This is a genomic window from Paenibacillus sp. LPE1-1-1.1 (assembly GCF_040676435.1).
Classification (GTDB): Bacteria; Bacillota; Bacilli; order Paenibacillales; family Paenibacillaceae; genus Pristimantibacillus.
Map to the genome: position 1 here is coordinate 2,071,494 of NZ_JBEGHY010000001.1, position 56,544 is coordinate 2,128,037.

General features: G+C 47.5%; 46 protein-coding genes, 16 tRNA genes and 1 rRNA gene (1 of these 63 cut by a window edge). 9 read left to right on the forward strand and 54 right to left on the reverse strand.

All coding sequences use genetic code 11. The features are described from left to right. The 12 genes from MRBLPE1_RS09125 to MRBLPE1_RS09180 form a co-directional block, all read right to left on the reverse strand. Positions 1-151, reverse strand: partial view of a glycoside hydrolase family 35 protein gene (locus MRBLPE1_RS09125; protein ID WP_364144283.1) — the 5' end (the start) only. The gene continues 1,601 nt to the left of window position 1, outside the view; only the first 151 of its 1,752 coding nucleotides appear in the window; the start codon lies at positions 149-151; the stop codon falls past the left edge of the window. Positions 152-179: 28 nt separating this feature from the next. Further along, positions 180-1,844, reverse strand: coding sequence for a DUF4091 domain-containing protein (locus MRBLPE1_RS09130; RefSeq protein WP_364144286.1), 1,665 nt, complete (start codon positions 1,842-1,844; stop codon positions 180-182). 15 nt (positions 1,845-1,859) lie between these two features. Beyond that, on the reverse strand, positions 1,860-3,122 hold the full coding sequence (locus MRBLPE1_RS09135) for a Gfo/Idh/MocA family protein (protein ID WP_364144288.1): 1,263 nt from the start codon (positions 3,120-3,122) through the stop codon (positions 1,860-1,862). A gap of 31 nt (positions 3,123-3,153) precedes the next feature. Next, on the reverse strand, positions 3,154-4,041 hold the full coding sequence (locus tag MRBLPE1_RS09140; protein WP_364144594.1) for a carbohydrate ABC transporter permease: 888 nt from the start codon (positions 4,039-4,041) through the stop codon (positions 3,154-3,156). A gap of 18 nt (positions 4,042-4,059) precedes the next feature. Further along, positions 4,060-4,950, reverse strand: a complete 891-nt coding sequence (locus MRBLPE1_RS09145; RefSeq protein WP_364144290.1) for an ABC transporter permease — start codon at positions 4,948-4,950, stop codon at positions 4,060-4,062. Between the two features lie 187 nt (positions 4,951-5,137). After that, the gene (locus tag MRBLPE1_RS09150) at positions 5,138-6,865 is read right to left on the reverse strand and encodes an extracellular solute-binding protein (RefSeq protein WP_364144293.1); all 1,728 of its coding nucleotides are present in this window, start codon (positions 6,863-6,865) and stop codon (positions 5,138-5,140) included. Positions 6,866-6,982: 117 nt separating this feature from the next. Beyond that, on the reverse strand, positions 6,983-8,317 hold the full coding sequence (locus MRBLPE1_RS09155) for a response regulator transcription factor (protein ID WP_364144295.1): 1,335 nt from the start codon (positions 8,315-8,317) through the stop codon (positions 6,983-6,985). Beyond that, entirely contained in the window at positions 8,317-10,059 is a 1,743-nt protein-coding gene (locus tag MRBLPE1_RS09160) for a sensor histidine kinase (RefSeq protein ID WP_364144298.1), read from the reverse strand. Before MRBLPE1_RS09160 ends, MRBLPE1_RS09155 begins: the two co-directional genes overlap by 1 nt. 460 nt (positions 10,060-10,519) lie before the next feature. Next, positions 10,520-13,969: a glycoside hydrolase family 3 C-terminal domain-containing protein gene (locus MRBLPE1_RS09165; RefSeq protein ID WP_364144301.1), complete on the reverse strand. Its 3,450-nt coding sequence runs from the start codon at positions 13,967-13,969 to the stop codon at positions 10,520-10,522. A gap of 156 nt (positions 13,970-14,125) precedes the next feature. Then, on the reverse strand, positions 14,126-14,944 hold the full coding sequence (locus MRBLPE1_RS09170) for a carbohydrate ABC transporter permease (RefSeq protein WP_364144304.1): 819 nt from the start codon (positions 14,942-14,944) through the stop codon (positions 14,126-14,128). Continuing rightward, positions 14,941-15,786, reverse strand: coding sequence for a carbohydrate ABC transporter permease (locus MRBLPE1_RS09175; protein ID WP_364144306.1), 846 nt, complete (start codon positions 15,784-15,786; stop codon positions 14,941-14,943). The genes MRBLPE1_RS09170 and MRBLPE1_RS09175 overlap by 4 nt, the downstream gene beginning before the upstream one ends. A 55-nt stretch (positions 15,787-15,841) precedes the next feature. Continuing rightward, complete coding sequence (locus MRBLPE1_RS09180) at positions 15,842-17,170, reverse strand: ABC transporter substrate-binding protein (RefSeq protein WP_364144308.1); 1,329 nt, start codon at positions 17,168-17,170, stop codon at positions 15,842-15,844. Positions 17,171-17,327: 157 nt separating this feature from the next. On the opposite strand from MRBLPE1_RS09180, the gene MRBLPE1_RS09185 reads away from it, so the two are divergent. Together MRBLPE1_RS09185 and MRBLPE1_RS09190 are read left to right on the forward strand one after the other, a co-directional pair. After that, the gene (locus tag MRBLPE1_RS09185) at positions 17,328-19,142 is read left to right on the forward strand and encodes a histidine kinase (protein WP_364144310.1); all 1,815 of its coding nucleotides are present in this window, start codon (positions 17,328-17,330) and stop codon (positions 19,140-19,142) included. Continuing rightward, the gene (locus MRBLPE1_RS09190) at positions 19,120-20,640 is read left to right on the forward strand and encodes a response regulator transcription factor (RefSeq protein WP_364144312.1); all 1,521 of its coding nucleotides are present in this window, start codon (positions 19,120-19,122) and stop codon (positions 20,638-20,640) included. Before MRBLPE1_RS09185 ends, MRBLPE1_RS09190 begins: the two co-directional genes overlap by 23 nt. A 176-nt stretch (positions 20,641-20,816) precedes the next feature. Here MRBLPE1_RS09190 and MRBLPE1_RS09195 read toward each other — a convergent pair whose 3' ends face one another. Both MRBLPE1_RS09195 and MRBLPE1_RS09200 read right to left on the reverse strand, forming a co-directional pair. After that, positions 20,817-21,647, reverse strand: a complete 831-nt coding sequence (locus tag MRBLPE1_RS09195) for a TrmH family RNA methyltransferase (RefSeq protein WP_364144315.1) — start codon at positions 21,645-21,647, stop codon at positions 20,817-20,819. Between the two features lie 8 nt (positions 21,648-21,655). After that, positions 21,656-22,321, reverse strand: coding sequence for a potassium channel family protein (locus MRBLPE1_RS09200; protein WP_364144317.1), 666 nt, complete (start codon positions 22,319-22,321; stop codon positions 21,656-21,658). Between the two features lie 135 nt (positions 22,322-22,456). On the opposite strand from MRBLPE1_RS09200, the gene sspI reads away from it, so the two are divergent. Beyond that, positions 22,457-22,690: a small acid-soluble spore protein SspI gene (gene sspI, locus MRBLPE1_RS09205; protein ID WP_364144319.1), complete on the forward strand. Its 234-nt coding sequence runs from the start codon at positions 22,457-22,459 to the stop codon at positions 22,688-22,690. Here the strand turns inward: sspI and MRBLPE1_RS09210 are convergent. Together MRBLPE1_RS09210 and MRBLPE1_RS09215 are read right to left on the reverse strand one after the other, a co-directional pair. Beyond that, complete coding sequence (locus MRBLPE1_RS09210; protein WP_364144321.1) at positions 22,684-23,889, reverse strand: alpha-D-ribose 1-methylphosphonate 5-triphosphate diphosphatase; 1,206 nt, start codon at positions 23,887-23,889, stop codon at positions 22,684-22,686. The genes sspI and MRBLPE1_RS09210 overlap by 7 nt on opposite strands. A gap of 184 nt (positions 23,890-24,073) precedes the next feature. Then, positions 24,074-24,631 carry a GbsR/MarR family transcriptional regulator gene (locus MRBLPE1_RS09215; protein ID WP_364144323.1) on the reverse strand — a complete coding sequence of 186 codons (558 nt, stop codon included), beginning with the start codon at positions 24,629-24,631 and terminating at the stop codon, positions 24,074-24,076. Positions 24,632-24,872: 241 nt separating this feature from the next. Between MRBLPE1_RS09215 and MRBLPE1_RS09220 the strand changes: the two genes are divergently transcribed. The 3 genes from MRBLPE1_RS09220 to MRBLPE1_RS09230 all read left to right on the forward strand — a co-directional run bounded on the left by MRBLPE1_RS09220 (position 24,873) and on the right by MRBLPE1_RS09230 (position 27,840). Beyond that, positions 24,873-26,081: a quaternary amine ABC transporter ATP-binding protein gene (locus tag MRBLPE1_RS09220; RefSeq protein WP_364144326.1), complete on the forward strand. Its 1,209-nt coding sequence runs from the start codon at positions 24,873-24,875 to the stop codon at positions 26,079-26,081. Then, positions 26,068-26,904: an ABC transporter permease gene (locus MRBLPE1_RS09225; protein WP_364144328.1), complete on the forward strand. Its 837-nt coding sequence runs from the start codon at positions 26,068-26,070 to the stop codon at positions 26,902-26,904. The genes MRBLPE1_RS09220 and MRBLPE1_RS09225 overlap by 14 nt, the downstream gene beginning before the upstream one ends. A 66-nt stretch (positions 26,905-26,970) precedes the next feature. Next, on the forward strand, positions 26,971-27,840 hold the full coding sequence (locus MRBLPE1_RS09230; RefSeq protein ID WP_364144331.1) for a glycine betaine ABC transporter substrate-binding protein: 870 nt from the start codon (positions 26,971-26,973) through the stop codon (positions 27,838-27,840). A gap of 74 nt (positions 27,841-27,914) precedes the next feature. Here MRBLPE1_RS09230 and MRBLPE1_RS09235 read toward each other — a convergent pair whose 3' ends face one another. The 8 genes from MRBLPE1_RS09235 to MRBLPE1_RS09270 all read right to left on the reverse strand — a co-directional run bounded on the left by MRBLPE1_RS09235 (position 27,915) and on the right by MRBLPE1_RS09270 (position 37,745). Beyond that, positions 27,915-29,015, reverse strand: a complete 1,101-nt coding sequence (locus MRBLPE1_RS09235; protein WP_364144333.1) for a Gfo/Idh/MocA family protein — start codon at positions 29,013-29,015, stop codon at positions 27,915-27,917. 54 nt (positions 29,016-29,069) lie between these two features. Next, positions 29,070-29,792: a ThuA domain-containing protein gene (locus MRBLPE1_RS09240; protein ID WP_364144336.1), complete on the reverse strand. Its 723-nt coding sequence runs from the start codon at positions 29,790-29,792 to the stop codon at positions 29,070-29,072. Positions 29,793-29,837: 45 nt separating this feature from the next. Continuing rightward, positions 29,838-31,001: a Gfo/Idh/MocA family protein gene (locus MRBLPE1_RS09245; RefSeq protein WP_364144339.1), complete on the reverse strand. Its 1,164-nt coding sequence runs from the start codon at positions 30,999-31,001 to the stop codon at positions 29,838-29,840. A 111-nt stretch (positions 31,002-31,112) separates the two neighbouring features. Further along, positions 31,113-32,138 carry a LacI family DNA-binding transcriptional regulator gene (locus MRBLPE1_RS09250; protein ID WP_364144596.1) on the reverse strand — a complete coding sequence of 342 codons (1,026 nt, stop codon included), beginning with the start codon at positions 32,136-32,138 and terminating at the stop codon, positions 31,113-31,115. Between the two features lie 217 nt (positions 32,139-32,355). Continuing rightward, positions 32,356-33,423: an undecaprenyldiphospho-muramoylpentapeptide beta-N-acetylglucosaminyltransferase gene (locus MRBLPE1_RS09255; RefSeq protein ID WP_364144341.1), complete on the reverse strand. Its 1,068-nt coding sequence runs from the start codon at positions 33,421-33,423 to the stop codon at positions 32,356-32,358. A gap of 166 nt (positions 33,424-33,589) precedes the next feature. Further along, the gene (locus MRBLPE1_RS09260; RefSeq protein ID WP_308999241.1) at positions 33,590-35,176 is read right to left on the reverse strand and encodes a peptide chain release factor 3; all 1,587 of its coding nucleotides are present in this window, start codon (positions 35,174-35,176) and stop codon (positions 33,590-33,592) included. 38 nt (positions 35,177-35,214) lie between these two features. Further along, a complete protein-coding gene (zwf, locus tag MRBLPE1_RS09265; RefSeq protein ID WP_364144345.1) occupies positions 35,215-36,771 on the reverse strand; it encodes a glucose-6-phosphate dehydrogenase in 1,557 nt (518 codons plus the stop codon). Between the two features lie 140 nt (positions 36,772-36,911). Then, a complete protein-coding gene (locus tag MRBLPE1_RS09270) occupies positions 36,912-37,745 on the reverse strand; it encodes a YwmB family TATA-box binding protein (protein WP_364144348.1) in 834 nt (277 codons plus the stop codon). A gap of 105 nt (positions 37,746-37,850) precedes the next feature. Between MRBLPE1_RS09270 and MRBLPE1_RS09275 the strand changes: the two genes are divergently transcribed. After that, positions 37,851-38,225, forward strand: coding sequence for a hypothetical protein (locus tag MRBLPE1_RS09275; RefSeq protein ID WP_364144350.1), 375 nt, complete (start codon positions 37,851-37,853; stop codon positions 38,223-38,225). A gap of 142 nt (positions 38,226-38,367) precedes the next feature. After that, on the forward strand, positions 38,368-39,057 hold the full coding sequence (locus MRBLPE1_RS09280) for a hypothetical protein (RefSeq protein ID WP_364144353.1): 690 nt from the start codon (positions 38,368-38,370) through the stop codon (positions 39,055-39,057). 206 nt (positions 39,058-39,263) lie between these two features. On the opposite strand, the gene glp is transcribed toward MRBLPE1_RS09280, so the two are convergent. Then, positions 39,264-40,661: a gephyrin-like molybdotransferase Glp gene (gene glp / locus MRBLPE1_RS09285; protein WP_364144355.1), complete on the reverse strand. Its 1,398-nt coding sequence runs from the start codon at positions 40,659-40,661 to the stop codon at positions 39,264-39,266. 117 nt (positions 40,662-40,778) lie between these two features. Between glp and mobB the strand changes: the two genes are divergently transcribed. Next, complete coding sequence (gene mobB / locus MRBLPE1_RS09290; protein ID WP_364144357.1) at positions 40,779-41,279, forward strand: molybdopterin-guanine dinucleotide biosynthesis protein B; 501 nt, start codon at positions 40,779-40,781, stop codon at positions 41,277-41,279. A gap of 8 nt (positions 41,280-41,287) precedes the next feature. Here the strand turns inward: mobB and MRBLPE1_RS09295 are convergent, their stop codons facing one another. The 29 genes from MRBLPE1_RS09295 to MRBLPE1_RS09435 form a co-directional block, all read right to left on the reverse strand. Continuing rightward, entirely contained in the window at positions 41,288-41,947 is a 660-nt protein-coding gene (locus MRBLPE1_RS09295; RefSeq protein WP_364144360.1) for a response regulator transcription factor, read from the reverse strand. Positions 41,948-42,017: 70 nt separating this feature from the next. Continuing rightward, positions 42,018-43,004 carry a sensor histidine kinase gene (locus MRBLPE1_RS09300; protein WP_364144361.1) on the reverse strand — a complete coding sequence of 329 codons (987 nt, stop codon included), beginning with the start codon at positions 43,002-43,004 and terminating at the stop codon, positions 42,018-42,020. A 151-nt stretch (positions 43,005-43,155) separates the two neighbouring features. Beyond that, positions 43,156-43,863 carry a PspA/IM30 family protein gene (locus tag MRBLPE1_RS09305; RefSeq protein ID WP_364144364.1) on the reverse strand — a complete coding sequence of 236 codons (708 nt, stop codon included), beginning with the start codon at positions 43,861-43,863 and terminating at the stop codon, positions 43,156-43,158. 1 nt (position 43,864) lies between these two features. Beyond that, positions 43,865-44,332 (reverse strand): PspC domain-containing protein, encoded by a 468-nt coding sequence (locus MRBLPE1_RS09310; protein ID WP_364144365.1) that lies wholly within the window; start codon positions 44,330-44,332, stop codon positions 43,865-43,867. Further along, on the reverse strand, positions 44,320-45,006 hold the full coding sequence (locus tag MRBLPE1_RS09315; protein WP_364144367.1) for a PspA/IM30 family protein: 687 nt from the start codon (positions 45,004-45,006) through the stop codon (positions 44,320-44,322). Before MRBLPE1_RS09315 ends, MRBLPE1_RS09310 begins: the two co-directional genes overlap by 13 nt. A 74-nt stretch (positions 45,007-45,080) precedes the next feature. Next, positions 45,081-45,377 (reverse strand): LiaF transmembrane domain-containing protein, encoded by a 297-nt coding sequence (locus tag MRBLPE1_RS09320; protein WP_364144370.1) that lies wholly within the window; start codon positions 45,375-45,377, stop codon positions 45,081-45,083. 287 nt (positions 45,378-45,664) lie between these two features. Beyond that, on the reverse strand, positions 45,665-47,236 hold the full coding sequence (locus MRBLPE1_RS09325) for an ABC transporter substrate-binding protein (protein ID WP_364144373.1): 1,572 nt from the start codon (positions 47,234-47,236) through the stop codon (positions 45,665-45,667). Positions 47,237-47,428: 192 nt separating this feature from the next. After that, positions 47,429-48,976: an ABC transporter substrate-binding protein gene (locus MRBLPE1_RS09330; RefSeq protein ID WP_364144376.1), complete on the reverse strand. Its 1,548-nt coding sequence runs from the start codon at positions 48,974-48,976 to the stop codon at positions 47,429-47,431. A gap of 84 nt (positions 48,977-49,060) precedes the next feature. Further along, positions 49,061-49,993, reverse strand: coding sequence for a carbohydrate ABC transporter permease (locus tag MRBLPE1_RS09335; RefSeq protein ID WP_364144378.1), 933 nt, complete (start codon positions 49,991-49,993; stop codon positions 49,061-49,063). Positions 49,994-50,045: 52 nt separating this feature from the next. Further along, the gene (locus tag MRBLPE1_RS09340) at positions 50,046-51,023 is read right to left on the reverse strand and encodes an ABC transporter permease (RefSeq protein WP_364144381.1); all 978 of its coding nucleotides are present in this window, start codon (positions 51,021-51,023) and stop codon (positions 50,046-50,048) included. A gap of 119 nt (positions 51,024-51,142) precedes the next feature. Then, on the reverse strand, positions 51,143-52,756 hold the full coding sequence (locus MRBLPE1_RS09345; protein WP_364144383.1) for a helix-turn-helix domain-containing protein: 1,614 nt from the start codon (positions 52,754-52,756) through the stop codon (positions 51,143-51,145). After that, complete coding sequence (locus MRBLPE1_RS09350) at positions 52,749-54,500, reverse strand: sensor histidine kinase (protein ID WP_364144386.1); 1,752 nt, start codon at positions 54,498-54,500, stop codon at positions 52,749-52,751. The genes MRBLPE1_RS09345 and MRBLPE1_RS09350 overlap by 8 nt, the downstream gene beginning before the upstream one ends. Before the next feature lie 239 nt (positions 54,501-54,739). Further along, positions 54,740-54,821, reverse strand: a tRNA-Leu gene (locus tag MRBLPE1_RS09355). 13 nt (positions 54,822-54,834) lie between these two features. Continuing rightward, positions 54,835-54,911, reverse strand: a tRNA-Arg gene (locus tag MRBLPE1_RS09360). A gap of 23 nt (positions 54,912-54,934) precedes the next feature. After that, positions 54,935-55,008, reverse strand: a tRNA-Cys gene (locus tag MRBLPE1_RS09365). 7 nt (positions 55,009-55,015) lie between these two features. Further along, positions 55,016-55,090, reverse strand: a tRNA-Gly gene (locus tag MRBLPE1_RS09370). A gap of 7 nt (positions 55,091-55,097) precedes the next feature. Further along, positions 55,098-55,172 (reverse strand) — tRNA-Gln (locus MRBLPE1_RS09375). A gap of 30 nt (positions 55,173-55,202) precedes the next feature. Then, a tRNA-His gene (locus tag MRBLPE1_RS09380) sits at positions 55,203-55,278 on the reverse strand. An 18-nt stretch (positions 55,279-55,296) separates the two neighbouring features. Beyond that, positions 55,297-55,370 (reverse strand) — tRNA-Trp (locus tag MRBLPE1_RS09385). A gap of 9 nt (positions 55,371-55,379) precedes the next feature. Further along, positions 55,380-55,464 (reverse strand) — tRNA-Tyr (locus tag MRBLPE1_RS09390). A gap of 3 nt (positions 55,465-55,467) precedes the next feature. After that, a tRNA-Thr gene (locus MRBLPE1_RS09395) sits at positions 55,468-55,543 on the reverse strand. Positions 55,544-55,574: 31 nt separating this feature from the next. Beyond that, positions 55,575-55,650 (reverse strand) — tRNA-Phe (locus MRBLPE1_RS09400). A 15-nt stretch (positions 55,651-55,665) separates the two neighbouring features. After that, positions 55,666-55,742: transfer RNA gene (locus MRBLPE1_RS09405), tRNA-Asp, on the reverse strand. 41 nt (positions 55,743-55,783) lie between these two features. Next, positions 55,784-55,860 (reverse strand) — tRNA-Met (locus MRBLPE1_RS09410). 15 nt (positions 55,861-55,875) lie between these two features. Next, positions 55,876-55,951 (reverse strand) — tRNA-Val (locus tag MRBLPE1_RS09415). A gap of 67 nt (positions 55,952-56,018) precedes the next feature. Then, positions 56,019-56,093 (reverse strand) — tRNA-Glu (locus MRBLPE1_RS09420). A gap of 4 nt (positions 56,094-56,097) precedes the next feature. Continuing rightward, positions 56,098-56,188: transfer RNA gene (locus tag MRBLPE1_RS09425), tRNA-Ser, on the reverse strand. 4 nt (positions 56,189-56,192) lie between these two features. Then, positions 56,193-56,268 (reverse strand) — tRNA-Asn (locus tag MRBLPE1_RS09430). 149 nt (positions 56,269-56,417) lie between these two features. Then, positions 56,418-56,544 (reverse strand): 23S ribosomal RNA (locus tag MRBLPE1_RS09435); the annotation flags it as partial.

The window sequence follows — 56,544 nt, forward strand, 5'->3', positions numbered from 1 at the left end:
CAACGGTATTGAGCCCGCATGCTTTTAATTTTGCAAGTCGATCTTGCCAATGCTCGGGTACGGTTCGAAAATAATGAATGGCTCCTGAAAGGAGGCGTATGGGCTGATCATTAAAATAAAATGAAGATCCTGAATATTTAAATGTAGTCATCAATTCTCCACCTCATTAAATAGTTAAGTTATTCAGCATAATGACTGGCTAACGCCTGGTTCATTCTCTCTCTAGTTGCTAGCAACCATTCTCCACTGCCTTTTGGATAGCAGGAGAATGTCAATGGCGCTGTTAAGCCTTCTTCCATTAGCTTTATCGTCTGTTCTTTGCCAATCTTTTGCTCAAGCAGCTCTAATGCACGTAAGTCTTGCAAGGCCTCATAGAGAACTTCCAAGCGGATCGATTCGATTGGGCCCTCTTCGCCCGGATAAACCAAGTAGGAATCTCCCGAAGGAAATCCAAGCTTTGCATCCGTTGACCGATAAGGATCGAGCTTCTGATCAATGGAATACTGCGAATACCAGAAATTAAAGCCCCAGTGCAGAAAACCCTGCAATCCAAACTTATACAACTGAAGTCCAATAATCCGGTTTCTAGAAGAAGGCATGTTAAAAAAGCGATTGGATACTTCTTGATGCTGCGCACAGCAATAATAGGTCCATAAATCTGGAACGCCATGCTCCAGGAACGGTTCGATGTGATTGTTCCCCGGAATCGGTCTCTGCACCAGACCCCGCTCATACATATCCAAATCGGATAGTGCATCCATAATAGGGTAATCGGAAAGATGCCGGCGCACGATCTCGCTTGCAGCTTGATAAGATTCCAAATGACTGAGTTCCGGTTCATCCGAAACATGGAACCAGCTTTGCTGATCCAGTCCATTCTCTTTCAAGTATCGATCAAGACTAGGCAGGAATTGATCCAAGAAGTTACGATAAGCTTCTGAGGATGCATCCGTCTTCCAGCCAAATAGTTTTTTCTCTTCACCATGTACCGTTCCCATAATCTTTGGAGCGAACTTTGCTCCCCATTGCGTAAATAAGTGTGAAAACTCAAAGTACTTCACGTCTAGCTTCTTGCACATGGTTACCCACCGCGTAAGCTGATCAAAACCAAAATGATAAGTATCTCCCTGGGCATCAACTTGCACCAGTTGAACAGTTGGACGTTCTCCTCCAATGAGAGTATCGAGCGGCGGTGTAAATAGTGGCGTCAATATCATGTTCATGCCATGCTTGACCATCGAGTCCACATAACGTTCAAGAAGTGTCCAATGCGCTTCACTAAAGACTTCGACGCCATACTGCGTCGCAATGCAATCTACATGAAACCATTCTGTGTGAATCAATTTTTGCGGAGGTAATGCGGCAGGGATGACAGTCAACTGAAATACATCGGATACCGCTAAGGTCTCTCCTTCATCTGATAAGAAGGAGATTTGAATGGAATGAAGACCCGCAGAGACAGATTGGTCAAGCTCAACGCTCACCCAAATGGAACGCCATTGCTGGGGAACCGCACTAATGGATTGCTGATTCAGCTCATATAACGGATCTGGATATAGTCCCGGTGTCGTGCGCAGGACGTTATCATCAGGGTACTTGAAACAAGGCATCTCCGAAGGAACCAGTCCGACAGTTCTAATCAAAATACGGTCTGCAAGGGTTGAGTCAAGGTTTACATTTATATTTTTCAAGAGCGTATCTGAAGTGTATGCGACCTGGAATGAATAGGTCTCGCCGAAAAGCGCAGATGCGCTGTTAAAGGCTTGTTCGGTTGGCGTCTCGTCTGCGAATACTTTTGTCAAAGAGCTTAGTAACTTCGTCTCAAATTGGATTGGATGATTCATTACTCTTTCACCTCATTATATTAGGATGCTTTTTGCAAAATCTTTGAGATTGACACTGTTTCCATCCATTCTTGATTGTTCCGCCGCGAATGCCATTAAATGACTTTGAATCGATTGACTTGCCGAGGTAAGCCCTTGACTCTTGCCGTCTTCTCTTACCAGCTTTAAGAAATCCTTGAGTAAACCCATATCGCCGCCGCCGTGACCAACGTGACCTCCCATATTTTCAAAAGAGATTCGCTCAACCTTGCCGCTGCCAAAATGAATCACTTCAATTTCATTCTTCTCCATGGCACCGCGGATTTCCCCTCTGGTTCCCATAAGCTTGATTGTACGGCTGACATCTTTAGTAAATGCGCTCATCGTAAATGCTGCCGTGACGGAATTAGCAAACTCCATATTCACAACCTGATGGTCAACGACATCATTGTCACAATGATAGACGCATCTGCCGTATGGGCCTTCCTCTAGCGCCTTATAGCGCGCACTATAGCTCAAATCATTACTAATCGCCGCTGTAGGCCAATTTGTATCCTCTGTTAAATATTGCTTAGGCGCATAGTAGAGACAATCATCTGCCACAGGACAACCGTCCAAGCAGCGTAACGGCGCTCCAGCCGGCGCTTGATCGGATGTAAAATGAGAGAGTGATCCAAAGGAGGATACGCGAACACATTCCGAACCTGCTAACCAGAGTAAAATGTCCAGATCATGACAGGACTTCGCTAGAATCATCGGACTGGAGTCTTCTTTCCGGCTCCAATTCCCTCTCACGAAGCTATGTGCTTGATGCCAAAATCCTACATTTTCATTATGCGTGATAGACATCAAATGACCAATTGTTTCATTGTCTAGCAGTCCCTTAATGGTAGAAAAGAAATGAGTATACCGAAGCACATGACAAATCGAAAACACACGGTTTAACTGAGACGCTTTTTCTCCCATAAGCAAGCATTCTTTGGCATCCGGAGACATCGGCTTCTCGAGCAGCACATGATAGCCAGCCTCAAGTGCTTTCATTGTCGGATCAAAATGCTGTTTATCTTGGGTGCAGATGAGTACAGCATCCGCGAGCTTCGGCATAGCGAAAAAATCATCCCAATTCTCAAAGCACATATGATCCGGAATACTATGCCTAGCTTGGAAGCTCTCCCTGCGTTCAAGAACCGGTTCAGCAACAGCTACAACTTGCAGTTCATTAGGATGCTGAAGTGCATACTCCAAATAGTTGACTCCCCGTAGTCCCGCTCCAATGATTGCGACAGTAACTTTTTTCATGAATGATCTCTCCTCGTTGTTTTAAATCTATCTATTCCTTGACACTTCCTACTGTCATGCCTTTAACAAAATACTTTTGCAAGAACGGATACACGAGCATAATGGGCAAAGCACCCATAAAAATTTGCGCATTTCGAAGTGTCTTTTCACTTAAGTTATCCATCACTTTAAGCTGCTCGATAGACATGGAGGACATTTGGGCATTTATCGACATGATTAATGTAGAAAGATAGGTTTGCAGCGGATACTTTTCCGGTGAATTCAAATAAAGAATACCGTCAAACCAAGAGTTCCAATGCCCGACAATCGTGAACAATCCAATGGTTGCGATCGAAGGAAGCGATACAGGCAAATAAATTTGCCAAAGCACTCGCCAGTGTCCCGCACCGTCAATTGTAGCGGCCTCATCCAGTTCTCTCGGAATGGATCTGAAGAAATTCAGCATGAGCACCATATTCCATACATTCAAAGCACCTGGCAAAACGAGTGCCCAAATCGAATCAATGATACCTGTATTTTTTACAATGATATAAGTAGGAATTAATCCGCCGCCGAAAAACATCGTAACTGCAAAGAACCAGACATAAGGGGTTCTAAATTTAAACTGATTATTCGTTTTCGCGAGTGGAAAAGCCGTAATAAATACAAGAAGCATATTGACGGCCGTCCCAAGCACGACCCGCTGAACGGAAATCCATAAGGAACGGAAGAACTCTACCTTCTCTCCCAAGTATTGATAAGCATCCAAGGAGAAGCCGACAGGCCAAAGCTTTACTTCTCCTGCCATCGCTGCCGTATTGGAGCTAAGTGAAATAGAGAGTAAATGAATAAACGGGATAATACCGAGCAACGTGATTGAAGTTAACAACAACGTATTGAACACGACAAAAAGCTTTCTACTGATTGATTGTTTGTGTATCACCGTATTACCTCCGCCCTAGAATATTCTGTAATTGTTAATTTTGTAAGCCGCATAGTAGGTAATAGATACTAACCCTAATGATATGACTGATTTAAAGAGGCCGATTGCCGCTGCTGGCCCGAATTGTTGACTGAACATCCCTAGTCGGTAAACGAATGTATCAATGATATCCGCACCTTCATAAACCGTCGGGTTATACATAATTAGAATTTGTTCGAAACCCGCATTGAGAATGCCGCCTAAGCTTAATACGCCAAGCAAAATAAGAATGGGGGCAATACCCGGAAGCGTCATGTGCATGACTTGCTTCCATTTCCCTGCTCCATCAACCTCTGCCGCTTCATAAAGCGTTGCATTGATGCCTACAATGGCTGCGAGCATAACAATCATATTGTAGCCCATGCCTTTCCAGACATCTGAGCCAATGACAATACCTCTGAACCAGTCATTGTCGAGCATAAACATAATAGGCTGTAATCCAATTTCGGTTAACAAGCCATTAATTGGTCCGCTCAGCGAGAACAATTCAATAACGACGCCCCCAAGCACGGTCCATGACAGAAAGAACGGAAGGAAGATGGCAGACTGAATGAAGCCTGAAAACCATTTTCTTGTAACCTCATTTAGCAACAGCGCAAGAAGGAGTGGAACAAGCAGAAACAGGACCATTTTGAAGAGCGCGATAATGATCGTATTCCATAGCACCTGATTGAAATCCGGTAAAGCAAATACATAACGGAAATTTTCAAGGCCAACGAATTCTGATCTGAAAAACCCGGATAATGGTTCAAACTGTTGAAAAGCCATGACTAGGCCAGCCATAGGTCCGTATGCATAGATCAAAGTAGCGATAACACCAGGCAATAGCATCAAATGCAGCAAATATTCTTTTTTCAGCGTTCTCATAGATGACCCTCCTTACCAGCTGCTAATTTTAAAGCGGGAGGAGTTGTCGACTCCTCGACTCGTCTCTCCCGCTTTTTTTAAAAATATAAGAAAGTATAAAATTCAACCTTTTACGTTGCTTATATTTCACCGCGAAACGAGCTTTTGCCGCCAAGGACGGCGTCAGCCGTTTACGCTTGTTTAGGATTTAATTTTTGGCTTGCTCGCTATACCATGCATTGACTTCTTCCGTAATATCATCGCCGCCTAGCGACTTCCAGCTTGCAACGAAGTTATCGAATTCATCAATCGAGGCGCCCATAATGATTTTTGTAAAGGACTCTTGCATAAGCTTATCTAGCTGGGCCCCCTTCTCTACTTGTGTTTTTGTAGGAAGGCCATAGAATTCATTGTTTACAAACGCTCCGCTCTCTTTAATCTTACGAGTCGTTCCCCAGCCGCCGTCTTTTGCTGCACGGCTATAATATTGACCCCAATTTACGCCTTTGGTAGCATCTTTTGTATTTCCTGCAAGGTAATCCCTACTTGCTTTGAAGACATCCGCTACATTCTTGAAATTCTCATCATCAAGCGTAATTTCAGTCTGTTTAGCGTCGAGTGCCTTGTTCACTTCTGTATAGATCGTTTCAATTTGAGCAGGGTTGTAGATACGTGGATTAAACCAGTTATATACATAACCATTCTCTGCTTTGTTTTTTTCTAAATATTGTTTGTTGCCCATTTCGATATAGAAATTGATCATTTTAATGGCTGCTTCTGGATTTTTCGATTTTTTGTTTACAGCGAAAACCTTACCAGCCCGAATTTTTGGAACAAGTGATTTTGCTGGACCGTCTAGCCCTGGAATTTGAACCGCAATCCACTCAGCCTTCGGATCATTGTCAATATTTAAATTAAGCGGCCAGTTCGGGTACCACCATTCTCCGTAAGAAATACCGACCTTGCCCGAAGTAAGATCTTCTACTGCCTTGTTCTCATCCTTCAGCGCAAATTCTTTATCCAGAATGCCATTTTGGTACCAAGACTGCAGCTTACTAAGCGCCGTCTTCACCTCAGGTTGAATAAGACCCGGTATTAGTTTATCTTCACCATTTTTGAGCCAGGCTGTCTGAGCATCACCAATGGATGGGTAGGCCCCGAATCCGTTAAATAATCCTCTTACATCAAATCCCCAGAAAAACAGCGTTTTCTGCAAAGAAATACCGTAAGTATCATTCTTGCTATTTTTATCGGGATCATTTTTCACAAACGCTTCTGCGACCTTTTCCAGCTCATCGATCGTTGTTGGCGCTTGTAAGTTCAAATTACTAAGCCAATCCTTCCGAATCCAAAGCAATTGAGTAGATAGGAATGGATCTTCAAAAGCTGGAATCGCCAGCTGTTTGCCGTCTGAGTGATAAGTCTTCATTGCAAAACCGCCATCCGATTCCATGTATTTCTTAAGTATTGGCGATGCGTATTGTTCATAAGCATCTGAAAGGTCAGCGAGCATATCCTGCTTTTTCAGCTTCTCGAAGTTTTTCGGGTCCAGCTCTAAAATATCAGGCAGGTCTCCCGATGCCATCGCGAGTGAAAATTTTTGTTCAAATTGGCTGGAGGGCACGGTCCATTTGTATTTCACATCGATGTTCATCATCTCTTTGAGATCCTTGAAGTAAGCATTCTGATCGGGTGTAATGCCTTTTGGCGTTCTCGGATCTTCAGGTGGATTAAATCCTAGTACTTGTGTAACCGTAACCGTATCAGGGTATTTACCGAATGGATCTGGCGGAGCGGCTTCCGTCTGATTGTTCTCTGATGACGGTTCAGAGGTTGGTGTATTTGCTTTGTTATCACCTTGAGTCGAGCATGCTGAAATGGTTAAAAGAGACAGCGATAACAATAAGATCATTTTCATCGTTCTATTATTTTTCATATGGAACACTTTCCCCCTTTTGATAATGTTAGTAGCCCTGATCCCTGTGTTTATTATATTTCGAGAGGGAAAGCGGTTTCAATTTCACTTTGTTTACATCGCTTTTGATTTTTTTACCTATTGTGAATTTCGATACTCTTGAGGGGAACGTCCTGTCATTTTTCTAAAAAAAGTCGTAAAATACGAAGCCGAATCAAATCCAGCCTTACTTGCAATTTCATTTAATTTCAAGGATGTATTCATCATTAGATCAATGGCAACGGTCATTTTCGCGGATTGTATATACTCTAATAGATTATGTCCCGTGATCTGCTTGTAATAGCGGGACAAATAGGATGGATTAAAATGCACTTCATCTGCAATAGCCGTTAGGGACACATCATTGGACAGATTGTTATGCACATATTGATGAATTTGTTCAATTAGCAATTGTTTGAATTCTTCTTGCTTCATCTCTCCGCTCATATCCGATTCACAACCGGTCGATTTTTCGTAATCAACAATAACCATTTTTTGACCAAATGCCGCTCTTTTCTGAATCATTGCACGAACGGCTTCCACTTGGAGATGAAGCGTATCCCACTTTCCTAATAAATTCCCGGAAATGCCGAATGAAACCGAAGCGGCGAGCACCTCAACACATTCATTCTGCACAAGCTCAAGAATGCCTTTCATATAGGATGCTATACCCTGCTCATTCGCATCCGCATCTGATTGTGTCCCTCTAAAGCGTCCCAGTAATTCCTCATCCGCTTGAAGAAGCCACACAAGTGAGCTGCCATTGTAGAGCGTTTTCTCCCCGACTATGGAAGCCGGCAGATGATTGTCAAAAATCCGTTGTACCGCTTCCAGCACCTTTAAATTATGAATATCCAACCGATCCACTTGCCCTACAAGGAAGAAAGAGGGACGCTCAACAGCAATGCCAAAGTCCACTTCTGCATAAATGGGTTGAGTCAATAGCGTAGGAAGCGGCTTCCCGCTCAGCATGGCTTCCATCAGTTCTTTTTTTAGATAAGGCTCCGCGATTTGAATATGTCTTTGCGCCTTTTCCTGCTGAAGCCTAAGACTCTTCTCTTCTTCCAGTTTACCTATTACCTCTTTAACGGCTTGGAAAATCGGCTCAATTCCTTCTGTTTTCAAGATATAGTTCTCTACGCTTTTCTTTAACGCTTCGTATACATAATCAAATTCACTATACCCTGTAAGAAAGATAATTCGGCATGAGGGCCAATAGTATACCATTTCATCCACTAATTGCAGACCATTCTTCTGAGGCATACGAATATCGCTGATCAAGATATCCAGTTTCGTTTTCTTTGCTATTTCAAGCGCTTCACCGGAGGAATAGGCTTTACATATATCCAGCTCAAAGTCTTTGTTTCCCTGGAAAAGCTGTACTAAGCCATTCACAATGACAGGCTCGTCATCAACAATTAACAATCGGTACATTATTTTGCCCCCTTATTTTCAAGATGTATGATAAGCTCCACCTTCAAACCGCCGTTTTGGCTTCGGGAGACGAATAAGCCGCTGCCCTCTCCATAAATTAATTTCAGCCGGTTGCTCACGTTAATTAATCCCGTTTTCTCAACTTGCTTCGTTCTGACTGCAAGCTGCTCCTGCAATTGCTCTATTTTATCATCTGTCAATAAACCGCCATTGTCTTCTACGGTGATGCGTACTGTATCATCCTGGTAGCTAGCTCCAATATAGACAACTCCGTTCATCGTACCATCTTCAAAGGCATGATCAAATACGTTCTCGACGATCGGCTGAATGATGAGTCTCGGTACGTAAACGGTATGCAATTGATCCGAAATCTCGGTGTATTCATACGAAATTCGATTGGAAAAGCGAATGCATTGGATTTCGCAATAATCTAGCGCATGTTGAAACTCCTTGTTAAGAAGCACTTCATCGGCACCGCTTCTGGTAATGTATTGATAATAGCTTCCAAGCTTTTGGGAGAGCTCCGCGGCACTATCAGAATCCCCTACTTTGCACATCATATAAATATTAAAAAAGCTGTTGTATAAAAAATGGGGGTTGATTTGAGATTGCAGCTGCTTTAATTCCGAATGCTGCAGCGCTATTTTTTGTTCATAGTTTTCCTTTATGGAAACTTTCAATCGATGTGCCATACGATTAAAGCTTTGAAATAAATAATGAAATTCATCATTTGTCTTGGATTCGATGACTAAGTTCAGATTATCCGTTTCTATCATTCGAAATGCCTTGCCTAGATTGGACAATGGACGATGTATCATGACATTAACCGAGAACGAATATAGCAAAAGAATGATAATGGTAATGCTGAACAAGAGATAATACAGCGTATAAAACTGACTTAATGATCTGGTGATTTCGTTCTGATTCACATACATAATTAATGACAAATTTAAAGAGCTGACAAAATTGTGTATTACAAAATAACGGATGCCGTTGACTTTCTCCATTTTAGACATATGGTCAGCTTGATCATTAGGATCTTTAACCAGTTGATGCTGTACCGTAATGGCTTGATCCTCTTGCGTCGTGGAAAATACACTACCCAAACTCTCACTCCCAAGCAATACCTCTGACTCCTTGTATAGGGTCCTAATTTGATGCAGCTCTTCGAGCAGCTTCACTTTGGAAAGTTCAATATACGACCATATGCCGTCATTATTCGCTGTCTCGATAAAGAATATCCGATCTCCGACTCTATAAAAGGAAGGTTTGATTGAAACTCCTAATAGTGTAGAAATTAGTTTATATTCATCGTTTGGCGTATTGGTAACACCATTCGAAATAGAGATGGTTTTACCTACTGATGCAATATAAACTCCTGCATTAAGCACATATTCGCTAGAATTCATGAGAAAGCCCAATCGATCTCTCACTTGATCAATCAGTTTAACCTCATCATATTTCCCGAGGCTTCCTCCCCTAAAGCTAAGCTTTTGCAAATCTTCACCGTTAATAAACCCCAATTGCTGACTGCGAATAAAATACATTTCCTTATCCAGTTGCTTCGCGTAAAAGGAAGCTCCCGCTTCGGCTGAATCCAACATCGTATTCTTTGAAAAAGACATGCCCTTGTAATTGACCCAGATGTTCATCGAAATGAGAGGAACAAGAAACACGATAAATACGATAACAATTTTCTGATAGACGAACCATTTTGCTTTGCCGGCAGCCTGCAATTTCATAGGATTTCCCCTTCTTCTTCATCTTGGTACACTTGTATGAGGCATCTCCTTTTGCCTGTCATACAGGATTTCTCAAAGTGTGGTATTTCATTTCTATGTGTCTATTATTCAGTCTAACTTCACGATGCTGATTAATATAATTAGCATAACAAAGACTTGGCTCAGCGTGTTCATCTTTTACCTTAGCAGACGTCATGTAATTGGCATACTTTAGATTAACAAAAATTCGTACGCCAGATACGCCAGATCCTGTACATACCCCAAAAATAGGTTCAGTCTGATTTTTAGAAACATGTCTAAAAATAAAAGAGATCAGCTGAACTTTGGCATGACCAAAGTTAGAGCTGATCTGGTGGGATTTCTAAAATTGCAAAACGAAGTCAATAAGTATCCAATGGTATTCTTGAAGAATCAACGAATCACTTATAAATCTTTAGTTTCAAGTTAGTTTTCACATCGCCTATTTTGTCTTTTTCGTTAGAAAAGACAAGCTGTCAATCCGTAGATCAGGCGCATTAAACACAACATAAAGATCATGATTTCCCGTCAGTTTCGTGTTGGTCAGATCAACTGTCACATCTGTATATCCGAGTTCCTTAACAGATGCATCAGCGTTGGCTATGGTATAGGAGCGCTGTCCTGTAACGGGAACATTCAAAGCGGCAAACGGTTTACTGGACGGTGAATCGATATGCAACGTAATCACACCGCCAGAGCCATTGGATGCGACGCTTGCCGTAACTTGTTTGGCAGCAGACAGATCAACTTTTGGAATCGCAATCCAAGCACCGTTATTCATGGACCCTACTGCATAGTAACCGCCTATAACCTTCTTCGCTTTCAGATTTACTGCTGTACGCTCCTTAGAGACTTCACTGTAAATCACGTTCTTCGACGCAAAAGAGTGATCAAATACATTGAAGGCTTTGTTAATATTGAGTTTCTCAAGCGGTGTACCCACGACCTTTACATCCTTTTGTATCCGGAGGTCCTTTGAGGAAGCACCGACCATGAACGTATAGACGCCGTTTTCGACGATGAGATCTCCTTTGTTAACATCCCAGATCGCAAAATCCTTCGGGTCCACTTTCAAAGTGACTGTTTTTGTTTCTCCTGCATTAAGCTTAATCTTCTCGTACGAGATCAACTTCGTGGAAGGTGCATTCGAGCCGTAAGCAGACTTGTTGTTCTTCGTATACAACTGGATAACTTCGGAAGTATTCACCTTACCATTATTCTTTACATTTACCTTTACAGTGAACGTCTGTTTGCCACTTACGGAAGCTGGCACGGACAGGTTGCTGTATTTGAAGTGACTGTAGGATAGCCCATACCCGAATTCGTATGTTACCGGCGCTTTCGTGTACATATAAGTTAGTTTGGTTTCAATCGGGTCCGCATTCGTCATATCCACTGTGTATCGCGGATCGGTTTTATCCAGCGTTTGGGTCAAATCCGGAATAGAATACTTGGAGATGGCTGGTAAAGAAGACATATCCGCATACCATGTGGAGTTCAATCGGCCTGTCGGAGCATAATCTCCGTAGAGTACCTGAGCCAGCGCTTGCCCATCGTATTGTCCACCGTAAGGCTGATACAAGATCGCCGAAACATTGGGATTATCCTGAATTTGCTTCATGATTACCGGAAAGCTCGATCGAACGACAACGACAGTTTTCTTGCCTTTCGCAGCGAAGGCGTCAGAGACGGTTTTGACAAGTTTGTAGTCGTCATCACCCATGTATAGGCTAGACCTGTCATTCCCCTCACCAGCGCTATGACGCGGAACGGATCCAACGAACACGATGGCGTAATCGTCGGTTTTCGCTCGTGTCGCAGCAGCAGCTCCTACATCTTGAACAACCGTTTGCTTATACTTAGCATTGCTGTTCTTTCTTGCTTCATTGGCAGTAGAGGCATTCGTTAACGTCGTACCTGCCGTTTTTAACCCACCGTCATCACCTGTAACTACCAATCTTCCATTTGCGTAATATTTTCCAGTAAAATTCCCAAAGAAACTTAAATGATAGGTGTCAGCCACCATAGCGATTGTACCGTCTGTGTTCTTCTCCATTCTCAAGGTTGGCGGAATGGCGCTGGTGCTTCCCCCACCTAGTTGATCAGAATTCCAGTCATTGTTTGTCAAGTTCAGTTTGGTAGAATCCGTGTTACCAACCGCAGCATCTGCCAATTTCGGAGAAGTAACCCACTTTTTGTTTTTCATTGAAAGCAGACTGACTCCACCTTGTCCCCAATCGTAAACCTCGAATAGTTGAGCTGGATTGGATTTATCCAACGGTCCAGCAATCGTGACGAGCCCGGCACCGGCATCTGCCGCACTGCTGGTAACTGGATTTCCATTTGATTTAGAAGTTAGTGCTATCACTTTACTTCCGGTATTGTAGGAAACATTAGCTGCGCCGATTTGTTTTATGATCGATGTAAGCGGAGCATCACCCGAATTCGGCAGGTCTGGCGTTACAGCTAACGATTTTGATGTTTTGAACCTTGAATCGGCATATATACCCGAAATCGCCGCTTTTTTGCTTTTCGCCAGTGGCAGCGTTCCGTCATTCTTTAACAGCACGATGCTCTCCTGCGCTGCTCTTAGCGCCACTTCCTGGTGCTCAGGCACTGTGTAGGTAGCTTTGGTAGCAGAAACATCGCCTGCATCACTTGCAAACGGATAAAATTTCGGGATTCCGTTTTCGTCAGTTTCATTAAATATTCCGAGACGGACCATTTGGTTCACATGCGATCGCGCGGCTTTAATCAAATCTTCTTTTGTGGCTCCATATAGTCCCTTTGCCACAGCATTAACCAATGTTTGGACATCCTGCAACCCGTCCCCCGACTCAGCTAGAGTAAACAATACGGAGGCATGAGCTTGATCTACCGTGTATTGCGTGTCATATCCATTTCCTTGTGCATTTCCACCGGGGCTAAACGGATTACTATAGACCCAACGGTCACTGTAAAAGTCCGTGCTGCTGTAAGCCCCAAACTTTGAATTATTATTCGCGTAGATTTGAAATGGGGAGAGAATATTCGGAATTCCGTTTGTCATGCCGAAAGAAGTCATGACACCTGCCAATGAACCGCTCTCAAACCCTCTAAACGGACTTCTGGTATAATACTCGTAGATCGAACGGGCACTTGCGTTATTGCTTGTCGATTCTCGGAACCATTGGGAATTATAAACGGAATAATGCTTTGTCCCTACTGCAGCTCTCATCCAGAAGCCGTCGTCGCTCTTAGCCTGTTCGATCCCAGTAAGACCGGTCGCCATTGTATCCACCAGTGTTGAGGTTAAATACGCATCTTCGCTGAAACTTTCATCAAACCGTCCGATCAACGGATTGATCCTTAAATCGCTAGTTGCCGTGAAGGCCACTGAACGTGACGCATTCGGACCGTCTTGAATATTAGAATCTCCTTGCTTCACTTTAAGCTGGCTGAGCTTCTCGACTCCCATTACATTTCCCACATCAGCAATCAAATCCTTATTCCAAGATTGTCCCATCCCAATGTACGAAGGAAAGTCAGTGGAAATTCCTTGGTCATTATCCGCTGCCGATAATGCACCCGGAATTTTTTTACCGGCATGCGGACCACTTTTTAACGTGTAGATGTTCCGAGCTCCTGCTATGTATACTGCTGGCCCTTCTACACCGGTATAATCAAAATAAGTATCTACGAACTCGTCCAGATGCTCCGGCACACCGTCAAACAATGGCATCCCGTCAAATACTCCGCCTGTTTGCGTTTTGAACACTATGGGGGTTTTTGATGCATTTGTTGCAAGTACCTGTACAGGACGTGCGGTGCCGGCTAATAAGCTGACCGATAGAGAACAGACCATAGAATAAGAGAGCAGCTTTCTTGCAAACTTAGATGTTTTACTATTCATTGAGGTTTCAATCCTTTCCCTTGGTTTAGTCATTTTATTTTTGATCGCAATCGAAGCCTTACCTTTATTGGACGAACCCCTCTATTTAAGCGCTTTCATTTTCTTTCCGACAAAGTGCGAGGCAGAATCTCCCCCGCACGTCTACCGTATGACTGGTTATCCCTTAACCGATCCTGCCGTCATTCCCTCAATAATATAACGCTGAAGAAACAGGTAGACGATAAGCATTGGCAGCATAACCGAGAGTAAATCTGCAAATACAAATTGCCACGAAGTTCCGTATTGCGAAACGAAATTATAGACGGAGAAAGGCAGTGTCCATTTACTGCTATCGCTGATAATGTAAAGCGTGTTGAGAAAATCGTTCCAAGACGAGATCGCGACAAATACGGTAACCGTCGCAATCGATGGCTTCAATAATGGGAAGATAATCCTACTGAAAGTGTAGAAACTCCCTGCGCCATCAATCGTCGCTGCCTCATCCAGCTCCCTAGGCAAAGATCTAACGAACCCGCTCATAATAAAAATGGTGAGTGGAAGGTTAAGTGCGGTCATGAACAGGATGAGACCGATAAACTGTCCCGATATATTAAGCGATTGCATCAGCTTGATCGTCGGAATCATCGAAGGCGGTGCGATCATTCCTGCAAAGAATAAATAGAACAAGTATTGAACCCAGCGGCCATGCCGGCGTGCAAGGAAATAGGCACACATGGAGCCGGCACTTATGGTAAACACTACCGTGGAAACCGTAACCAGCACACTATTCTTGAAGCCATTTAGTAACCGGCCTTCTATAAATACCGTCTTATAGTTGGACCACATCCATTCACTCGGAAGGCTGAGGTTCAATTTAACGGCTTCAGCGGGATTTTTTAAGGAGCCAAATACGACTAACACCAGCGGCAGGATAATAAGTAAGCTTCCCAAGGATGCCAGCAAGGTCCTCAGCCATGAACCGTATCGCATTTTCATTCCGCCATCTCCCCCTTCCGCATCAGTTTAAGCAGCAGGATAGAAATGATAGCTACGGAGAGGAACAAAACGACGTTCGCGGCTGTACCAAATGCATAAAGACCTGAGCCGAATTGTTTGAAAATAAACGTATTCATCACTTCGGTAGCGCCCCCAGGTCCGCCGCCAGTCGTAGCATAAATAATCTCAAATGCTTTCATTGAACCAATCATGCTTAATAGTACGCTAATCGTTACGACAGGAGCCAAAATCGGCATAATCACAAAGCGGAGCCGCTGCATATAGGTCGTCCCGTCGATGACTGATGCTTCCAACATGTCTTTGGAAATTCCCTGTAAACCTGCGAGATATAACGCCATTGACTGTCCTGCCCATTGCCACACATTCACGACTGTCACGGAATACAACGCAAGCTTCGGATCTCCAAGCCAATCTTTTGTCCAATCCGATAATCCCAGCGCGTTTAATAGTTGATTGAATATTCCATCTGGATGCAGAACCGTCGTGAACGTATAGCCAACGACTAGCGCGCTTAAGATTGATGGCAAGAAGTACAAGCTGCGGAAAAAATTCTTTCCCATAAGCGTCGAATTAAGAAGAAGTGCTAGGAGTACGCCTAGCCCATTTTGTAAAATGGTGACCAGCACAGCGTAAATCACGGTATGTTTCATCGCAAGATACATGCCTTTTGTTTGAAACAAATCTACGAATTGTTCAAATCCAACGAACTTGATCTGGTCCTTGTAGGGGGACCAGTCCGTGAGCGAATAATAAAATCCCGAAAATGTCGGATATAAATACAATACCGCAAATATCGCTAGCGCTGGAACGATCAACCACATAGGATACATCCGTTTGTGCAGCAAATTACTCTCCACCCTTTCCTGCGAAAACCTCTTAGAAGCCGGCCACTCCTGCCGCTTTTGCATTTTTTTCTATGTTAGACTGCAGTCCTTTAGCTACTTCAGCTGGCGTTATCTGCCCGCCATACATCTGCTGTAAGAGCGATTGATAATCTCCGATCTCGACCACGGCCAACGAATTGAAAAACGGAATCGCTTTCCCTTGTTCGATATATGCATTCATATCGGCTGTGCCTGGGTTTAACTTCACGTCTAGACCTGTCCAGGTCGGAATCGATTTTACTTCATTGAAGTATTTGGACAGTTCTTCTGGACTGCTGAAGAAATTCAGGAACTCCTTGGCAGCTTCAACATTCGGGGAATTCTTAAAAACATACAAACCGTTCGGATCGGAAATCCCAGCGTAGTTATCGCCATCCGAGGGCAGTGGGAACATGCCAATCTGAGCATCAGGATATTTTTCAAGAAGAGGAGCAATTGCCCAATCTGCTTGGAAGATCATCGCCGACTTGCCTGTTGCGACTTGCTCTAAAGACATGTCATATGTTCCAGAGAATAGATCTTTGTTCAGATATCCTTTCGTCTGCAGGTCACTTTGTTTCTGAAGCGTATCCACGAACTCTGGAATTTGATCGAATGTCGTCTGATTCGCGTTGATCTTATCCATCAGATCCGGCTGCTTGTTCATGACATTAGCCACAGCGTTGAAGGTGTACAGTTGCAATGGCCAGCCTTCTTTCCCCGCTTCATATACTGGTGTAACACCTGCAGCCTTGATCTTTTCGCACGCGGCGAGGAACTCTTCATAAGTCTTTGGAATTTCAATTCCTAGATCTTCGAATACTTTTTTGTTATAGATAACCCCGGAAACACTCGTACCGGTTACTGGGATGCCATACAGTTTGCCTTCATTTTTGAGGAAATATTTCGTAACCGCCGGATTGATGCGCGATACGAATTCCTCATTGCTCAGATCAAGCAAATTTTTCTCAGGCTGAAGCTTCTTCACATTACCTGCTTGCCCCCAATAAAATAGGAGGTCCGGCGCATCCTTCGTGGCTAGGCGCGTACTGACTAGATCCGCGTAATTATTAACCGGAGCGCTCTGGATATCCAATTTATTCCCCGTTTTTTCCTCATAATCATCGAAGATCATCTGCCACTTCTTCTCTTTCAGCCAGTCGCTCGCTACCAACACTTTAAGTGTAACTGGCTTCTTGTTTTCGTTAGACTGTGCAGCAGCGTTGGTTGCCGTATTCGTGGTGCCGCCGTTTTCAACATTGCCTCCAGCTTTACCGCATGCCGTTAAAGCAACGGCGAGCACTAGCAGAATCGTTGCAAGTTTACCCTTGCTCTTGATCATTTTGACCCCTCCATATAGTGTTGTACTGGTTTGCCTCTTTATCTTAGAATTTCGGTAACTATTACGGAATGGAAATAGTGAACCTCCGACCTGTAATTATCGAACCTTCCCGTAAAAATGGGCACTGCGTGATATAATATTATGGGGAGGAAGCGACATGCAACTTCGCATACAAACACGTTTATTTCTTAGTTTTACCTTACTCAGTTCTATATTAGTAGCCAGCAGCGGCTATCTATACTTTACGCAAACCTCTAAAGATCTAGTGATTCGCATGGAGGAAACAAATCGGCAGCAGTTATATCGCTATCAGGAAGCACTTGATAACGTAATCGAGGACATGGACCGCATTTCCGCACAAGTAATATACAGCTCCGATATCAAGAACTATCTAGTGGGGCAGGATGATGAGGATCCTTCATCTTTCCAAAGTTTCGCCAGCCGCAAAAAGTACGAGGACATGCTAGCTTCGTTCAATGGTCCTTGGTTTATCGCCACTCAAATTAATTTGATGAAAATGAATGGCTTCTTCTTAACCTACGGACAAAATATGGATACCATTTCAAATTTAAAGCTGCGAATTCAGCAATCGGAATGGCTAAAAGAAGCGGTTCAATTGGAAGGCGACAAACTTTTGGTTCCACCACATGAAAGCGAGTGGCAAGATAATCACCCCCTCTACTTCTCGCTGGTTCGAAGCTTTAACTTTCCATCTGCTTTCACGCCGGCCGCTGTTGAAGTTCAACAGCCCTTTGACCTCTTGTCGCAAACTATGGAGGTTGGCCGAAATGAAACATCCAATGCAAAAGTGTACGTGATTAACGACAAAGGGGAAATTTTCTATCCGTATTATGCTTCGGATGCGGATCGTCCGAAGATTCCGCGCTGGGCTGGCAGTTCACAGGAAATTAAGCGCTCTGACGGTGTTGATACGGACCTATGGAGCCAGATTCGATCCGATTTTAGCGGGCTCACAGTCCTGATTCAGCAGCCAAAATCGGAAGTCATGCAGCCCATCGCCCACCTTCGCCGGATTACATTGATCTTAGGCCTTTTTGGCGAAATCGTATCGCTTTTAATCGCTTATATCCTTACGGCAGGAATCGCTTCCCCAATTCGCTATTTGCAGAAACGACTTGAGAAGCTAACGATTGATAATATCACCACTTCAAAAGTAAAGAAGCTTCATAATATCAAGGAAATTGGCAAGCTGTATGCTACGTTTGAGGAGATGCGTACTCGGCTTAACCACTCCCTAAACGAGGTTATTCAATCCCAAAAAAGGGAAAATGCCTCCCATTTGCACGCGATGTATGCACAGATGAATCCACATTTTCTATTTAACACATTGACGTCTATGGCATCTTACGCAGAGGAATCTGGTTTTCCTGAATATGCCCGCATTTCCCAGCAGCTTAGCGGGATGCTTCGTTACTCAACCAATTCCATGTCGAAGACCGTGTCGCTAAAGCAGGAGATTCATTATACCATCCAATACATGGAGCTGATGAGGTTTCGGTACGAGGGACAATTCACGTTCTCGGTTTATGTAGACCCGCAGCTCGAGGAAGAACCGATTCCTAAGTTTCTGCTGCAGCCTCTCGTGGAGAACTCATTCGCACATGGATTTCAACAAGCCCGTCCGCCGTGGATGATAGATATTTCAGCTCAGGTATTGGATGAATCCATGTCCTGGGAAATCCGAATTGGTGACAACGGGTCAGGCTTTACGGACATTTCTTTTGCTGAAACCCAGAATCTTATTCAAGAACTGAACGAAGGACGGATTCGGCAGTTAGAAAGCTTATCTACCCATGGTCTTGGCCATATGGGAATCGTCAATACGCTGACCCGCTGCAGACTGTTTTGGAATGATGAGGTTTGGTTTTCCTTGAAATACCGCCCCCAAGGGATGGAATATACGATAAAGATAAGGAGGATGATCGAAGGTGTTCCGACTGATCCTCGTTGAAGATGAACCCCGGATTCTCCGGCATTTGAAAGAGAAAATCCGTACCCTGCGTCCAGACTTTAAGATAGTCGGTGCCTACAACAACGGGGAAGATGCGCTCGTTGAATTGCATTGGACGCAGCCGCACGCTATCATCACAGACATTCGTATGCCCGTAATGAATGGCCTCGAACTGATCGGCAAAGTTAGAGCGCTGTTACCGGGGATACAATGCGCAATTCTCAGTGGTTATGATGACTACTCTTACCTGCGGGAAGCCATCAAGCTTGACATCACCGATTACCTGCTCAAGCCCGCAGCGGACCATGATATAGGTGAATTGCTGGATAAAATAAGAGACAAACTAATGCACAATCAGACTCTGCTGGAACGCGAAGTGGCAAAGCAAATCATGGATGCGTCCGATGACTCGGACCCCATTCGCGCAGAGTGGGAAAGCATCGCAAAGGAACTTTTCTATCACGGCAATTACCTGCTTGTTTATGCCCTGTCACTGCAAGGGGATATTCCTGCCGGCATTCATGATACCTTCATCTCCATGCTGCAAGAGGGGGAAAAGTTTACGCTCCTGCCTTCGGCTGCTGGTAATGAAGATATCCTCTTGTTCGGCATGCATACTTGGTCAAATGTACGTCAAGCAGAATGGACCCAGGCCATTAAATCTCGCGCGAAAGCGGAGGATGGCGTGACGGTTGCGATGGCTTTATCTACTAGAGGCCTACAACCGGTTCCTGCCCTGTTAGCAGATTGCAAAAGGCTGGTGCGGGCGAAAAGCCGCTTTGAAGGAAGCAGCTTCTGGATCGACGAAGGTTTTACAGAAGATATCAAACCATTATTGGAACCTCTTCAGCCCGCATTGTTGCGATTAAACCAATTCATTACGAAGCAGCAGAAGCAATTGTTTGCCAAGGAGCTAGACATTTTTTTTGCAGAAGAATCAAAAAAATCTTTTCCTATCACCCGTAGAGGCTGGGAGCTTATTCTGCTGCACGCATCGCATACGCTCCACAGTCTCGCCAAAGATTCTTTTACGAGTACCTTCGATCTTAAACAGGCCATGGAACTGGAAGTAAGCGATGAAGTATGGAGAGCAAGAAAACGAATCGATCTGCATACCCAAGTCAAGGAGATCTGGTGTTCATATTTTTTTAGATCCGAGCACGATCAGGAGACGCAGCGGGACTGGGCAAAGGAAGCCAAGCAGTACATGCACGCCCAATTTCTCGAAAACATCTCCCTAACCAGTATCGCGGATGTGTTTCAGCTTCACCCCGCCTACTTGAACCGAGTATTTAAGCGTACTTTCCAAATCTCCATCCCAGATTATCTGATCAAGCTTCGCATGGACGAGGCTTGCCGTTTTATGAGGGAGCATCCCTTTGTTCTGATCAAGGATATAGCCGAACATGTGGGGTATTTGGATCCGTATTATTTTAGCAAAGTGTTCAAGCAGCATACAGGTAGCAGCCCTACGGATTATAAGAATCAGAATGGATAATACCCATGAACTGCAAAAAAGAGCCTTCTCACAATCAAGAAGGCTCTTTTTTGTCTCAACTTCCATCATCGGATTATGTCTACTAATTGCTAAAAAGCCCTGATAAATCAAGGTTGACTTGACTATCAGGACTTATTTTTTTTCCAAAACGAATGATAACTCACATCAGTTATCTCTCACTTTTTCCCCGAGTAATCCCTCTGTCTCAAGCTCTCGTAAAGAAGCACCGTAGCCGCCATCGCGACGTTTAACGATTCCGCTTGGCCCTTCATCGGGATAATGACCGTTTCATCCATGAGTTCGCGGACAGCGGGCGAGAGCCCCTCCGATTCGCTTCCCATGAGCAGCCATGTCGCTTGCGTCCAGTCAAAGCTGTAGCAGGTATGCTCGGCCTGCAGACTCGTGCCGACCAGCTTTATGCCTTTTGATTTTGCTTGCAGGAGCAGCTCCTTCAGATCGGCTTCGATAATAGGCAAATGGAACACCGAGCCCATCGTTGACCTTACGGTCTTCGGATTGTAAAGATCCACGCAGCCCTTGCCGAGTATCACAGCATCCGCTCCTACAGCGTCGGCACTGCGGATGATAGTGCCTGCATTGCCGGGATCGCGCACAGCGTCAAGTACCACCACGAGACCGTTTTTGCGGAAGATAGCCGATTGATCTACCGAGAGCTTTGACAATACGGCAAATACCGGAGGCGGAGTATCCGTCCCTGTGCATTTTGCCATCACGGGGCGCGATGCTTGTACCCACTCTAATCCGAGCGTTGCCGCCGAATCGTTTGTTTCCCGCTCAAGCTTAAGCTCAGCGGGAATGCCGCGATCGGAATCGTATACGATTGTTTTTACATCGGCGTTACCCCGAAGCGCTTCCAGCACGAGATGGACGCCCTCAATTAGAAACTGACCGTTCCGATCGCGATTTTTTTTGTCCAGCAGCGATGCCCACTGCTTTACCTTGTCGTTTTGAACAGATGAGAGCAATGGATCAAAATTTTCATTCATAGTTAGCTTTAACCTTCCGAATATGCGATTTCTAAATTGGTTAGATCTGAGTTTTTGCCAACGATAACTAGGATATCGTCCTTTTCGATTAAGTCATCCGCATAAGGGGCAATGTTCATTGCTGTACCTTTTTTGATGGCCATGACATTGCATTTATACTTCGCTCTGATATCGAGCTGCTTCAAGCTTTGTCCAATCATCGGTCCGGGAGCTTTGATCTCAATAATGCTGTAATCGTCGGAAATCTCGATGTAGTCGAGAATATTAGGCGATACGAGATGATGCGCTACCCGCAGTCCCATATCCCGCTCCGGGAAAACTACCTTGTCTGCTCCGATTTTGCTGACAACCTTGCCATGGAGCTCATTCTGCGCTTTGACAATGAGTGTTTTCACGCCTAAATCTTTTAGAATAAGCGTCGTCAAAATACTGGATTGGATATCTTGTCCGATCGCAACAACGACAACGTCAAAATTTCGAATACCTAGCGCCCTAAGCGCATCTTCATCCGTGGAATCTGCGGATACCGCATGCGTGACCGTATTTACGACTTCTTGGATGCGGTGCTCATTCGAATCGATCGCCAGCACCTCAAAGCCCATATCCGTCAACGCCTTCGCAATGCTTGAACCAAAGCGTCCCATTCCAATTACCGCGTATTGTTTCTTAGCCATCTTACAAAATCCTCCTAACCGGATGATTACTGCAGTTATCTAAATAGTATACCATAGCATGCTCATTCGGATGAAAACGGCAGGCGATGGACATAGTAAATAAGTAAAATCGAATGCGCCAGGAGGTTATTTAGTATGGAAGTTATTGATTTGCGTCAGGCGATCGTTAGGCGTGTGCAGGAAAATTCAGCGAAAGAGCTATCGGAAGTCATTGAAGACTCCATTGGCGCCGACGAACGCGCTTTGCCCGGTCTTGGCGTTCTGTTCGAGATGATTTGGCAGCAATCCTCGGAGCCGGAGCAAGGACAAATGGTCGAACACCTCTACAAGCATCTTCATCATAACGAAAACGCTAATCCGTCTCAATAACGCACGGCCGAAGCATAAACAACTTGGCCGCCGACGATCGTGTGCGTTACCCAAGGCAGGCCTTCATAACGATCCACGATGATGAGGTCGGCTGCTTTGCCCTGCTCGATGGAACCAAGCTCATCGCCTGCGCCTAAAGCTTGCGCAGGATGAAGGGATGCCATTCTTACGGCGGCTGGCAAAGCAGCAACCCCTTGATCGGCAAGCTTGAACACCGCGGCAAGCATCGAGGACGGATGGTAATCGGAGCATAAAATGTCCGCGGCGCCTGCTGCAATCGCATCGGCTGCCTTTAAGTTTTTATCATGCGACGCGCCTCGCACTACATTCGGAGCGCCTACGCAAACATGCAATCCCCTATCGGCAGCATGCCTCGCGGTATCCAAGTTAATCGGGAATTCACATACGGAAACGCCGTAGCCGATCGACTCTTCCACTTTTTGCGCAGAATCATCGTCATGCGACGCAATAGCAACGCCTTGCTTAGCGGCAAGTCCGCTCAATTCTTTCAGCTGTTCAACATTTACTTGCTCTCTCCGCTGAATCAAATCCTCGACGATAACACGAACCTCATCCATGCTTACAACTTGGTTTTTCATTACATAACGTTCAAAAGAACCCGGCTCCCGGTATTGCCCTTGCCCTGGCGAATGATCCATAAACGACAAATAATCGATTGTTTTTTCATTCAGAAAACGCTTCACGATAGGCATGCCTGCCAAATGTGATACCTCATAGCGCAAATGAATGCGGTTCCGAATAAAGGATCGCTTGCTCCGATAATCGTTGATATGCTCAACCATTCCCGTCAGCAAATGATCGCCGCGCAGGCTCAGTCCCACGCCTAGCGATAAGGAATGATACATCGTCGTGATCCCGTGAACGGGCAGCTTTCTCTCAAACTCCATCAAAGCCATATCCAGCGGAAATATCGTCCCCGGCCGCGGCTGCACTTCCTTCTCGATCGCATCGCAGTGGATATCGATAAGGCCAGGCATGACGTAATGCCCTTCCGCATCGATAACAGCTGCGCCCGGATGCTGTTTAAGCCAGCTGTCGATTGCCGATTCGCCTAGCAAAACAGCATCGATTCGCCCCTCTACTGCAGCCACGGCACCCTCCGCGATTTGATTTGGCAATACAACCTTCCCACTCGTAACGAGCAATGGCTTCCTATGCGAACGCAAGCGATCATCCATTGGTTTCGTCGTCCCCTTACCCTATAGTTATAGTAATAAGCTTACCATAATCCCCCTATAAAAATCACCCAGCCGGACCGGTATCTGACCCACCTTGCTGCAGCCGAACCTAAACCCCAGAAACGAAAAAAAGCCGCAGGAAATAACGCTCCCACGGCTAATTTTGTACAAGATTTCCTTAAAATTAATCCTCTTGCGGAATAAATTTATAAATATCGCCTGTTTCAAAAGAATCGATCAATCGATCCAGCCAACGATAGTATTTTAATGCTTCATCAATCTTCTGGGTGTCGTTCTCAAGTACGTCCAGAAACGCCAGATCGCTTTCATATTGCTGCTTCAATGCATCAATTTCCTTCATCGAACGGTTCAAGGCGCTCATGTTTTGCTCGACAGCCTTTCTCCATTTAATAGAGAAGAAATCGGCAAAATTCTGATGCCAATTCGGTTCAACCTCATACAAATCTTTTCTGGAACCTTTGCCCCACACTTTATTTATCATCTTCAAGTCATGCAGCGTTCGCATGCCCGTACTCATCGACGTCTTGCTCATGCCCATCGTCTGGCTCATTTCATCTAATGTAACCGGCTCGCGATTGAAATACATATTTCCGTATAAATGACCGATTGATAATGTGATACCGTACAAGTCCATGTTTTTCCCGATTGATTCGATGACGCGGCGGCGCGTATTTTGCAGCTTTGCAAGCTGCTCTTCAGTTAATGCTGCAAGTTCTTTCATATCGTTCCTCCTGAGGAGTGTCGTGCCCCCTATCATTCTTACATCAATTATTGTAATCAAATGGCTGTCCAAATGTAAAGAAAGCGTTTGGGATGAAAAAGGGAGTTATCAAGAGTATACAGTATGTAAAGTACGTAAAGTTATAACTGTACAAAGTATACAGTGTCTCACGGCTTTTGACCATTACAAAGATAACCAACTAAACTTATGGGAGTCGAAATATTCCACAAGGGGGCACAACATGGCGATTATAGAAGCCAAGAGGCTAACCAAAATTTTCGGAGCCGATCCGAAAAAGGCGATCCCGCTGCTGGATAAAGGATGGTCTAAAGAGAAAATTTTTGCAGAAACGAAGCTTACCGTCGGGGTTAACCAGGCAAGCTTCTCCATTGAGGCAGGACAAATATTTGTCATCATGGGCTTGTCCGGCAGCGGCAAGTCGACACTCGTGCGCCTGCTCAATCGATTGATCGAGCCTACCAATGGCCAAGTGCTGTTTAACGGTACGGATGTGCTGCGCATGTCTCCCGAGCAGCTCCGGCAGTTCAGGAGAAAAAATGTAGGGATGGTGTTCCAGAAGTTCGCGCTGTTTCCGCATCGCACCGTAATTCAAAATATTGAGTACGGTCTAGAGATACAGGGCATCGACAAAAAGAAACGAAAAGAGATGGCGATGGATTCGCTTGAACTGGTCGGATTAAAGGGCTGGGAAAACAGCTACCCCGATCAGCTAAGCGGCGGCATGCAGCAGCGTGTCGGTCTGGCGAGAGGGCTTGCCAACGATCCCGATGTTCTTCTGATGGACGAAGCGTTCAGCGCGCTTGATCCGCTTATCCGCAAGGATATGCAGGATGAGCTTCTTGAACTTCAGTCCAAAATGAAAAAGACTATCGTCTTCATCACGCATGACTTAAATGAGGCGCTGCGAATCGGCGATCAAATTGCCTTAATGAAGGACGGCAGTATCGTGCAAATCGGTTCGCCCGAAGAAATATTGATGCAGCCAGCCAACAAATATGTTGAACGTTTTGTTGAGGATGTTGATTTGTCCAAGGTGCTCACCGCCTCGCATGTCATGGTTAAACCCGAGACGATTACGATTGAGAAGGGTCCGCGCGTTGCGCTGCAATTTATGCGGGACCGCGGTGTTTCAAGTCTTTATGTCGTGGACAAAGGCATGCGGCTGCTCGGCGTAATAACTGCCGAGGACGCGGCTAATGCGATAAAAAACGGCTTGAAGCTGGAAGAGGCCATGGAGCGTGAAGCACCCTCCGCAACACCGGATACTCTGCTTAACGAATTGTTTGAGTTAATGAGTCAATCTAAATTCCCAGTATCCATTATTGACAATAACGGCCGCCTAAAAGGCATTGTCATTAAAGGCGCGGTTTTAGCCGCACTGGCCGGAAATTCTGTATTAGAGGCAGGTGAGCGTATTGAAACTGCCTAAAATCCCTTTAGCAGAATGGATTGAATGGGTAGAGGCTTGGCTCGAAGCCCATCTGGATCCCTTCTTTCAATTTATTCGCATCATCGTTGGCGAAACCGTAAACGGCTTGGATACCCTGCTTAACTGGTTTCCTGCGCTCGTTCTTATATTAATATTTACAATTATCGCTTGGTTTATCGGCAAGTGGAAGATGGCTTTGTTTACGCTTATCGGACTGCTCATTATTGAGAATCTCGGCTTATGGAGTCAAACGATGCAGACACTCGCGCTCGTTCTGACTGCAGCCTTCATATCTGTGCTGATAGGCGTTCCGGCAGGTATTTTATGCGCCCGCCATACCAGCGTGCAAAAAATCATTACGCCGGTGCTTGATTTCATGCAGACGATGCCGGCCTTCGTGTATCTGCTGCCTGCCGTAACCTTCTTCTCGCTCGGGGTGGTGCCAGGCGTGATTTCTTCGATCATATTCGCGATACCGCCAACGATCAGACTGACGAATCTCGGTATTCGCCAAGTTCCGGAAGAATTAGTCGAAGCAGCAGATGCTTTTGGCTCAACGCCGTCTCAGAAGTTGTTCAAGCTTCAGCTTCCGATTGCCATGCCGACTATTATGGCCGGCATCAATCAGACGATTATGCTGTCGCTCTCGATGGTCGTAATCGCCTCGATGATCGGTGCGCAAGGCGTTGGCGCCTATGTTTACCGCGCTGTTACGCAGGGTAATACCGGAGTCGGCTTTGAAGCCGGTCTCGCAATCGTAATCTTAGCCATTATATTGGACCGTCTGACCCAGCAGGTCATTCGCAAAAGCAAAACAACCTAAAACATCAAAGGAACAAAGCCTTTCATTAAACCTATACTTTTCATGCAAAATTTAAGGAGTGATTTTTTGAAGTTTAATCGAATAAGCGTAATTGTAGCAGCTGTTATGGTCATGGCACTGGTGGCGGGTTGTTCCGCTTCCAGCGGGAATAGCAAGAAGAAAGTAACGCTGGCCTATGTATCTTGGGATTCGGAGATCGCGAGCACCTATGTGGTCAAAGAAGTGCTTGAACAAAAGCTGAATTACGAGGTCGAGCTTATGCAGGTAGATGCTGGCCCGATGTGGGCCGGTATTTCCGATGGCAGCGCGGACGCGATGGTAGCTGCGTGGCTGCCAACGACGCATGCTTCCTATGTGACGAAATATAACGGAAAATACGAAGATCTAGGACCAAACCTTGAGGGTACAAAAATCGGTCTGGTCGTGCCTCAATATATGGACATTAACAGTATAGACGAACTAAATGATGCCGTTGGCGAAACGGTAGACCATACCATTATCGGTATTGAGCCGGGCGCGGGCATCATGATGTCGACGGAGAAAGTACTCGATGAATACAAGCTTCGTGATAAATGGACGCTGCTCGAAAGCTCCTCTGCTGCGATGACGCAGCAGCTGGAAAAGGCCTATGCCAATAAAGAACCGATTGTGATTACCGGCTGGACGCCCCATTGGATGTTCGCCAAGATGGATCTGAAATATTTGGAGGATCCTAAAAACGTTTATGGCGGAGACGAGCAGATTCACACGATCGCCCGTAAAGGCCTAAAAGAGGATCAACCGGAGGCTTTCACTTTCCTGGATCAGTTTAACTGGACTCCGGATGAAATGGCTGCCGTGATGATTCAAATTCAAGAAGGCGAAACGCCTGAGGCGGCTGCCAAAGCATGGGTAGAGCAGAACGCCGAAAAGGTCGACGCTTGGGTAAAAAAATAACTATAAAAGCAAAAAAGCAGAGCGGATGCCGCTCTGCTTTTTTGCTTTTAATCAAGTTTTTAAAAACTTTCAAATTAGTCTAAGCAATATGGCTTTAATCCCAGCGGCAGCGGCGCCGGACGCTCGCAGGTGCTTTTCATAACATAATGCACGCCTTGCTCGGATGCGTCATGGAAGCCATGCATTGCCTCAAGCACATGATAGGCAAGGTCGCCATTCGCGCGGTGCTTGCGGCCGGTCTGAATTGCCTTCGCCATATCGGCGGCGCCCACGCCGCGCGCATTTTCCGTGTAGCCGTAAGCGAGCGGAATGTCCGACCATTCATTTGAGCCCGCGCGGGTAAGCTTGATTTGGCCGTTGAAATTGTTCGGATCCGGGACGAGCAATGTGCCCGTGCTTCCATAAACCTCGATGCGAGGGAGCATGGAGCCGCCTTTGACATCAAAGCTTGTAAGCAGCGTACCGATTGGGCCTGATGCGAAATCCATAACGCCAGCAATGTGAGTCGGCACCTCTACCTTAACCTGCTGTCCGAATTTCGGCTTGCTCGTAATGGTTCTCTCCGGATAGGAGATCCGAGCTGATCCGGTAACCCGGGTAATGGGCCCCAGCATCGCAACGAGCGCCGTTAAATAATAAGGTCCCATATCAAACATAGGGCCGCCGCCCTTTTGATAATAAAATTCAGGTGCCGGATGCCAGGATTCATGGCCGCCTCCCACCATGAACGCGGTCGCTCCGATTGGCGTACCGATCCAGCCGTCCTCAATCAGCTTGATGCTCGTCTGAATGCCGCCGCCTAGGAACGTATCCGGCGCGCTTCCTACGTAAAGACCTTTTCTCTCAGCGAGCTGGAGCACTTCCTGTGCTTCCTCGCGCGTTACGGCAAATGGTTTCTCGACATATACATGCTTGCCAGCTTCAAGCGCCCGCAGACAAACGGAAGCATGGGCTTGCGGAATGGTCAAATTGATAATCATTTGAATTTCTGGATCAGCAAGCAGCTCTTCTACGGAGCAGCCGCGAACGCCGAACTCCTCGCCCCGCGCTTTTGCCCGATCCACATCTAAATCGGCGCAAGCCACAACCTGAAGCGCATCGAAGCGATTCCCGTTTTCAAAATAAATGCCGCTAATATTGCCTGTTCCAATAATACCTGCTTTAATTTTTTCCATTATCGTCCGTCCCTCGTCCCATATCCTAGTTTATAATAACTATGAAACCATTATTTAAAGCTGGTTGTCTGCCATGCCGCTGTACGCTGCTGCCGCCGTGCCCGCTTCCAGCGCTTTAGCCTTGCCTTCCGCGCACCAGAGGAAGCCGCGGCGCATAAGTTCCTTCACCGTAGGAATATCAATGATGTTCGCCTGATGGCCCAAGGAGTTGTAATATACCCGGCCTACGCCCCAGCGCTTCGTCCATGCAACCGGCATGTCGACAGCCTTGTTAAGCGAGTGCGGCCCGGGAGTCAGCGGGAACCGTGTCGTTGCCAACACTTCAACCGCAGGGTCCACATGCAAATAATACTGCTCGGAGCTAACGGTAAAATCCTCGATGCCATCCGTAAGCGGGCTTGATGAATTGTTAATATTAACCGTATATTCCACGCCGTCATTGCCCGGATGCGCCACCCATTGGCCGCCGGTCATAAATTGCCAATCTACGTTTTCACGGAACGCATCGCACATGCCGCCATGGCAGCCTGCCAAGCCGACGCCGCTTTGGACAGCTGCCGAAACATTATCCACAAGCTTCTGTTCAATGCGTGCCATAGTCCAGACCGGTACGATCAAGTCGAGCCCCTTCAGCTTCTCTGCATCTGCGAAAGCTTCAAGCGTATCCGATACCTCAACCTCGAAATCTTCAGCTGCGAGCACCCCGCGAAAAATTTCAGCGACCTCTTTCGGCTGATGTCCATCCCAGCCGCCCCATACGATTAATGCTTTTTTCATTGGACTTTCCCTGCCTCCCTTTGCTATAAATCTCATGCTTTTTCCTTACGACAACTCGCTAATGGAAACCCAGCGGCGCTCTGCAATCGAACGGTCTACTGCCTCAAGAACCTCTTGGCATTTCACGCCGTCCACAAAGTTCGGCACGGGCTGGCGATCTTCGGCAAAAGCTTGCATGAGCTCATGCACTTCATGCGTGAACGTATGCTCGTAGCCGATCGTGTGGCCTGCAGGCCACCATGCATCCATGTAAGCATGCGACGGATCGGTCGCCAGCACGCGGCGGAAGCCCTGTACATCCTCGGCATCGTCCGTAAAATAAACCTGCAGCTCATTCATCCGCTCAAAATCAAATTTGACGCTTCCTTTGCTGCCGTTTATTTCGAAAGCGTTCGTACAGCGGTGGCCCGCCGCAAAGCGGGTAGCTTCGAAGCTGCCCAACGCGCCATTAGCGAAGCGCGTCATGAACACCGTTGCGTCATCGACGGTTACCTCGCCTTTTGGCCCGCCTTCGCTGCCTTTGGCGCTGAGACCCGTCATAGCGGAAGCAATCGGCCGCTCTTTAATAAACGTTTCACTCATCCCGATCACCTCGTCAAACTCGCCTACAAGGAATCGCGCCATATCGATGAGATGCGCGCCTAAGTCTCCGTGTGAGCCTGAGCCCGCGATCTCTTTCTGAAGGCGCCAAACGAGCGGGAAGTTTGGATCAATAATCCAATCCTGCAGGAATACAGCGCGGAAATGATAGATTTCGCCGAGACGGCCATCGGAGACAAGCTTCTTGGCAAGCTGGACCGCTGGCGCGAACCGGTAGTTAAAGCCGACCATGTGCTTTACGCCGGCCTTTTCTGCCGCTTCAAGCATTTCCCGTGAATCCTCAAGCGTCAAAGCCAGCGGCTTCTCGCAAAAGATATGCTTGCCTGCTTCAGCCGCGGCAAGCGCAATAGCCTTGTGCGCATCGCTCGGCGCGTTGATATCGATCAAATCGATGTCCTCGCGTTTAACGAGCTCCTTCCAATCGGTCTCCGAGCTCTGCCAGCCAAACTGCGCTCTGGCTTGCTCTAATCCCTCCGGATCACGTCCGCAGATCGCCGTCATTTCCGGTTTAACCGCATCCGGAAAAAACATCGGAAGCGCGCGGTAAGCATTGCTATGCGCCTTACCCATAAACTTATAGCCAACCATGCCAACCTTTACTTTATCCATTTAAAAACCGCCTCTCTTAAGCGTAAACGGCCTCCGCGTCTATAAGCGCCTATGTCCGTTCCGCGATATAAATAGGTTGATGCACCCGGATTTCCAAAGCTATGCCCTTCTTTAGCTTCCCGAGGTTTCCCTTATTACTAAGCCTACCGGCAGTAAGTATTGCACGGGCTCCTCCGCTTCTTCCGTCTGCTTCTGATCGAGCAGTCTTGCGGCTGCCAGCTTGCCCATTTCGTAAAATGGAACAGCGACTGTACTCAGCTGCGGACTGATGATGCGCGAGCCGTCTGAATCATCGTAGCCGACCAGCGAATAATGCTGCGAAGCCTCAAGTCCCCGCTCCCGCAGCCCTTGCATCAAGCCGATTGCCATACGGTCATTCGCAGCGAATACCGCATCTACGCCGCCAGCGTTAATTTGCATCGCCAGCTGCCCAGCCAGCTCATACCCGCTCTTGCGGCTGTAATTTCCTGCGTAAACCAGCTGTTGATCATACGGAATGCCGGCTGCCTCCAGCGCGTTCCGATAGCCCTCAAGCCTGTCTGTACTATTTGAATATTGCATTGGACCATTGATGAACGCGACTCTGCGGCGGCCCTGGGCAAGCAAATGCCGTACGGCTTCCTTGCTGCCGGATACGTGATCCGCGTCAACCGTCGTATAAGCTCCCTCATCATACCGCTGATTGACAAGACAAAAGGGAAAGCCGCCTTCTTTGAGCTCCGCCAAAGCAGCTCTCTCTTCCGGCACGTCCTGCGAGCCGAGTACGATGCACGCATCGATCTTCTGCGTTCGAAAAAGCTTCGCGTAATCCCGCGCACCGTCCGGCTCTCTGAAAATAAGCAGCAGATCATAGCCGCAGCGCTTCGCCGTTTCACCGATTCCGCTTAATATTTCGGAGAAATAATAAGTGGAGAATAAGTGAACCTTAGGCACGAAGGGCAATATAACACCGATATTGCCGCTTCTTCGCCTAGCGAATTGCTGCGCAAGCGCATTCGGCACATAACCTAACTCAGCGGCAGCCTGCAATACCCGCTCACGCGTTTCTTCTTTTAATGGGCCGACGTTGTTTAACACTCTTGACACGGTTGCCTCGGACACACCTGCCAGCTTCGCGACTTCTTTCCTGCTAATGATCGATTGCCTCCTGAAAAATGCTTATGTGCTGCATAAAATGATAAGAAGATTGATAAAAAACGCTTTTAATGTACACGCGTACATTATGGCATGAAAACGGTTCACCGTCAATCATCTATTCGAAGCAATTTGTTCGTGTCGAATGATGGCAGCGCAAAAAAAACGATCCAGCCCGCGAAAGCCGCAAGCTAAATCGTTTTTATAATCCTGCACGTCTCTATTTCTTGGCGATTTCATTTATCCATTCAAATACAGCCGACAAGGCATTCGCTTCCTGGCTCATATTCATTCTTTCGATATACTCCGTTCGGTTATGATGAAGGCGCTCCACGCTTTCTGCCAGCGTACCTGCAGTCAGCTTTTCTTCATAGAGAATATCGGCGTAGCCTGATTTCTCGAAGGACTGGGCGTTCAAAATTTGATCGCCGCGGCTTTGTTCTTTTGTAAGTGGAATAAGCAGCATCGGCTTTTTCAAAGACAAAAATTCGAAGATCGAATTGGAGCCTGCACGCGAAATGACAAGATCGGTCATTGCCAGCACATCCGGCAGCTGCTCGTTTACGTATTCGAACTGCTTATAGCCAGGCATTACAATCGAGGGATCCACTTGGTTTTTGCCGCATAAATGAACGACTTGGAATTGTTTCGTTAGGCTCGTCAGAGCCTGCCTCACCGTTTGGTTGATTTTACGCGCGCCAAGGCTGCCGCCCATGATCAGAATAACCGGCTTGTTTCTCGTAAATCCGCAAAACGCTCTGCCTCGGTCCGCATTGCCCTGCTTCACTTCCTCGCGGATGACAGCCCCGACATGCCGGGTTTTATCAGCCTTCAGCATGCCTCCCGTCTCGGGAAAGGTCGTGCACACGCCGGTTGAAAACGGAATCGAAATCCGGTTAGCCAGCCCGGGCGTTAAATCCGATTCGTGGATGAGGAGCGGCACTTTGTTCAGCCATGCCCCGAGGACGACGGGTACGGATACGAATCCTCCCTTGGAGAATATCACATTTGGTTTATTGCGCTTGATAAGACGGTACGCCTGAAAAAGCCCCTTCACAACCTTGAAAGGATCCTTAATGTTCTGAATATCGATGTACCTTCTCAGCTTCCCTGTCGAAATCGGAAAATATTTGACCTGCGGAATCGACGCGACCAGCTGCCTCTCAATTCCGCTCTCCGACCCGATATATTGGACAGACCAGCCCTCTTCCAGAAATCGCGGGATCAAGGCCAAATTTACGGTAACGTGTCCGGCTGAGCCGCCTCCGGTGAACATGATTGTTTTCATGAATGACTAGCCACCTATCGTTTTTTATCCATTTATTATACGGGTAAACCTGTTTTTTAGCACTGAAAATCATGCCGCCCGAACGCAATAGCAAAAGCATCCCCAGCCGCCTGCGCTGCTGCGAGGGTGGGCCGGGGATGCTGTTTGCTTGCTTATATCCGTTCCCTTAAGGCGCGGTTTCCAAAAACTTGGACGTTGGATTCTTGTCTATTGCCGTGCGCATCGCATATTCATTCTCGAACAAGACGACATAATTGCCCTTCTTGTCCTTCACGAGCGTCGTATTGATCCGGAACTTACCGGGATCGATATTGTCATCGACGATCCAGCGAGCGAATTGGAACTGCATCCGATGCAGCTGAATATCCACGCCGTACTCCGCTTTCATCCGATGCTCGAATACCTCGAACTGCAAATGACCGACTACGCCGAGAATCGTTTCGTCGAAGTTGCCCGTGGAATGAAACACCTGGATGGTGCCCTCTTCCGTCAGCTGGTCAATACCCTTCTGGTACTGTTTATGCTTAAGCGCGTTTTTAACCGTTACTTTCGCAAAAATTTCGGGTGAGAACGTCGGCAGCTCATCGAACACGACTTCGCCGCCTTGCGATAAGGAATCGCCGATCCGGAAAATGCCCGGGTCAAACAATCCGATGATATCGCCGGGATAAGCCGTATCGACTATATCGCGGTCCTGCGCCAGAAATTGCTGCGGCTGTGCCAGCTTAATGTCTTTGCCGTTGCGCACATGGCGAACGCTCATGCCTCTTTCGAATTTGCCGGAGCAAATCCGAAGAAATGCGATACGGTCGCGATGCGCCGGGTTCATGTTCGCTTGAATCTTGAATACATAACCGGTGAACTTCTCATTCGTCGGTTCTACCTGGCCTGTCGTGCTGTTGCGCGGCGTTGGCTTAGGCGCCAGCTGCAGGAAGTTCTCCAGAAACGTTTGGACGCCGAAATTGTTCACGGCGCTTCCGAAGAAGAGCGGTGTCAGCTCGCCGGCCTGCACCTTCTCGAAATCAAATTGGTCGCCCGCAACATCAAGCAGCTCCAGATCTCCGATCAGCTGATCCGTCAAATAATCGCCTGCCATCTCACGGATAACCGGATCGTTATAGTCGCTGACCGGACGAACCTCGATCGTGGAATGGTCATTGCCTTGGAACAGCTCGACCTGCGTTTTCATACGGTCATAAACGCCGCAGAGCTCGCGTCCCATACCGATAGGCCAGTTCATAGGCACTGCGCGAATTCCGAGAACACGCTCCAGCTCCTCCATGAGTTCAAACGGACTTTGGCCTTCGCGGTCCAGCTTATTGATAAAAGTAAAAATCGGAATGCCGCGCTTGCGGCATACCTGGAAAAGCTTGATCGTTTGTGCTTCCACACCTTTGGCAACGTCAATAAGCATGACGGCGCTGTCGGCTGCCGTTAGCGTACGGTAGGTGTCTTCACTGAAATCTTGGTGACCGGGCGTATCGAGAATGTTGACGCGGTGTCCCAAATAATCGAACTGCATGACGCTGGACGTTACCGAGATCCCCCGTTGCTTCTCGATTTCCATCCAGTCGGACGTGGCGTGACGGCTGGCTTTGCGCGCCTTAACCGACCCTGCAAGCCGAATGGCTCCTCCGAATAGGAGGAGCTTCTCAGTTAGGGTTGTTTTCCCTGCATCAGGGTGAGAAATAATCGCGAACGTGCGGCGCTTTTCTACTTCCTGTTTAATTTCTTGGCTTAACGTTTGGCTCATGCTTGCCTTCCCTTCATTACGTAAGGTAACCGCAGCGATTATTTACCGCTGTTCGATACCCAAATGACGTTATCTTCCTCTTGGCCGTTAACCGGCCACCAATGGAAGCCATCTTCTCCAAGCAACTGATTCGCAGCTTCCGGACCCCAAGATCCAGCTGGATAAGTTTTCAAATCGCTTTTCTCTTCGCGCCAAGCTTGTGCAATGCGGTCAACGAATGCCCATGCTTGGGAAACCTCGTCCCAACGCGTGAAGTAAGTTGAATCGCCGCGTGCCGCATCATGAATGAGACGCTCGTAAGCTTCCGGCGTATTCAGGCCGATTTGGCAGCTTTGACAGAATTCCATCGCTACCGGTTGAACGGAATTGTTCTCGCCCGGCGTTTTTGCATTTACTTTAATATATATGCCCTCAAGCGGATTTACGCGAATGACGAGCAGGTTAGGAGCCAGATCATGACGCTGCGCGAACAAGACGTTTTGCGGCATCGATTTGAACTCGATGACGACCTCCGTCGTTTTGACCGGAAGACGCTTGCCTGTTCGAATATAGAAAGGCACGCCTGCCCAGCGGAAGTTGTCGACAAACACTTTTGCGGCAAAGTAGGTTTCGGTCGTGGAATCTTCACCCACCGAGTCCTCTTGGCGGTAGCCGGGAAGCTCCTTGCCGTGATGGCTGCCTTCGCTGTACTGCGCCCGAACGACATTCGAGCGAACTTCATCGCTTGAAGTGTAGTTGCGGAGCGAACGAAGCACTTTAACCTTCTCGTCACGAATATCCTCGCCGTGCAAACGGCTAGGCGGTTCCATTGCAATCATGGTCAGCATTTGCAGCATATGGTTTTGACCCATATCGCGCAAAGCGCCCGATTTATCGTAATAGCCACCGCGATCCTCTACGCCAACCGTCTCGGACAGCGTAATTTGCACGTTCGCAATATGGTTATTATTCCACAATGGTTCAAAAAATGCGTTAGCAAAACGGATAACTTGAATGTTTTGCACCATTTCTTTGCCGAGATAGTGATCGATCCGGTAAATTTCTTCTTCTTTGAACACTTGGTTGATTTGCTCGTTCAGCTTTTGAGCCGACGGTAAATCATAGCCGAACGGCTTCTCGATTACGACGCGATGCCAGCCGCTTGACTCCAGCAAGCCGCCGTCGCGAAGATTGAACGATACCGGACCAAATAGGGATGGCGCAAGAGCCAAATAAAATAAACGGTTGCCTGGAATATTGAACTTCGCATCCAGCTGCTCCGACAATTTGCTCAGCTCGCGGAAGCCCTCTACGTCGTTAATATCCAGCGACATGTATACGAAATGCTCTGCAAAACGATTCCAAAGCTCGGCATCGTCCGCTTTGTAACGACAAAATTCAACGATAGATTCATACAGGTCAGAACGGAATTGTTCATTCGTCCGCGGACGTCTAGCTAGACCGACAACGGCAAAGTTTTCCGAAAGCTTGCCTTCTTTATATAAACTGAAAAGGGCTGGAAACAGCTTACGCCGAGCCAAATCGCCCGTTGCTCCGAACAGGTAATAAACAGCGCCCTCGGCGGAGACGGATTCAAGATTATTAGTATATGTCATTTGCCTCATTCTTTCCCTATGTATTTTTATACAGCTTCACATGATATGTAGTTTAGCATATCCAGTTGCAATTCGCTATTCAACTGATCATAAAAAATACTGATAAGATACGTTACTTATTCTAATCAGATCAGGTTTTATTAGGGATTTTCCGCTTTGAAAACGCTGTATTCACCTGTAATGACAGGTATTCCGATCGTCAATTCGGTATTTTCACTATTTGTCTCTTTGTGCAAGGCGACTTGCAAATTCGCGGATTTGCCGTTTTCGACAGCAACCGACATGCGCAGCAGACGGGTATAATATGTCTCGCTTATCGTTCCGGCATCCTCATACCGGTCTACTGATTTAGCCTCTGCCATTCGCGTCAAGCGTTGAATGGCCTGTTTTTGCTTGGTATACCCTTGAACCTTCATGCTGCTGGTAAAGGCAGGTGAAATCAGGGCAAGCTTCGCGGAGATGTCTGACGCCGCATCCATCAATGTCTTTTTTTGGATTAGCGGCGATAACGTGGTATCAAGCAAAACCATAACCTGCTCGGTTTGCTCGTCTGTCTGTACGAGATGAATCGATAAGCTACCGCCGTATTGGGCCATCTTGCCTGATACCGTTTTTCCTTCATTTTGCACGACCTTGCTGATTGCCGTCCCTCCTGCCTCCGTGAAGAGCTGCTGGACAACTTCCTTCATGGTACCCGCTTTGCCCGTCACGTTCCATCTAATCGCCCAGTCTGCCCCCTCTGAGCCGCTTTTAAGCTCATCATCGCTCCAAGTCCACAGCGCTTGTAAATCATGCTGGAGCTGCTGCTCTGCCGGCGTGGTCTCGCGCGGCGCACGGTCAGCCTGCCAAAGCGCCCATGCGGCGCAAACCGAGATGACGGTCAAAGCAAGAATAATGCCAACCTTCGTTCGTTTCGCACGCTGCTTGGCTGACATTCGATGCTGAGCTGGCATTGCCTTATTCGGAATGTACATGTTTTTTCGCTCCTGTCCTTACGGAATGGGTAAACATCCATACACGTTTGCCTGTAGGTGAATACACTGGTTGCAGGAATGATTAAATGGAGGTGTCATCAGCGAATGGAACCTATTTTTCCATTACATGAGGAAGTCGTTAACCGCTATTGCGGGTATCCTGTATGTGTCGTCATGCAAGACGGTTCGCGCCATATAGGCATACTCAGCTCCTGCGGAGGCGGTAAAGTTCTGCTAAACGCAGAGGCGGGCGGTTTGGAAGCGAATGTGACGCAATTGCAAGCACCTGTTTCAAAAAAGAAAAAAAGCGGTAAAGGTAAAAAAGAGCTTCCGCACCAATCCGTCCAGCCGCAGGCGCAGGCGCAAACGCAGGCTTATCCTTATGATCCTTATTATTACGGGCCGCAGCCGTACTATCCTTGGGGCGGCGCGCTGGCACTCGATTTTGCGCTTATCGCATTTCTGTTTTTATTGCTGTAAACGGCGAAGCGGCGAGCTCTGCGGAGAAGCGCCGCTTTTCCTAAAAATAAGTTGTCACTTTGACAGGTTTCGCCAGCCTTTTCAGGCATGGCATAGTATGCTATCGCTGCATCAATCATTGAAGTTAGAAAGGAGTTTGCTAATGAGCCCGTATTCCCGTTCCATCCGGAGAATCGATCGTACCCCTGCCTATGAACCCGTGCAAGCCGTTACACCTTACGCCTATTATCCTTATCGAGATGCTGAGCCTCAACAGGCTCCTGATCAGGAACAGGACTGGAACCGCATCTACCGGCAAGCAGCCAGCAGCGCAGCCTCCTGGATCCAGACGACTAGAGATGCCCAAGACCGTATGGAACAGCTCGCGAACAAGCTAAGCCAAGAATTAAACAATGATCAGCCGATCAAAGAAAGCCTACATAGTTTAATTACGCTCCTCAATCAGCTGGAAACGTCATATACGCAGCGGGCCCGCGATCTGACCCCCGAGCTTTGGTCAAGCATAGAGCTGGCTATGCGGCATCCTGCCGCCAAAGAGATTGGCTTGTCACGCAGCGTGAGCGGTGACGGGCAATGGAGCATGGATGATGCTGCCTCGGGCCGCTTCGATTCTGCCGTGCAAAATGCCGATCGGATGAAACGGCTTTTGCTGGGCTCCAGCGGTTTGCTGACTGACCTGAGGTTGGCTTTAGCCTATACCGAGCAGCAAAAACCGACCGAGCTGCTACAGTCCAGCTTAACGTCTACCCTTCCATACGGAGACAATTTTAACGCCGTACAAAACTATTCGCCGGTACCCTATGCCGGTTTAATTATTAATCAATATATATAACCTTTGGCAGTCCATATAAAAAATGCCCTCTGTCCTGAACGATATGCAGGACAGAGGGCTCTATCCGTTTATCGATAGATCATGCTTAAACTCTGAATAATATTCAATTCACGCTAGAAGCAGGTGCTACATAACATATTCGCCTTGAGCGGCTCTATATCCTGCCATTAAAGTTTATTTTTTCCTGTATCAATAAGAATTGAATCTCAAGGAATTAGGATAACCTCGATTAATGCTCCGGCTTCGGCACCCCTCGGACCGGAAGGTATGACTGCTAGTCCCTCAGCCTCCGCGATTGAAGCCATCATGCTCGATTTGGAGAAGGCAAGCGGGTCTGCATGCAGGCTTCCGTCTGCTTGGCTGATCAAGCGTGTACGGACGAAACGCTCATGCGGACACGGCTTGTCTACTGCTGTGAGCAGCTTTGCCCTTACCCTCTGCGGCAGCGGCTCCGTTACGCCTTGAATCCGAAGCAGCGACGGCCGAACGAACAATTCAAATCCCACAAAGCATGCTCCCGGATTTCCCGACAAAGCAAACAGAAGCTTCCCGGCGATTACCGCTGCGGACGTCGGGCTGCCCGGCCTCATCGCGACGCGGTCGAAAAGCACTTCCGTTCCGGTCCCATGAGGAACGGCCAACGTGCCTCCGGCTTCCGTCGGATCTGTCTTCGTATATCCTAACGTTTCCTTCGGCTGGAAGCCTGTGCCCTTCTTGATCGATCGGAACAGGTCTGCCATGACATCATAATCTCCCACAGACACGCCCCCGGTTGTCACAATCAGGTCGGCATCCATCCATGCTCTCGCAAGCGCAGCTTCAACCGCTTCAGGCTCGTCCGGCAGCGAGCCCAGCATAATCGGCTCCGCGCCGCTCTGCTCGATCATTGCCGCGACCATCCAGCTGTTGCTGTCGCGGATCCGGCCCGGCGCCAGCGCCTCCCCAACCGGCAGCAATTCGCTGCCGGTTGCAAACACCGCTATGCGCGGACGCTTCCGCACGGCCACCTCGGCATAGCCGAAGGTGCCGAGCAGCGCCACATGGCCCGGCCGCACAAGCGTGCCGGGCACAGCCAATGCGCCCCCGAGGCGAAACTCCTCGCCTCTAGGCGCGATATGCTGGCCTGCGGCGGCGGCATGCTTGATCAGCACCGCCGGCGAGCCGCACTCCAGCATGGCTTCCGCGGTCTGCTCAAGCATCACGACCGCGTCAGCCCCCTCAGGCACGGCCGCGCCGGTCATGATGCGCACGGCAGTGCCCTTCTCCACGGCCGCGAGGGCGAGCCCGCCCGCCGCGACCGCGCCAATGACGCGCAGCGTCGCCGGGTGCTCCGGCGACGCTTCCGCGATATCAGCCGCGCGCACGGCGTAGCCGTCGAGGCCCGAGCGCGCGAAGGGCGGCCAGTCGCTGGTCGCAACGACCGTTTGCGCCAGCCTCCGGCCGCCAGCGGCCCGCAGCGGCACAAGCTCGCTGCCGAGGCTCAGCCCATCGGCCGCAGCCAGCGTGCGCCGCTGCGCCTCTTCTACCTTCACCGCGCGCCGGTTAAACCGGCTCTCCTTTTCTTTCCCGCCTGCCCCGTTGCTGCCATCTGTTTTCATTGCCATCACCCGCTCCTATAGCCGCTTGCTGAACAACACCGGCAGCTTATTCAGCATTCATTTTACAATGTATGTTAAACTATTGGCAATTAGGGTCATTACGCCCCCATGAAGGAGATCGCCATGCCACTCATCGTTCAGATCGTCGGATACAAAAATACCGGCAAAACCACATTGGTTTGCCGGCTGACAGAACGTTATAAACAAGCAGGATATAAAGTCGGGACGATTAAGCGCGATGCGCATGATTTTCAAATCGATACGCCCGGAACCGATACTTGGAAGCACCAAGAAGCCGGGGCAGATATGACGGCAATCACTTCCTCCGAACGCACAGCGGTTTTGATTCGCCATCCCGTCCCGCTGGATCAGTTGATTGCGCAAATGTCCGAGGTGGACGTTATTCTTATCGAAGGCTTCAAAGACGCCGCGTATCCAAAAATCATTATGATTCGGTCAGCGCCGGATTTGGAGCTGCTGCAGACGCTGCAAAACCCGCTCGCAGCTGCCGTCTGGCCCGAGTCCTGCCTTGCTGAATCAGCCGGTTTAACTGTAACCGCAATTGAAGTCAATCATATCGATCAGCTGTACCAAAAAGTGCAATCGTTATCGCTTCCTACCTAACGGCATTGTTAATCCGCAATCCCTTGTTTAAGGGCATATATAGCCGCCTGCGTGCGGTCATCCACATCGAGCTTGTTAAAAATATTCGTAATATGGAATTTGACGGTTTTTACGCCAATGAACAGCTCGTCGGCGATTTCTTGATTAGATCTGCCCTGTGCTACCCGCTTCAGCACATCCATCTCGCGATCCGTCAGCTCGTCATGCAGCGGAGCTTGCTCCTGCTGCTTCGGCTGCCGGAAGCGGTTCATCATTTTCGCGGCCACCTGGGATTCCAATACGGACTGTCCGCGCGCAGCCGCTCGTATCGCGTCCGCAATTTCCGTCGCCCGCGACGTTTTCAGCAAATAGCTGAACGCTCCTGCTTCTATGACAGGATAAAGCTTGCTGTCATCCAAATAACTCGTAAGTACGATGACTTTGCAATCAGGGTAAAGCTCCAGCAGCTTTGCGGTCGTCTCTACGCCATCCATGCCATCCATCACTAAATCCATTAAAACCACATCCGGCCTATACGCCTGTGCTAATCGAATGCCGTCCATCCCGTTGCTCGCTTCACCCACAACCTCGATACCGTCCTCCGTGTCCAGCACTGCCGCGAGTCCGATCCGTACCATTTCATGGTCATCGACGAGCAGAACCTTTATCGGTTGACCCAATTGCTCCATTGCCTCCACACCTTACACCGCCCCTAATAAAAAAGTAAACTTTACTATCCATTACGTTAAGCTAATTATCTCATTGACCGTCGGCCGGAATCCAAATTTGAATGATCGTTCCTTCGCCGGGCTTCGATATCATTTGCAGGGAACCTCCTAGCTCAAGCACCCGCTCCTCCATGGTGAGCAGTCCGTACGAGGTTTGCCTCTTCGCCTCCAGATCAAAGCCCACGCCGCTGTCCTGCAGGCTCATATGCACTTGATTGCCTAATCGGATCAACTGAATAGCCATGCTGTCCGCTTTGGAATGCCTGAGCGTATTAGACAAGGCCTCCTGCGCGATACGGAACAGATGGTCCTCGGCATTTGGCGAGAGGATGATCGTTTCATCTACCTCGAGCGTGATCGTCATCGGTACCTTCTGCTTCAGCTCATCCACGAGCACCGAAAGCGCCTGCCCAAGATTTTTTCCATCCAAATGAACGGGCCGAAGATGAAGCAGCAGCGCGCGCATCTCTGATTGCGCAACGGCAGCCATTTCTTCAATAAGCTGCACCTGGCGCTTCGCCCGCTCCCAGTCCCGGTCAATCGTGCGGCTGACGGCCGTCGCCGTCATGGAAATGGCAAATAGCTGCTGGCTAACGGCATCATGAAGCTCGCGTGCAAGACGTTGGCGCTCCTCTATGACAGCCGTAAACTTAACTTTCTCCGTCCAATTGGGATCAACCTGCTCCTGCTCCGAAATTTCGTTCTCAGTCTTCTCGCCGTTACTGAGCGTAACCGTAAATCGACGCTTCATTTGCTGTTCGGTCAGCCGTTTCAGCGATTCCTTCAGCTTGGAATTTTGCAAATAGCCGTTCAAAGCAGCCGCTGCAAGCCCCGCCCCGACAATCGTCAAACCGATGACCGCCCATTTCCCCTGCAGCGTGACGAGCTCGACGTAACCGATCCCCTGCAGCACGATAACAACCAAGCTAATGATAATCAGCAGCCACAAAACCGTTTCCGTCGCATTGCGTCTGCGGGCCGCATGATTCGGCTGGTCCCTGTTATTGCCTTGCTCCATACGGCTCACTTCCTTCTATGTACTATTTTAACCTTAATTGTATTGTTATGTAAGATAAATTCATTCTAAATGCCTTTTTCCTATGCGTTAAGCCAGACAAATGAAAGAGCAGACCGTGATCCGGTCCGCTTCTTCCCAGCGTATTATGGTTCTACTCTTCAGTCGGTGCTTTCGTTAAAGAAGCTGTAGGATTTAGCTTGTTTTTGAGCGCCTGCAGCTGCTCATCAACCTTGATTTGCTTCTCGGCGTCAGCCGCATTAAAGCTGCTTGTCGCGCCGCTGTAAGAATAAGGCGTACGAAGTACGTCCGCTTCGGCTTCCAGCTGCATGATTTTCTCTTCCATACGGTAGAAGCCGCGTGATGCAGAGCCGCTGTCGATCGTATGGTTAGATGTAAGCTGCGCCATTTGTTTTTGCGCTTTTGCCACTTGGGCACGGGAAGCCAGCTCATTGCGCTTGTTGCGCAGTTGGTAGAACTCTTCCTTCATCGTGTGCAATTGCTGCATCAGTTCCTCTGCTTGCGATTTCGATTGCGCATGCAGCTCCACATATTCCGTTACCTTTTGGTCAAAATACAGCTTTTCTTCCAGCAGCTTGCGGGCAAGCTCCTCTTGGCCGGCTCTAAGAGCCGCTTCTGCTTTCGATTCGCGGTCAGCGGCGCTGCGCACCGTTTCTTCCAGGCGCTGCTTCATCCGGCGTTCATTTGCCATTTGCTTCGCTACCGTAACCTCTGCTTGATGAATTTCGGACTCCATGTCGCGCAGGTATTGGTTCAACATAATAATCGGATCTTCAATTTTGTCCAATGCCTCATTTACCGATGCCTTCGTCATATCTTTCATGCGTTTGAAAATTCCCATATTAAAAATCTCCCTTCTCGTATTTAGCAATTTTGGCTTTCAATTCTTCTATTTCACGGCGCAGTGCTTTCTTCTCCAAATCATCCATCATGCTGTCAAACTGCGATGATGTCGGTTGCTGAGGCGCTGGTCCTTGCGTATTCCACGAGCCTGGCGCCTGCGGCGGGTTTTTGTATGGACCGCCAAACGGCGTATTGGGTTGATGGCCGTATCCTGGGTTATAGCCTACGCCGTAACCGTTACCGAAGCCGTTTGGTCCGAAATTAGAATAGATCGGCGGTTCTTTAGGTACAACCAAGCCTGCCAATAAATAAACCAGGATAACGCCGCCGCCGGTAATGACTGTTACAATAATGAGTAGAATCCGCAGCAATGTCGCATCAACGTTTAACAATTCAGCTAATCCGCCGCAAAGACCGATTATCTTCTTGTCGCGTGTAGACCGGTACATTTTTTTCAAGACGACCATCCTTCTTTCTCGAGCTTGCGTTTCAGCTGCTCAAGCTCTCGTTCTATAACGGATTGTACGGTGTTACCCGCTTCCGTTACGAATTCTTGCCCCATTCTGCGGATGTCGCGTAAGCTTTTCGCTTCATGCTCCATGCCGCTGATCCGATCCTCAAGCCTTCTGAACACCGCGCCTGACTGAATGCCCTGCTCACCGAAGCCGTTTGCGTAACGGCTGTTCATCCGTTGCTGCAGTCTCAGCGATTCCATGCGAGCCGCGTAATATTCGCGCTTGTCGTACACGGATTGGTATTCGCTCCGCATCTCGCGAAGCTGTTCTTCAAGATCCTGCGTATTTAAGCGGCTTTGCTCGAACAGCTCGCGATATTGGATCGATCGCTCCTCACAGCTTGCCTTCTCATGCAATGCGATTCTTGCCAGCTGCTCCTCGCCTGCTTTCAGAGCCGTCAACGCTTGATTTTCGCGGCGTTCCTTCTGCTCTTCGGCTTGCAGCCACTGAGCTTTCAGATGATTGCTGTGTCCCGCATATTGCTGGTACAGCTTCTCCGCTTGGATAATATCTTCTCTCGTAGACCAAAGGAATTGATCGATCATCCGAACCGGATCCTCTGACTTCTCGAGCCGTTCATTTAAAGTGGCGACCGTAATGTCGCGTACTCGTTTCATAATACTCATTCCATGTCCTCCTTAACGTTTTGCGGTGCAAAACCCATTTATACTTTTCAAGTCTGTATTTTCATTCGCAGCTTTTAGTAGGCTCTGCGTTTGTCTTTCTTGAAAAGGCTCACGCCTGCTGCGATCAATCCGATTGCCAGCAGCAGCAAAATGACGCCGCCAAGCTTGCCTAGAACCATCATACCGCCGATTACGATAAGTATGCCGCCAATCCATTTCTTGTTGTTCATCCAACCGACAACGCCGAGTCCGATTAATATGAACGGCAGCAAGAATCCGAATATAGCACCGAAATGAACACCTACAAAATTAAGTACCGCGATACTTCCGATGATGACAAGCAGTACGCCCAATGCGCTTTTTCCATTCATCTCCGCTTTCACTCCTTTCAACAATTTAATTCATTATTTTTGTTTTGTGCCTTGATTGCGTTGCTCTTGCTTATGTACTTAGTTTAGATCAATTTTCCCTTTTATAAAACGGACCTTCGGCGGTTTTGACACTGGACTTAGGTCGAGTCAGCAGCCCGCCTTGCGGTGCAAAATCCGTTTTATCCCCTACTTTGCAGCTTAGGCTGACGTTCTCTAGTTATATCTGCTTTATCCAAAAATGCCGGCAAAGCGATAATCGCACGGCCGGCACTTCTATCGCATAACAATTATTTACTAGCTAGATACCGATTGAATTGCTTTTGCTTCTCTGCAATAATCTTCTCTATGCCCGCAGCTTTCAAGCTATCCCTGTATTCGGGCAAAACTTTATCGACGTCGACCGATCCTGTTTCCATCGCGGTTTGATACTGCCTAGCAACATTAACGACGGCAGCCACCTCTGCCCTGACCTGATCTCCGTCGAATACGAAGCCAAGACCGGGAGAGATCTTTGCGTTTTGATTAAATTCCCTGAATTCATTCCACTTCTCGGGATTCTCGCTATCCCATACATAATTTAAGAACTGATTTCCGAACATCCAATTGGAGCCTGGATTATAATTCTTAGTGTACTCGGTCGGTTTGATCACAAGCTCATTAAGCTTTTCATAATGCTTTCCTTCGATGCCGTAATTAAGCAGGTTGTTCAGGTATGGGTCTGTATGGAGCAGATTGATAAACATCATCGCGCGCGCCGGATCCTGCGAGGTTGAAGAAATAGCAAGCATGGAGCCTGCGGTTTCTGATGTCGCTATCGTTTTTTCATTGAGGGGCAGCTGTGCCAGCTTGCCGATAAGACCCGTTTGAATCGCAAGCTCCTCATCCTTGCCCGGTTTTAAGGCTGATGTAATGGAAAACACATCTCCGGATTTCAGCGCATCGTTATTCATCGTCTGATTTGTAGCGGCATCCTTGTTGATGTACCCTTTCTGATAAAATTGGCGCGTTATTCGCAGCGTATTCACATAACGGTCAACCTCATAGGCCGGCAAGATTTCCGTGCTGTCCCCATCCTTCAGAATGATTCCTGGAATCGAGGTATCGCCCAGCGCATCGAAATTTCCGACATAATGTGAATTAAACGTTTCTCCCAGCTTCATATAGATAGGCGTCATGCCCGGTTTTTTGGCTAGGATGGTCTGGAACACTTCGTCTAAGTCTTCAAGCGACTTCACCTTGGACATGTCGATGCCAAGCTCATCAGCAATATCTGAACGATAGACGATGCCGCCTTGCGCAGCCAATTCCTTGTTCGTCGGAACCGCATAATTTTTTCCTTCTATTTTAGCTCCTGCAAGAAAAACAGGATCAAGCGATTGCAAAATCCCTTGTCCGTACTGCTCGAGCAGTTCATCCAGCTCTAGGAAAGCGCCTTTCGACACATTGACCGCATGCTTATTCCATTGTGCCGTAAATAAAATATCAACCTTCTCGCGCGAAGCGACCATCAGGTTGATTTTATCATCCCATGGTCCCCATTCAATCGGCATGAGATCGATTGTTGCGTTTATTTTGGTCAATAGATATTCATTCATTGCCGATTCGATCTCTGCCTCATCCTCCTGCGGAGATCCCGGGTACACAAATCTTAACGTATAGCTTTTCAATTGGTGATCATTGCTTTCTCCGTCGCTAACGGCATTCGATGATGAAGCGCTTTCATTGTTCTCAGCTTCTGGCCTGCTACTGTTCTTTAACGGGAGATTCATGCCTGTGTGATTAGAGCAAGCGCTTATTAGAAATAAGCAAGCCAGCAAAAGCATCCATGCACGCATCAACTGGCGCGTCGTTCGGGTCATTATCGAATTGCCCCCTCGTGCGGTGTTGAATTGCATTTGTTAGCTTAATTGTAAGGAATACACAAAAAATTGCAAGTATAAGAATAAGGGCTTTCATTACCCTCTTCCGCAAAATCCTTGAACTTCTACACATAAAAAATACCCGCGCCTATGAAAGACGCGGGGTTCGATATTTGGGGGATGGCTATTTATTTACTTGCTTGCCAGAAATGCATCGAATTGTTTTTGCTTCTCAGCCACAACCTTGTCTACGCCTGCATCCTTCAGCTTTTTTTCGTATTCAGCCAACGTTTTGTCTACGTCCACAGAGCCCGTTTCGAGCGCTCTTTGGTATTGGCGGATGACGTTAGCTAGTGCGCCAACCTCCGCTTTTACCGGTTCACTATCGAATACGAAGCCAAGACCCGGCGATACCTTAGCGTTTTGGTTGAATTCTTTGAATTTCGCCCATTTGTCCGGATCCTCTGTATCCCATACGTAGTTAAGGAACTGATTGCCGAACATCCATGAGGAGCCCGGGTTGTAATTGCCAGTGCTGCCGGTTGCTGTTATGATTTCGCCGTTTTTCGTATAGTGCTCGCCTTCGATACCGAAATTCAACAGATTGTTGATTTCTTTGTCCGTGTGCAGCAGATTAATCAGCATCATAGCGCGGGCAGGATCCTTGGATGTGAAGGAAATACCAAGCATGGAGCCTGCGGTTTCAGACGTGGCAACCGTTTTTTCATTCATCATAATTTGCGCGAGCTTGCCGGAGAGCCCGGATGCGCTTGCTACCTCGGCGTCCTTGCCTGGCTTCAATGCTTCCAGCGTCGAGAATACGGTTCCGGCTTTCCATGCATCTGCGGAGGATACCTGAGTCGTTGCCGCATCCGCATTAATGTATCCTTTTTTGAAGTAATCGCGGGTAATGTTCAGCAATTCCTTGTACCGCTCAATTTGCTCTATCGGCATAGCCTTAGTATCATCTTTATCCTTTAGAATGGCGCCTGGAATCGTCGAATCTCCCAAGAAATCGTAGTTCGCGAAGAAATGGGAGTTAAATGCGCCAGCTGTCGTATAAAGCGGAGTCAGATCCGGTCTTTTGGCTTTAACTACGGCATAGACGGCATCCAGATCCTGCGGCGTCTTCACATTAGTCATATCAATGCCAAGCTCATCTGTTACATCTTTGCGGTATACGATTCCTCCGGCAGCCGCGAGCTCTTTATTCGTCGGTATGCCGTAGTTTTTACCATTAATTTTCGAGCCTTCGATAAAGGCCGGGTCTAATGAATCCGTAATGCCTTTTCCATACTGCTCGAGAAGGTCTCCGAGCTCTAGGAATGCTCCTTTTGCTACGTATTTCGCATGTCCATTCCATTGCGCGGTGAAAACAATATCCACTTCTTCTTGGGAAGCAACCATTAGGTTAATCTTGTCATCCCAAGCGCCCCAATCGATCGGTCTCAGATCGATTGTTGCATTGATTTTTTCGGTAAGCAGCTTGTTTAAGGCTTCTTCTATCTTTTTCTCGTCTGTCTGCGGCGTACCTGGATATACAAGTGATATTTGATATGGCTTTAATTCTGATGCGGGCGGTTCTTCCTCCGTAGTTGCCGGTTTTTCCGTTTCAGCTGCGGGTTCCTTCGTTGGCTCTGCATTGTTTTTAGAATTGTTACCTGAGCATCCTGACACAATTAGTACGATGGTCATCATCAACAGAAGAAGCATAGATGTTTTTTGTTTAACTTGCTTCATAACGGGTGGACCTCCCTCAAAAATTAGGTTATATGCTAAACCGGAATAACCGGCTACAGCCAAACGTTAACGGCGAAATTGTAATTAACCTTTTACGGCGCCCACAGTCAGCCCTTTGACAAAATACTTTTGGAAAAAGGGATACGCGAATATGATTGGTCCGATTCCGACGACGACCATCGCCATCCGGACCGTCTCGCTCGGGAATTTGAATGTACCGCCTGCTGCTGTAATTGCCGCTGCAGCCGTACTGTTATTCGCAAGGAACTGGATGTTGAGCATCGTCTTATACATCAAATATTGAACGGTGATGTTGCCGTCCTTCGTGATGAACACGAGACTAAGGAACCAATCATTCCAATACGTCAAAGTCTGGAACAGCGCCACTGTCGCCAGTACAGGAAGCGACAAAGGCAGTACGATTTTCGCAAAAATCGTTAGCTCTCCCGCCCCGTCAATCTTCGCAGACTCCAGCACCGCGGCTGGGATTGTCGTCTGGAAAAAGGTGCGGATAATCAAGACGAAGAACGCAGCCACCAGAAGCGGCATGATGAGTGCCATCAGCGTATCCTTCAGCTCAAGCGTCTGGACATACACCAAGTACCAAGGCACGAGTCCACCCGAGAAAAGCATGGTGAAGAAAACAAAGAAGGTAAAAAATTTCGCGTGGGGAAAATCGGCTCTCGATATCGGATAAGCGTATAAGGCCATAATGACTAAACTCAGGGTCGTACCTACAATGGTTACAAAAATCGAAATGCTGTAAGAGCGGATAATTTGGGTAGCATCCTTGAACAAAAATTGATAGGCGCCCAAATCAATCTTCGAGGGAATGAACTGGTAGCCGTCACGCACGACGGCTGCCTCGTCGGTAATCGACACCATGACGATCAGCAACAGCGGTATGATGCATAATAAGGAATAAATAATAAAGAAAACATTGATGCCTAGAGAAGCCGGCACGGACAATTGGTTTTTGGGATTCGACCCGGATGCTATGGCCTCGGTTGCTTCCATAGGTTCACCTCCATAAGATTTTCATAGAAAAGCTAGACTTAGCAGGTATCTCTTAAAACAAGGCATTTTCCTTGTTAATGCGGCGCACCACCCAATTGGATAGAAAAACAAGCGTGAAGCCGACAACCGACTGCAGCAGACCCGCCGCGGATGAAAGCCCGATGTCGCCAACGGTGAGGAACGTCCGATATACGTAGGTGTCGATCACGTTCGTGACAGGGAACAGTACGCCCGATTCTCTCGGGACTTGGAAAAACAATCCGAAATCCGCATTAAAGATTTTGCCGATCTGCAGCAGCGTCATAATGGTTATGACCGGCATAATAAGCGGTATGGTGATGCTCGTCATCTGCTTCCATTTGCTGGCGCCGTCAATGGTAGCGGCCTCGTAATATTCATCATCGATACCGATGATCGCGGCCATATAAATCACGGTGAAGTAGCCCATGCTCTTCCATGTGTTAACGATAGGCAGAACGTATGGCCATACTTCCTTCGTGAAATACCACTGGACGCTTTCCAGTCCCAAAGCCGGAAGAAGAGAGCTGTTTAAGTAACCATGTTCATCGCTCATAAAGCCAAACACGAGGTAGCTGATCACGACCATAGAGAGAAAATAAGGCAGGAACATAACCGTTTGGTGCAGCTTGGCAACGAATCTGTTTTTTATTTCATTGAGCATAATGGCAAAGGCTAATGGGAATATGAGATTCAAAACGATGAACCCCGAGTTGTACAGCAAGGTGTTCCGCGTAATAATCCAAGCATCCGAAGTTTTGAACAAATACTCGAAATTACGAAGGCCGCTCCATGGGCTTCCCAAGATGCCATCCGCGTAATTGATATTTTTGAATGCGATAATGATGCCAAACATCGGTATGTAATTGTTTAGTACCAGCAATGCGATAGCAGGCAGCATCATCACGTAGAACATCCAATATTTTCGGATAATACGGATATGAGTTAACTTTTTGACCGAACTCTTTGGAATATAGGCAGCTGTTACCGCTTCTGTCGCAGGTTTCGCCATCGCCTTCCCCCTCCTCTTTCTAAAACGCTTTGTGGTTTTTCGTTGTTTTCATTGTATAAAAAAAAGACGCCGACATCTGTCGGCGCCGTGACCGCATTAACGGTCCAGTGACTTTTCAATCATACATTTTGAAATTTTTTACGATATTCCTGCGGAGTAAGTCCCGTTGTTTTTTTAAACAGCTTGGAGAAATGCGAAAAATTCCCGTAACCTACGTTTATGGCGACGTCGCTGACCCGGTGATTCGTTTTCTCGAGCTCAACGCGCGCTTTCGCTATCCTTATCCGAACCAAATAATCCGTTAAAGAATAACCGGTCTCCCTGCGGAATAGACGTGACAGGTACGCGGGATTCAGGTACACGGCTTCGGCTGCCTGCTCTCTGCTGAATTCCTCCCCGAGATGCTCTTCCATGTAGCGCTGTACTTTCTCCACAACCTGGGATACATCCTTCCCGTTCCGGTTTGCGTATTCCGTAATTTGCAGACTCAACTGCTGTGTCCATGTCCGCATCCGTGGCAGCGACTTAAGTATGTTCTCGCCTGCCTCCCACTCTCTATGCTTGAACACATCGGTCATCTGCACCGATTTTTTATTTAGCCATTGAAATAACATATTCATATACCCGTAATAAAACGAGGCCATATACGTATAGTCTACTTTTGATTCCTGCATGAGATCAAAGCACTCGTCAATGCGCTGCGAAAGCTCTGCCTGCTTGCCAGATTCCAGAAGAAGAGACCAATCTGAGAAGGGAACCGCTTGGGGAACGCTTAGCCCATGTTCCGGCATATGATCCCTTTCCCTAAGGATCGCGCAGGTATTGCTAATATTGCTGCGTTCCATTGAAAGCAGCCCCTGTACGGCGGCTCGAAGCTGCTTGACCTGCCCGGACTCTCCGATATAACAAGAGAGCGAGCAATTCAGCATTCTTTTACACTGGTCGATAAATGTTTTGCATCGCTCGGATATGAACTCCACCGTTAGTTCTTCTCTATCCTCACAGCCATAAAATAACGCATAAAGAATCCCGCTGCCGTCCTGTACGATATGACCTGGCGAATCCTGAAGCACAAGCTCCTCAGCAGCATTTTTTATGCCGTAGATCATGATTTCCTCATCCCTAGCAGACCATTCCTCGCGCCATTGTTCAATGCTGATAAGTACGACTCGAAGGGGACTGTCTGCCTGAAGCGGCAACCCATAGGTTTGCAGCGCGTCATCCAGCTGCTTTGGTGCCGCCGACAGCCGATAATGCAGCACATCCTGCCAGAAACGTTCGATTAATATGGGACGCTGCTTGTTCCACTGCTCGTAGAACAGGCTGTAGGTTCCCCGGATTTTGGCAAGCTGCTCCAAATCGCGAACTTTGGCCAGCGCTTCATGGACGCATGCCTTCAGCGCATTATGATCAATGGGCTTGAGGAGATAATCGAAGCAATCCAACTGAACCGCCTGCTGCGCATACTTAAAATCCGCATGGCCGGTTAGAAAAATCGTCACGCTGGAGGGGGAATGCTCATTTACCCATTCCAGCAAATCGATCCCGCTTAGATTCGGCATGTCAATGTCAGAGAGCAGTATATGGATCGTATGCTCGCTAAGGATAGCCTGCGCCTCCTCTGCATCATACGCCGTGTATATATTGGAGATCGGCAGCGTTGACCAGTCAATGCCTTCCACGATTCCGCGAATCGCTATTTCCTCATCATCAACGACTAATAAATTATACAACGGCTCTCGCCCCTTCCATAAGCTTAGGAAACACGATCACGACGATTGCTCCGCTTCCCTCCGTTTGATTATCAAACGTGATTGAGGTGCGATCGCCATACAGAAGCTGAAGCCTGTGAATGACATTCATAATGCCTAGACTGCTTGTTTCTCCTTCCTGCAGCGGTTCTTTGTTCTGCAGTCTCTCTAGAACCTGCGGGTTAAAGCCCGTACCATTGTCGCTGATAGACAGCGCAAAGCCATGGTCTGCATCCATTCGTGCCGTAATTTTAATCTGGAAAAGCTGACGCCTGTTTTTGAATCCGTGAATAATCGAATTTTCAACAAATGGCTGTATCGTCAAAGCTGCAATCGGATAATCCAAAAGTTCATCCATGCCTTCAAACGTGCATTGAAGCTTATCAGGAAAACGGATTTTCTGTATCGTAATATAATTTTCAATATGCTGCAGTTCTTCCTTGAGCATGATCGTATCCCGATTTGCTTTCATGATAAACCTAAAATAATCAGCAAGATGCAAAGACATCTTTTTGATCGTTTCCGTATCGCCAAGCGCTGCTAAATTATAAATAATATTCAAGCTGTTCATATAGAAATGAGGATTGATTTGGGCTTGCAGCTGCTTCAGCTCCCCTTGCTTCACGCGAAGCTGCTCCTCGTATACATCGATTTTCAAGGTTTTGATTTGCTCGGCCATGATATTAAACGTATTGCCAAGAAACTCGAATTCCAGCGATTTGTTTTTCTTCAGTCTGACATCCAGCATGCCAAGCGAAATTTTTTTCATCCCTAAAATCAGCTCATGCAGCGGTTTAAAAAGCATATTCCGCATAAAGAATAAGTAAATAAGCAATATTGCCAAAAAGCCTATCGGGGCAAATAACGTGGCGTTTCTAAAAAACAACAGGTTGCGCAGCAGCGTCTCCTCCGGAATAACGACACGGTATGCGATATTAACCATATCGCTCATTCGGTTCATTACGAGATAGCTATCGCCTGTCTTGCGGTCCGTCAACGATTCGTACGGCTCCTTTGAAATTTTATAGCTGAGCTCTAACGGAGCTATATTTTCCGTAAGTGACTGGACGAGCTGCTCACCCTCCCGCAAATAAATGCCATTATGCCCGATATCACCATCGCTCCACTGGATCGAAAGCATCGTATTGATGTCCTGAACCTTAATCATCGCTCCTACATATAAGCCATCGGAAACCTTAATGAAATTGATCAGAAAAAACTTTCCCGGCATACGTTCATCCGCCCTTACCTCCCAGGTATGCTGGTCATTCTGCAGCAGATTAACTTCCGTTGTCATCTCATCCATATGTGTCTTAATTATTTTCTTCGTATCGTTATATACGCTGTCCGTTCCGAAAATAATATCGTTTTTGTGATACAGAAAAACTGCGTCAATCAAATTATAGACGCCAACGTCACGGTTTAGCTTGGCATCAATGCGAATTTTGGTTAGCGTGTAGCCGTCACTGTCCATCGGGAAAGACATAAGCAATCCGACATCGGAATCAAGCACCGACATTTTATATAGATAATCATTGATTTGCGATAAATTATGGTCTGTTTGGCCGACGTAAATATCGAGTGTGTTCCTATAAGTCTGCGAGACCTTTTCTCGAACGATATCACGGGAATAACTATTATTGATTAACATATAAATCACAACCGGCAGCATAACTGCCATAAAACCGATAATGAGACGAGTCCTGATTGATTTACCGAACCTCACGTACCGCTTTCCCCCTAACATGTGTCGAACCATTTCTAATTCTACCATTTAAAGCGCTTTCTTGATATCCTATAAAAATATGAGATTCATCGTCTATTTTTACATTGGCTTGTAGTTTAATAGCGTAACAAGCGAAGGGAAATAAGTATAGATCCAACGCAATTGAAGAGCAGCATTTAAAAATAAACACAAAAAAACTCTTGAGATATTAATATCTCAAGAGTTTGTCATTTAAAAAGTGGTGCCGATGAGAGGACTCGAACCTCCACGGTTTCCCTCACGATTTTGAGTCGCGCGCGTCTGCCATTCCGCCACATCGGCAATTAGGTAAATATGGCGTGCCCTAAGAGATTCGAACTCCTGACCTTTTGATTCGTAGTCAAACGCTCTATCCAGCTGAGCTAAGGGCACATATTGTAATGCAAAAGAAATTGTGGAGGCGCCACCCAGACTCGAACTGGGGGTAGAGCTTTTGCAGAGCTCTGCCTTACCACTTGGCTATGGCGCCAAATTAATGGAGCGGAAGACGGGAATCGAACCCGCGACCCTCGCCTTGGCAAGGCGATGCTCTACCGCTGAGCCACTTCCGCATATAAATGGCTGGGGATTCAGGGATCGAACCTGAGAATGACGGAGTCAAAGTCCGTTGCCTTACCGCTTGGCTAATCCCCAACAAAATACAAAACACATTTTTAAAATTAATGGGGCGATCGAGGGGAATTGAACCCCCGAGTGTCGGATCCACAAACCGATGCGTTAACCACTTCGCCACGACCGCCATATTCAAATATTTAATTGGCAGGGGCAGCAGGAATTGAACCCACACCAAAGGTTTTGGAGACCTTTGTTCTACCTTTAAACTATGCCCCTAAGGTAAACTGGTGGAGGATGATGGATTCGAACCACCGAACTCAGAGAGAGCAGATTTACAGTCTGCCGTGTTTAGCCACTTCACTAATCCTCCATGTGGTGCCGTCGAGAGGACTTGAACCCCCAACCTACTGATTACAAGTCAGTTGCTCTACCAGTTGAGCTACAACGGCATATTCACTTGTCTTGCTTGTACAAACTAAATGGTGGCTCGGGACGGAATCGAACCGCCGACACGAGGATTTTCAGTCCTCTGCTCTACCGACTGAGCTACCGAGCCTGATGTTGTTTTGAATGGCGGAGCTGACGGGATTCGAACCCGCGGTCTCCTGCGTGACAGGCAGGCATGTTGGGCCACTACACCACAGCTCCACATCAAATTCTCGGAAACTTCCGAATGGTAAAGATTTTTTTGGTTGCGGGGGCAGGATTTGAACCTGCGGCCTTCGGGTTATGAGCCCGACGAGCTACCGGGCTGCTCCACCCCGCGTCGTTATTATTTAAATGGTGGAGGCTGACGGGATCGAACCGCCGACCCTCTGCTTGTAAGGCAGATGCTCTCCCAGCTGAGCTAAGCCTCCGTGTTGAGCGACCTTTATATCTTATCATAGGCGTTTCGCTCTTGTCAATAACATTTTAAGAAGTTTTTGGTGACCCGTAGGGGACTCGAACCCCTGTTACCTCCGTGAAAGGGAGGTGTCTTAACCACTTGACCAACGGGCCTTACTGGCAGAGAGGAAGGGATTCGAACCCTCGAGACCCGGTTAGAGCCTACACGATTTCCAATCGTGCTCCTTCGACCACTCGGACACCTCTCTATAATGGCTCCCCGAACAGGACTCGAACCTGTGACAACTCGATTAACAGTCGAGTGCTCTACCAACTGAGCTATCAGGGAATAAATCACTTTCAAAGCGAATTGCGCCCTGAAAACTGGATACGAAAGTTAGGTTTGCTGAAACCTTTTTAGCTGCTGTCTGCCGGATGTATGGGTCCGGGGCAAACTTAAGCGTATGCTTACGATGTAAGTTTGCTTCTCAAACTTTTTAGGATAAGCCCTCGACCGATTAGTATTCGTCAGCTGCACACATTGCTGTGCTTCCACCCCGAACCTATCAACCTCGTCGTCTTCAAGGGGTCTTACATACTGGGAAATCTCATCTTGAGGGGGGCT

What these genes read in the sequence shown, in the direction of transcription:
- MRBLPE1_RS09295 (WP_364144360.1), bottom strand. Translation starts at nt 41,947, where the DNA reads ATGGAGCAATTGGGTCAACCGATAAAGGTTCTGCTCGTCGATGACCAT.
- MRBLPE1_RS09145 (WP_364144290.1), bottom strand. Translation starts at nt 4,950, where the DNA reads ATGAGAACGCTGAAAAAAGAATATTTGCTGCATTTGATGCTATTGCCT.
- sspI (WP_364144319.1), top strand. Translation starts at nt 22,457, where the DNA reads ATGGAAGTTATTGATTTGCGTCAGGCGATCGTTAGGCGTGTGCAGGAA.
- MRBLPE1_RS09315 (WP_364144367.1), bottom strand. Translation starts at nt 45,006, where the DNA reads ATGAGTATTATGAAACGAGTACGCGACATTACGGTCGCCACTTTAAAT.
- MRBLPE1_RS09180 (WP_364144308.1), bottom strand. Translation starts at nt 17,170, where the DNA reads ATGATCAAGAGCAAGGGTAAACTTGCAACGATTCTGCTAGTGCTCGCC.
- MRBLPE1_RS09135 (WP_364144288.1), bottom strand. Translation starts at nt 3,122, where the DNA reads ATGAAAAAAGTTACTGTCGCAATCATTGGAGCGGGACTACGGGGAGTC.
- MRBLPE1_RS09280 (WP_364144353.1), top strand. Translation starts at nt 38,368, where the DNA reads ATGAGCCCGTATTCCCGTTCCATCCGGAGAATCGATCGTACCCCTGCC.
- MRBLPE1_RS09175 (WP_364144306.1), bottom strand. Translation starts at nt 15,786, where the DNA reads ATGTGGTTGATCGTTCCAGCGCTAGCGATATTTGCGGTATTGTATTTA.
- MRBLPE1_RS09305 (WP_364144364.1), bottom strand. Translation starts at nt 43,863, where the DNA reads ATGGGAATTTTCAAACGCATGAAAGATATGACGAAGGCATCGGTAAAT.
- MRBLPE1_RS09245 (WP_364144339.1), bottom strand. Translation starts at nt 31,001, where the DNA reads ATGGATAAAGTAAAGGTTGGCATGGTTGGCTATAAGTTTATGGGTAAG.
- MRBLPE1_RS09210 (WP_364144321.1), bottom strand. Translation starts at nt 23,889, where the DNA reads ATGGATGATCGCTTGCGTTCGCATAGGAAGCCATTGCTCGTTACGAGT.
- glp (WP_364144355.1), bottom strand. Translation starts at nt 40,661, where the DNA reads ATGGCAATGAAAACAGATGGCAGCAACGGGGCAGGCGGGAAAGAAAAG.
- MRBLPE1_RS09155 (WP_364144295.1), bottom strand. Translation starts at nt 8,317, where the DNA reads ATGTACCGATTGTTAATTGTTGATGACGAGCCTGTCATTGTGAATGGC.
- MRBLPE1_RS09220 (WP_364144326.1), top strand. Translation starts at nt 24,873, where the DNA reads ATGGCGATTATAGAAGCCAAGAGGCTAACCAAAATTTTCGGAGCCGAT.
- MRBLPE1_RS09275 (WP_364144350.1), top strand. Translation starts at nt 37,851, where the DNA reads ATGGAACCTATTTTTCCATTACATGAGGAAGTCGTTAACCGCTATTGC.
- MRBLPE1_RS09215 (WP_364144323.1), bottom strand. Translation starts at nt 24,631, where the DNA reads ATGAAAGAACTTGCAGCATTAACTGAAGAGCAGCTTGCAAAGCTGCAA.
- MRBLPE1_RS09195 (WP_364144315.1), bottom strand. Translation starts at nt 21,647, where the DNA reads ATGAATGAAAATTTTGATCCATTGCTCTCATCTGTTCAAAACGACAAG.
- zwf (WP_364144345.1), bottom strand. Translation starts at nt 36,771, where the DNA reads ATGACATATACTAATAATCTTGAATCCGTCTCCGCCGAGGGCGCTGTT.
- MRBLPE1_RS09325 (WP_364144373.1), bottom strand. Translation starts at nt 47,236, where the DNA reads ATGACCCGAACGACGCGCCAGTTGATGCGTGCATGGATGCTTTTGCTG.
- MRBLPE1_RS09340 (WP_364144381.1), bottom strand. Translation starts at nt 51,023, where the DNA reads ATGGCGAAACCTGCGACAGAAGCGGTAACAGCTGCCTATATTCCAAAG.
- MRBLPE1_RS09200 (WP_364144317.1), bottom strand. Translation starts at nt 22,321, where the DNA reads ATGGCTAAGAAACAATACGCGGTAATTGGAATGGGACGCTTTGGTTCA.
- MRBLPE1_RS09185 (WP_364144310.1), top strand. Translation starts at nt 17,328, where the DNA reads ATGCAACTTCGCATACAAACACGTTTATTTCTTAGTTTTACCTTACTC.
- MRBLPE1_RS09310 (WP_364144365.1), bottom strand. Translation starts at nt 44,332, where the DNA reads ATGGTCGTCTTGAAAAAAATGTACCGGTCTACACGCGACAAGAAGATA.
- MRBLPE1_RS09240 (WP_364144336.1), bottom strand. Translation starts at nt 29,792, where the DNA reads ATGAAAAAAGCATTAATCGTATGGGGCGGCTGGGATGGACATCAGCCG.
- MRBLPE1_RS09130 (WP_364144286.1), bottom strand. Translation starts at nt 1,844, where the DNA reads ATGAATCATCCAATCCAATTTGAGACGAAGTTACTAAGCTCTTTGACA.
- MRBLPE1_RS09170 (WP_364144304.1), bottom strand. Translation starts at nt 14,944, where the DNA reads ATGAAAATGCGATACGGTTCATGGCTGAGGACCTTGCTGGCATCCTTG.
- MRBLPE1_RS09150 (WP_364144293.1), bottom strand. Translation starts at nt 6,865, where the DNA reads ATGAAAAATAATAGAACGATGAAAATGATCTTATTGTTATCGCTGTCT.
- MRBLPE1_RS09300 (WP_364144361.1), bottom strand. Translation starts at nt 43,004, where the DNA reads ATGGAGCAAGGCAATAACAGGGACCAGCCGAATCATGCGGCCCGCAGA.
- MRBLPE1_RS09320 (WP_364144370.1), bottom strand. Translation starts at nt 45,377, where the DNA reads ATGAATGGAAAAAGCGCATTGGGCGTACTGCTTGTCATCATCGGAAGT.
- MRBLPE1_RS09260 (WP_308999241.1), bottom strand. Translation starts at nt 35,176, where the DNA reads ATGAGCCAAACGTTAAGCCAAGAAATTAAACAGGAAGTAGAAAAGCGC.
- mobB (WP_364144357.1), top strand. Translation starts at nt 40,779, where the DNA reads ATGCCACTCATCGTTCAGATCGTCGGATACAAAAATACCGGCAAAACC.
- MRBLPE1_RS09235 (WP_364144333.1), bottom strand. Translation starts at nt 29,015, where the DNA reads ATGGAAAAAATTAAAGCAGGTATTATTGGAACAGGCAATATTAGCGGC.
- MRBLPE1_RS09270 (WP_364144348.1), bottom strand. Translation starts at nt 37,745, where the DNA reads ATGTACATTCCGAATAAGGCAATGCCAGCTCAGCATCGAATGTCAGCC.
- MRBLPE1_RS09335 (WP_364144378.1), bottom strand. Translation starts at nt 49,993, where the DNA reads ATGGAAGCAACCGAGGCCATAGCATCCGGGTCGAATCCCAAAAACCAA.
- MRBLPE1_RS09160 (WP_364144298.1), bottom strand. Translation starts at nt 10,059, where the DNA reads ATGAAATTGCAGGCTGCCGGCAAAGCAAAATGGTTCGTCTATCAGAAA.
- MRBLPE1_RS09255 (WP_364144341.1), bottom strand. Translation starts at nt 33,423, where the DNA reads ATGAAAACAATCATGTTCACCGGAGGCGGCTCAGCCGGACACGTTACC.
- MRBLPE1_RS09330 (WP_364144376.1), bottom strand. Translation starts at nt 48,976, where the DNA reads ATGAAGCAAGTTAAACAAAAAACATCTATGCTTCTTCTGTTGATGATG.
- MRBLPE1_RS09165 (WP_364144301.1), bottom strand. Translation starts at nt 13,969, where the DNA reads ATGAATAGTAAAACATCTAAGTTTGCAAGAAAGCTGCTCTCTTATTCT.